Annotated in this window: 53 protein-coding genes and 1 riboswitch; of the genes, 18 read left to right on the forward strand and 35 right to left on the reverse strand. The window is 59.6% G+C overall.

From position 1 onward, the window contains the following. Positions 1-118: 118 nt before the first annotated feature. The gene (gene thiS / locus AKL25_RS17355; RefSeq protein WP_050478970.1) at positions 119-319 is read right to left on the reverse strand and encodes a sulfur carrier protein ThiS; all 201 of its coding nucleotides are present in this window, start codon (positions 317-319) and stop codon (positions 119-121) included. A 17-nt stretch (positions 320-336) separates the two neighbouring features. Continuing rightward, positions 337-2,262: a phosphomethylpyrimidine synthase ThiC gene (gene thiC / locus AKL25_RS17360; protein ID WP_050478971.1), complete on the reverse strand. Its 1,926-nt coding sequence runs from the start codon at positions 2,260-2,262 to the stop codon at positions 337-339. 85 nt (positions 2,263-2,347) lie between these two features. After that, positions 2,348-2,460: riboswitch (TPP riboswitch) on the reverse strand. A gap of 235 nt (positions 2,461-2,695) precedes the next feature. On the opposite strand from thiC, the gene hsdR reads away from it, so the two are divergent. From hsdR to AKL25_RS23820, 3 genes are all read left to right on the forward strand, one after another. Further along, a complete protein-coding gene (gene hsdR, locus AKL25_RS17365; protein ID WP_205627270.1) occupies positions 2,696-6,160 on the forward strand; it encodes a type I restriction-modification system endonuclease in 3,465 nt (1,154 codons plus the stop codon). Positions 6,161-6,268: 108 nt separating this feature from the next. After that, on the forward strand, positions 6,269-7,729 hold the full coding sequence (locus tag AKL25_RS17370; RefSeq protein WP_050478973.1) for a class I SAM-dependent DNA methyltransferase: 1,461 nt from the start codon (positions 6,269-6,271) through the stop codon (positions 7,727-7,729). Further along, entirely contained in the window at positions 7,726-9,141 is a 1,416-nt protein-coding gene (locus AKL25_RS23820; RefSeq protein WP_083444762.1) for a restriction endonuclease subunit S, read from the forward strand. Before AKL25_RS17370 ends, AKL25_RS23820 begins: the two co-directional genes overlap by 4 nt. A 17-nt stretch (positions 9,142-9,158) precedes the next feature. Here the strand turns inward: AKL25_RS23820 and AKL25_RS17380 are convergent, their stop codons facing one another. Both AKL25_RS17380 and AKL25_RS17385 read right to left on the reverse strand, forming a co-directional pair. Beyond that, positions 9,159-9,572, reverse strand: coding sequence for a type II toxin-antitoxin system VapC family toxin (locus AKL25_RS17380; RefSeq protein WP_050478974.1), 414 nt, complete (start codon positions 9,570-9,572; stop codon positions 9,159-9,161). After that, a complete protein-coding gene (locus tag AKL25_RS17385) occupies positions 9,569-9,820 on the reverse strand; it encodes a type II toxin-antitoxin system Phd/YefM family antitoxin (protein ID WP_050478975.1) in 252 nt (83 codons plus the stop codon). The genes AKL25_RS17380 and AKL25_RS17385 overlap by 4 nt, the downstream gene beginning before the upstream one ends. A 183-nt stretch (positions 9,821-10,003) precedes the next feature. Here AKL25_RS17385 and AKL25_RS17390 point away from each other — a divergent pair, with 183 nt between their 5' ends. The 3 genes from AKL25_RS17390 to AKL25_RS17400 all read left to right on the forward strand — a co-directional run bounded on the left by AKL25_RS17390 (position 10,004) and on the right by AKL25_RS17400 (position 14,875). After that, the gene (locus tag AKL25_RS17390; RefSeq protein ID WP_050478976.1) at positions 10,004-12,814 is read left to right on the forward strand and encodes a valine--tRNA ligase; all 2,811 of its coding nucleotides are present in this window, start codon (positions 10,004-10,006) and stop codon (positions 12,812-12,814) included. A gap of 183 nt (positions 12,815-12,997) precedes the next feature. Beyond that, a complete protein-coding gene (locus tag AKL25_RS17395; RefSeq protein WP_050478977.1) occupies positions 12,998-13,459 on the forward strand; it encodes a DUF2147 domain-containing protein in 462 nt (153 codons plus the stop codon). Between the two features lie 240 nt (positions 13,460-13,699). Beyond that, the gene (locus AKL25_RS17400; RefSeq protein ID WP_240475785.1) at positions 13,700-14,875 is read left to right on the forward strand and encodes a branched-chain amino acid ABC transporter substrate-binding protein; all 1,176 of its coding nucleotides are present in this window, start codon (positions 13,700-13,702) and stop codon (positions 14,873-14,875) included. A gap of 22 nt (positions 14,876-14,897) precedes the next feature. Here the strand turns inward: AKL25_RS17400 and AKL25_RS17405 are convergent, their stop codons facing one another. From AKL25_RS17405 to ruvA, 4 genes are all read right to left on the reverse strand, one after another. Beyond that, positions 14,898-15,353 carry a YaiI/YqxD family protein gene (locus AKL25_RS17405; protein WP_050478978.1) on the reverse strand — a complete coding sequence of 152 codons (456 nt, stop codon included), beginning with the start codon at positions 15,351-15,353 and terminating at the stop codon, positions 14,898-14,900. A gap of 86 nt (positions 15,354-15,439) precedes the next feature. Further along, the gene (locus AKL25_RS17410; RefSeq protein WP_205627271.1) at positions 15,440-16,282 is read right to left on the reverse strand and encodes a 2-keto-4-pentenoate hydratase; all 843 of its coding nucleotides are present in this window, start codon (positions 16,280-16,282) and stop codon (positions 15,440-15,442) included. Positions 16,283-16,573: 291 nt separating this feature from the next. Further along, on the reverse strand, positions 16,574-17,629 hold the full coding sequence (ruvB, locus tag AKL25_RS17415) for a Holliday junction branch migration DNA helicase RuvB (protein ID WP_050478980.1): 1,056 nt from the start codon (positions 17,627-17,629) through the stop codon (positions 16,574-16,576). 20 nt (positions 17,630-17,649) lie between these two features. After that, the gene (ruvA, locus tag AKL25_RS17420; RefSeq protein ID WP_050478981.1) at positions 17,650-18,228 is read right to left on the reverse strand and encodes a Holliday junction branch migration protein RuvA; all 579 of its coding nucleotides are present in this window, start codon (positions 18,226-18,228) and stop codon (positions 17,650-17,652) included. Between the two features lie 205 nt (positions 18,229-18,433). On the opposite strand from ruvA, the gene AKL25_RS17425 reads away from it, so the two are divergent. Next, positions 18,434-19,363, forward strand: a complete 930-nt coding sequence (locus AKL25_RS17425) for a DUF808 domain-containing protein (protein ID WP_050478982.1) — start codon at positions 18,434-18,436, stop codon at positions 19,361-19,363. On the opposite strand, the gene ruvC is transcribed toward AKL25_RS17425, so the two are convergent. From ruvC to tyrS, 8 genes are all read right to left on the reverse strand, one after another. Continuing rightward, positions 19,360-19,902, reverse strand: coding sequence for a crossover junction endodeoxyribonuclease RuvC (gene ruvC, locus AKL25_RS17430; RefSeq protein ID WP_050478983.1), 543 nt, complete (start codon positions 19,900-19,902; stop codon positions 19,360-19,362). The two genes, AKL25_RS17425 and ruvC, sit on opposite strands and share 4 nt — an antisense overlap. Positions 19,903-19,965: 63 nt before the next feature. Further along, positions 19,966-21,537 carry a bifunctional phosphoribosylaminoimidazolecarboxamide formyltransferase/IMP cyclohydrolase gene (gene purH / locus AKL25_RS17435; RefSeq protein WP_050479087.1) on the reverse strand — a complete coding sequence of 524 codons (1,572 nt, stop codon included), beginning with the start codon at positions 21,535-21,537 and terminating at the stop codon, positions 19,966-19,968. Positions 21,538-21,657: 120 nt separating this feature from the next. Further along, positions 21,658-21,891: a Fis family transcriptional regulator gene (locus AKL25_RS17440; protein WP_007883354.1), complete on the reverse strand. Its 234-nt coding sequence runs from the start codon at positions 21,889-21,891 to the stop codon at positions 21,658-21,660. Between the two features lie 59 nt (positions 21,892-21,950). Next, positions 21,951-22,967 carry a tRNA dihydrouridine synthase DusB gene (gene dusB / locus AKL25_RS17445; RefSeq protein ID WP_050478984.1) on the reverse strand — a complete coding sequence of 339 codons (1,017 nt, stop codon included), beginning with the start codon at positions 22,965-22,967 and terminating at the stop codon, positions 21,951-21,953. Between the two features lie 191 nt (positions 22,968-23,158). Then, on the reverse strand, positions 23,159-23,812 hold the full coding sequence (locus tag AKL25_RS17450; protein WP_050478985.1) for a histidine phosphatase family protein: 654 nt from the start codon (positions 23,810-23,812) through the stop codon (positions 23,159-23,161). 6 nt (positions 23,813-23,818) lie between these two features. Continuing rightward, positions 23,819-24,460, reverse strand: coding sequence for a YbhB/YbcL family Raf kinase inhibitor-like protein (locus AKL25_RS17455; protein ID WP_050478986.1), 642 nt, complete (start codon positions 24,458-24,460; stop codon positions 23,819-23,821). A 50-nt stretch (positions 24,461-24,510) separates the two neighbouring features. Next, a complete protein-coding gene (gene dtd / locus AKL25_RS17460) occupies positions 24,511-24,963 on the reverse strand; it encodes a D-aminoacyl-tRNA deacylase (RefSeq protein ID WP_050478987.1) in 453 nt (150 codons plus the stop codon). A 12-nt stretch (positions 24,964-24,975) separates the two neighbouring features. Next, the gene (gene tyrS, locus AKL25_RS17465; RefSeq protein WP_050478988.1) at positions 24,976-26,217 is read right to left on the reverse strand and encodes a tyrosine--tRNA ligase; all 1,242 of its coding nucleotides are present in this window, start codon (positions 26,215-26,217) and stop codon (positions 24,976-24,978) included. Positions 26,218-26,530: 313 nt separating this feature from the next. Here tyrS and AKL25_RS17470 point away from each other — a divergent pair, with 313 nt between their 5' ends. Beyond that, positions 26,531-27,925 (forward strand): M23 family metallopeptidase, encoded by a 1,395-nt coding sequence (locus AKL25_RS17470; protein WP_050478989.1) that lies wholly within the window; start codon positions 26,531-26,533, stop codon positions 27,923-27,925. Between the two features lie 85 nt (positions 27,926-28,010). Continuing rightward, a complete protein-coding gene (locus AKL25_RS17475; protein ID WP_050478990.1) occupies positions 28,011-29,177 on the forward strand; it encodes an anhydro-N-acetylmuramic acid kinase in 1,167 nt (388 codons plus the stop codon). Positions 29,178-29,186: 9 nt separating this feature from the next. Here the strand turns inward: AKL25_RS17475 and AKL25_RS17480 are convergent, their stop codons facing one another. The 9 genes from AKL25_RS17480 to mpl form a co-directional block, all read right to left on the reverse strand. Next, on the reverse strand, positions 29,187-29,642 hold the full coding sequence (locus AKL25_RS17480) for a glycine zipper 2TM domain-containing protein (RefSeq protein ID WP_050478991.1): 456 nt from the start codon (positions 29,640-29,642) through the stop codon (positions 29,187-29,189). 212 nt (positions 29,643-29,854) lie between these two features. Then, positions 29,855-30,820 carry a magnesium/cobalt transporter CorA gene (gene corA / locus AKL25_RS17485; RefSeq protein ID WP_050478992.1) on the reverse strand — a complete coding sequence of 322 codons (966 nt, stop codon included), beginning with the start codon at positions 30,818-30,820 and terminating at the stop codon, positions 29,855-29,857. Between the two features lie 160 nt (positions 30,821-30,980). Further along, on the reverse strand, positions 30,981-31,736 hold the full coding sequence (gene mtgA / locus AKL25_RS17490; RefSeq protein ID WP_050478993.1) for a monofunctional biosynthetic peptidoglycan transglycosylase: 756 nt from the start codon (positions 31,734-31,736) through the stop codon (positions 30,981-30,983). A gap of 63 nt (positions 31,737-31,799) precedes the next feature. Continuing rightward, positions 31,800-32,630 (reverse strand): shikimate dehydrogenase, encoded by an 831-nt coding sequence (aroE, locus tag AKL25_RS17495; RefSeq protein ID WP_050478994.1) that lies wholly within the window; start codon positions 32,628-32,630, stop codon positions 31,800-31,802. A gap of 7 nt (positions 32,631-32,637) precedes the next feature. After that, entirely contained in the window at positions 32,638-33,525 is an 888-nt protein-coding gene (locus AKL25_RS17500) for a TonB C-terminal domain-containing protein (protein WP_050478995.1), read from the reverse strand. Between the two features lie 46 nt (positions 33,526-33,571). Next, positions 33,572-35,665 carry a ribonuclease catalytic domain-containing protein gene (locus tag AKL25_RS17505; protein ID WP_050478996.1) on the reverse strand — a complete coding sequence of 698 codons (2,094 nt, stop codon included), beginning with the start codon at positions 35,663-35,665 and terminating at the stop codon, positions 33,572-33,574. 10 nt (positions 35,666-35,675) lie between these two features. Further along, positions 35,676-36,245: a chorismate--pyruvate lyase family protein gene (locus AKL25_RS17510; RefSeq protein WP_050478997.1), complete on the reverse strand. Its 570-nt coding sequence runs from the start codon at positions 36,243-36,245 to the stop codon at positions 35,676-35,678. Further along, positions 36,245-36,871, reverse strand: a complete 627-nt coding sequence (locus AKL25_RS17515; protein WP_050478998.1) for a YqiA/YcfP family alpha/beta fold hydrolase — start codon at positions 36,869-36,871, stop codon at positions 36,245-36,247. Before AKL25_RS17515 ends, AKL25_RS17510 begins: the two co-directional genes overlap by 1 nt. Next, the gene (gene mpl / locus AKL25_RS17520; RefSeq protein WP_050478999.1) at positions 36,868-38,259 is read right to left on the reverse strand and encodes a UDP-N-acetylmuramate:L-alanyl-gamma-D-glutamyl-meso-diaminopimelate ligase; all 1,392 of its coding nucleotides are present in this window, start codon (positions 38,257-38,259) and stop codon (positions 36,868-36,870) included. Before mpl ends, AKL25_RS17515 begins: the two co-directional genes overlap by 4 nt. An 88-nt stretch (positions 38,260-38,347) precedes the next feature. Between mpl and AKL25_RS17525 the strand changes: the two genes are divergently transcribed. From AKL25_RS17525 to AKL25_RS17565, 9 genes are all read left to right on the forward strand, one after another. Further along, the gene (locus AKL25_RS17525) at positions 38,348-38,965 is read left to right on the forward strand and encodes a hypothetical protein (RefSeq protein WP_050479000.1); all 618 of its coding nucleotides are present in this window, start codon (positions 38,348-38,350) and stop codon (positions 38,963-38,965) included. Then, positions 38,965-39,498: a TlpA family protein disulfide reductase gene (locus AKL25_RS17530; protein WP_083444764.1), complete on the forward strand. Its 534-nt coding sequence runs from the start codon at positions 38,965-38,967 to the stop codon at positions 39,496-39,498. Before AKL25_RS17525 ends, AKL25_RS17530 begins: the two co-directional genes overlap by 1 nt. A 75-nt stretch (positions 39,499-39,573) precedes the next feature. Next, positions 39,574-40,011: a type II 3-dehydroquinate dehydratase gene (gene aroQ / locus AKL25_RS17535; protein ID WP_050479002.1), complete on the forward strand. Its 438-nt coding sequence runs from the start codon at positions 39,574-39,576 to the stop codon at positions 40,009-40,011. 134 nt (positions 40,012-40,145) lie between these two features. After that, positions 40,146-40,610 (forward strand): acetyl-CoA carboxylase biotin carboxyl carrier protein, encoded by a 465-nt coding sequence (accB, locus tag AKL25_RS17540; RefSeq protein ID WP_050479003.1) that lies wholly within the window; start codon positions 40,146-40,148, stop codon positions 40,608-40,610. Between the two features lie 167 nt (positions 40,611-40,777). Then, positions 40,778-42,157 (forward strand): acetyl-CoA carboxylase biotin carboxylase subunit, encoded by a 1,380-nt coding sequence (gene accC / locus AKL25_RS17545; protein ID WP_050479004.1) that lies wholly within the window; start codon positions 40,778-40,780, stop codon positions 42,155-42,157. Positions 42,158-42,171: 14 nt separating this feature from the next. Further along, the gene (gene prmA, locus AKL25_RS17550; protein ID WP_050479005.1) at positions 42,172-43,086 is read left to right on the forward strand and encodes a 50S ribosomal protein L11 methyltransferase; all 915 of its coding nucleotides are present in this window, start codon (positions 42,172-42,174) and stop codon (positions 43,084-43,086) included. Positions 43,087-43,180: 94 nt separating this feature from the next. Next, a complete protein-coding gene (locus AKL25_RS17555; protein ID WP_050479006.1) occupies positions 43,181-44,371 on the forward strand; it encodes a DUF3426 domain-containing protein in 1,191 nt (396 codons plus the stop codon). A 123-nt stretch (positions 44,372-44,494) separates the two neighbouring features. Continuing rightward, positions 44,495-45,430 carry a carbohydrate kinase family protein gene (locus AKL25_RS17560; RefSeq protein WP_050479007.1) on the forward strand — a complete coding sequence of 312 codons (936 nt, stop codon included), beginning with the start codon at positions 44,495-44,497 and terminating at the stop codon, positions 45,428-45,430. An 88-nt stretch (positions 45,431-45,518) separates the two neighbouring features. Beyond that, the gene (locus AKL25_RS17565; RefSeq protein WP_050479008.1) at positions 45,519-46,064 is read left to right on the forward strand and encodes a peroxiredoxin; all 546 of its coding nucleotides are present in this window, start codon (positions 45,519-45,521) and stop codon (positions 46,062-46,064) included. An 89-nt stretch (positions 46,065-46,153) separates the two neighbouring features. On the opposite strand, the gene AKL25_RS17570 is transcribed toward AKL25_RS17565, so the two are convergent. The 10 genes from AKL25_RS17570 to AKL25_RS17615 all read right to left on the reverse strand — a co-directional run bounded on the left by AKL25_RS17570 (position 46,154) and on the right by AKL25_RS17615 (position 57,662). Next, complete coding sequence (locus AKL25_RS17570; RefSeq protein WP_050479088.1) at positions 46,154-46,696, reverse strand: YggT family protein; 543 nt, start codon at positions 46,694-46,696, stop codon at positions 46,154-46,156. Positions 46,697-47,027: 331 nt separating this feature from the next. Beyond that, a complete protein-coding gene (locus tag AKL25_RS23825; RefSeq protein WP_083444765.1) occupies positions 47,028-47,726 on the reverse strand; it encodes a histone H1-like DNA-binding protein in 699 nt (232 codons plus the stop codon). 505 nt (positions 47,727-48,231) lie between these two features. Beyond that, on the reverse strand, positions 48,232-49,425 hold the full coding sequence (locus tag AKL25_RS17580; RefSeq protein WP_050479010.1) for a ribonucleotide-diphosphate reductase subunit beta: 1,194 nt from the start codon (positions 49,423-49,425) through the stop codon (positions 48,232-48,234). Positions 49,426-49,640: 215 nt separating this feature from the next. Then, positions 49,641-52,616 carry a ribonucleoside-diphosphate reductase subunit alpha gene (locus AKL25_RS17585; protein ID WP_050479011.1) on the reverse strand — a complete coding sequence of 992 codons (2,976 nt, stop codon included), beginning with the start codon at positions 52,614-52,616 and terminating at the stop codon, positions 49,641-49,643. A 509-nt stretch (positions 52,617-53,125) separates the two neighbouring features. Next, positions 53,126-53,767, reverse strand: coding sequence for a 1,6-anhydro-N-acetylmuramyl-L-alanine amidase AmpD (ampD, locus tag AKL25_RS17590; RefSeq protein WP_157050689.1), 642 nt, complete (start codon positions 53,765-53,767; stop codon positions 53,126-53,128). Positions 53,768-53,804: 37 nt separating this feature from the next. Beyond that, positions 53,805-54,074, reverse strand: coding sequence for a PP0621 family protein (locus AKL25_RS17595; RefSeq protein WP_050479012.1), 270 nt, complete (start codon positions 54,072-54,074; stop codon positions 53,805-53,807). After that, positions 54,071-54,880, reverse strand: coding sequence for a cytochrome C assembly family protein (locus AKL25_RS17600; protein ID WP_050479013.1), 810 nt, complete (start codon positions 54,878-54,880; stop codon positions 54,071-54,073). Before AKL25_RS17600 ends, AKL25_RS17595 begins: the two co-directional genes overlap by 4 nt. 172 nt (positions 54,881-55,052) lie before the next feature. Then, entirely contained in the window at positions 55,053-55,850 is a 798-nt protein-coding gene (locus AKL25_RS17605; RefSeq protein ID WP_050479014.1) for an ABC transporter ATP-binding protein, read from the reverse strand. A gap of 1 nt (position 55,851) precedes the next feature. Further along, a complete protein-coding gene (locus AKL25_RS17610) occupies positions 55,852-56,673 on the reverse strand; it encodes an ABC transporter permease (RefSeq protein WP_050479015.1) in 822 nt (273 codons plus the stop codon). Between the two features lie 26 nt (positions 56,674-56,699). After that, on the reverse strand, positions 56,700-57,662 hold the full coding sequence (locus AKL25_RS17615) for an ABC transporter substrate-binding protein (protein WP_050479016.1): 963 nt from the start codon (positions 57,660-57,662) through the stop codon (positions 56,700-56,702). Positions 57,663-57,671 lie beyond the last annotated feature (9 nt).

Genomic DNA, 57,671 nt, shown 5'->3' on the forward strand with positions numbered 1-57,671 from the left:
GCGGCTGCCGGGCCGCACCCGGCAAGTTTGATCGAAGAAAGAACAACCTCAGTTACCGCAACAAACCAGTCCGAAGAAAACACAAAGTGTCCTCAGTCAAGGCGACGGAGAGCAGGAATCACCCTCCGCCAATCGCCCGAACAACATCCACCCGATCCGCCTCAACCAACACCCGCCCCGCCCACAACTGCGACGGCACCACCTGCCGGTTCACCGCCACCGCCACCGCCTTCCCGGTCAGCTCCAGCGCAGCAATCAGCTGCACCAGATCGGCGCCGTCGGCGATGGCATGCGGCTTCCCATTCAATTCAATCTGCATCGCATTCACCGCAACAATCAGGTCTTGGAATAAATCTCGGCGCCCATCTTCACGAACTCCACCGACTTCACTTCCATGCCCTGCTTCAAGGCGGCGATTTCCGAGATGCCTTCCTTGGCGGCGTAATCGCGCACCTCCTGCGTGATCTTCATCGAGCAGAAATGCGGGCCGCACATGGAGCAGAAATGCGCCACCTTGGCCGAATCCTTGGGCAGGGTTTCGTCATGGAATTCGCGCGCCTTGTCCGGATCGAGGCCGATGTTGAACTGGTCTTCCCAGCGGAATTCGAAACGCGCCTTCGACAAGGCGTTGTCGCGGATCTGCGCGCCCGGATGGCCCTTGGCCAGATCGGCGGCGTGCGCGGCGATCTTGTAGGTGATGATGCCGTCTTTGACGTCGACCTTGTTCGGCAGGCCCAGATGTTCCTTCGGCGTGACGTAGCACAGCATCGCGGTGCCGTACCAGCCGATCTGCGCAGCGCCGATGCCGGAGGTGATGTGGTCGTAGCCCGGCGCAATGTCGGTGGTCAAGGGTCCCAGCGTATAGAACGGCGCTTCGTGGCACTGCTCCAGTTGCAGGTCCATGTTTTCCTTGATCAGGTGCATCGGCACGTGGCCGGGGCCTTCGATCATGACCTGCACATCATGCTTCCAGGCGATCTGCGTCAGTTCGCCCAGGGTCTTCAGTTCGCCCAGTTGCGCTTCGTCGTTGGCGTCGTAGATCGAGCCGGGACGCAAGCCGTCGCCGAGGCTGAAGCTGACGTCGTAGGCCTTCATGATGTCGCAGATGTCTTCGAAGTGCTCATACAAGAAAGACTCTTTGTGATGCGCCAGGCACCATTTCGCCATGATGGAACCACCGCGCGAGACGATGCCCGTCATGCGCTTGGCGGTCAGCGGCACGTATTGCAGGCGCACGCCGGCGTGGATGGTAAAGTAGTCGACGCCCTGCTCGGCCTGCTCGATCAGCGTGTCGCGAAAGATTTCCCAGGTCAGGTCTTCGGCCTTGCCGTTGACCTTTTCCAGCGCCTGGTAAATCGGCACGGTGCCGATTGGCACCGGCGAATTGCGGATGATCCACTCGCGCGTTTCGTGGATGTTCTTGCCGGTCGACAGGTCCATGACGTTGTCGCCGCCCCAGCGGATGGCCCAGGTCATCTTTTCGACTTCTTCGCCGATGGACGAGGTCACGGCCGAGTTGCCGATGTTGGCGTTGATCTTCACCAGGAAGTTGCGGCCGATGATCATCGGTTCGACTTCCGGGTGATTGATGTTGGCGGGGATGATGGCGCGGCCGCGGGCGACTTCGTCGCGCACGAATTCCGGCGTGATCATGGCGGGGATCGAGGCGCCGAAGGATTGGCCCGGATGCTGGCGGCCCATCAGGTCGGCCAGCTTGTTGCCCATCGGGCCGGAGGCTTTCAGTTGCTCCAGGTATTCCTGGCGGCGCAGGTTTTCTCGGATGGCGATGTATTCCATCTCAGGCGTGATGATGCCTTTGCGCGCGTAATGCATCTGCGTGACGTTGCCACTGAGGTTACCGCCGGCCTTGGCGCGGCGCGGCTTGCGATGCAGGTTGAAACGCAGCTCGGCCAGCGCCGGATCGTTGAGGCGCTGCTGGCCGTATTCGGACGTCGGACCGTCGAGTTCTTCGGTGTCGTCGCGCTCCAGGATCCACGGCAAGCGCGGCGTCTCCAGACCGTTGCGGATGTCGATCTTGGCGTCCGGATCGGTGTACGGACCGGAGGTGTCGTAGACGTAGATCGGCGGATTCTTTTCCGAGCCGAACATGGCCGGCGTATCGGACTGGCTGATCTCGCGCATCGGCACGCGGATATCAGGGCGCGAACCGGTGACATAGATCTTGCGGGAATTCGGTAAAGGCTGGACGGCCGCTTCGTCTACCGTGGCGGTAGCGGAGAGGAATTTCGGATTGGCGTTCATTTTGGCTCCTTTGCTTGAAATTACTTGGCTTGGAGCCAGCAAAGGAGGATTCGGAAAGGGACCTGTTGCGTGTTGAAGATGCAATACGGTAGTTCCGGCGCTTCCCTTCGCTGGCATTACCCAGATCAGGTTCAAGGGTATTTCTCACCCGTTTGCCGAACTTGCGTTCGCTGGCATTCAGGACCCCTAGCATTTTGTTTCTCTTACTACGTTCGGTTTCAAACGTCGTGGGCCGGATTCTACTCCAAAAAACAAGTCGCGCAACAACCTCTATCGAAAGGATCTGATACAAAAATAGCGGCAGGTACCCCGCTAGTGTCCGGAAGAGCAGTTGCATTCAATCAATAAAATAATCGAGATCTGGCTATAATCTTAGAATCAAAATCATAGGAATCGCCGCATACGCAGGCAATTCAACTGGGGAATCCGCGCCGTGAGCTCAGACAATTTTTCCTTTTTCGCAGAGCATTCTGCTTTGTTTCTCGAACTGGCGACAGCTGCGGAAAAAGCTTTTACAGGCGATCCCAACACAACACTGGTCAAGCTTCGCCAACTGGGCGAAGCCATGGCCCAGGAATTGGCCAGCCGCGTGGGCATTACCGTTGCCGACCATACCAAACAGAATGACCTGCTCAATCAACTAAAGCGAGAGTTATCGCTTGATCCGCAAATTCTTAGCCTGTTTCACACGCTCCGCATCGAAGGAAACAAGGCGACACATCAATTCCGCACACGACATAAAGACGCTTTGGACGGATTGCGAGTCGCACGCACCATTGCTGTTTGGTATCACCAGTCATTCGGCGAACAAGGAGCATTGTTCAAACCGGGGCCTTTTATTGCGCCGACAGATCCCAGTCATGAACTAACGGAATTGCAGCAACGTATCGCCCAACTGCAAGCGGAATTAGGCGAAACCAAGCAAGCTCTTAGCCAGAATGTCCAACTGAGCAATTTATTATCAGAAGAGAAAGAGCAATACGCAGTACTCGCACAGCAGATGTCTGCCGACGCTCAGGTTTATGAAGAGTTGGCACTGGAACACGAACAAGCACTTGCCGAAGCCAAAGCAAATTTCGACCGGCAGTTGGCGATCTACCAAACGCAACAAGACAAGGCTACGACTCAAGCTGCACGTCAACAAACCGACGCAGCCAGCAAGCAATTAGTCCTTAGTGAAGAGCTCACTCGCATCATCATTGACCAGCAATTGGAGGCTGCCGGATGGGAGGCGGATAGCGAATTGCTCACCTATGCTGCGGGCGCAAGGCCGGAACACGGAAAGAACAAAGCTATTTCTGAATGGCCATGCGCCAATAAACAACGCGCAGATTATGTTCTGTTTCTCGGTTTGATACCGATTGCAGTGGTGGAAGCCAAGAAGCAAAACACCAGCGTCGCGGACAAAATCCCGCAAGCCGAACGATATTCTCGTGCGATCCAGTTCACAACTGATGCCGTCAGCGCCTGGCAGCAAGAAGGACGGAGTGGACCTTGGCCAGACGGCCAGCAAGGTAACTTCCACGTCCCCTTTGTTTATTCATGCAATGGCAGACCTTATTTCAAGCAATTGGCAGAACAAAGCGGCACCTGGTTTCGCGATGTACGCCATACCGCCAATCTGTCCAGAGCGCTGGTGGATTTTCACCGACCGGACGAATTGAGTGATCTGCTTACACGCAGCCGGGAAGCCGCCGAAGCAGCACTCAGCATGGAAGGATTCGCTTACTTGCGGCTGCGCGACTACCAGCAAACTGCTATCCATGCCGTCGAACAAGCGCTGGCGCACAACCAACGCAATGTCTTGTTGGCCATGGCCACCGGAACCGGAAAAACTCGCACCATCATTGGATTGATTTACCGCTTCCTGAAGGCAGAGCGTTTTCGTCGCATCCTGTTCCTGGTAGACCGGACTGCACTAGGCGAACAAGCCATTGGCGCCTTCAATGACGCCGTATTGGAACAAAATCTGCCTCTATCCAAGCACTACAACATCGCAGAGCTCGGTGATATGGCAGCCGAAGCAGAAACTCGTGTCCATGTCGCCACCGTACAAGCCATGGTGAGTCGCGTACTGGCCAATGACAGTCCTCCCGGAGTCGGTGAATACGACTGCATCATCGTCGACGAAGCCCACCGCGGCTACACCCTGGACCAGGAAATGACAGAGGGCGAACAAGCCCTGCGCGATCAGACGCAATACCTTTCACGTTACCGGCAAGTATTGGACTACTTTGATGCCGTACGTATCGGCTTGACGGCAACTCCTGCCAAACACACCGCCGAAATATTCGGCAAGCCTGTCTACACCTATAGCTATCGAGAAGCCGTGGCAGATGACTGGCTGATCGATCACGAGCCTCCGATTCGCTACACCACGTTGCTTGCGCAAAACGGCATCAGCTTCGACAAAGGAAGCGAAGTTGAAGTCATCAACATCGACACCGGAGAAATCGAAAACGAGGTTCTTGCCGACGATATTTCTTTCGACATAGAAGGCTTCAATCGACGCGTTATCAACGAAGACTTCAACAAAGTCATCTGCGAACAATTGGCCAAAGAGATCGATCCCTTGGGAGAAGAGAAGACGCTTATTTTTTGTGCGACCGACAAGCACGCCGACATGGTCAAACGTCTGCTTGAAGATCAGTTCAAAGCGCTCTATGGAGATGACTACAATGCTGCCGCAGTGCAAAAGATCACCGGCCAATCGGACAGACCCAGCCAGTTGATCCGCAATTTCAAGAATGAGCGCTTCCCGAGCGTCGCCATTACCGTCGATCTGCTTACCACCGGCATTGATGTCCCGCGTATCTGCCATCTGGTGTTCATGCGCAGGGTCCGTTCGCGGATTCTGTACGAACAGATGATCGGCCGCGCCACTCGCCGCTGCGACGACATCGGCAAAACCATCTTCCACATCTACGATCCGGTTGACTTGTACGCCACGCTGCAAGATGTCAACACCATGCAACCGCTGGTCAAAGATCCAAATGTCACACTCGATCAATTGATCGGCGAATTGCACCACCCACAGAGCCAACAACTGCCGGGCGGCAGAGACGGCAGCGTACATGCCGACGATCTGCTGGCGCAGATTTGCCAGAAAGTCATGCGGGTGCTGCGCAAGGCCGACAACAAAGCACAACATGATCCTCAACTGCGACAACAATTGGATGAACTGCAACAGCAATGGGGCGTAGCGCCGGCACTGCTGCATCAACACCTGCATCAGCTCGGACCACAAGGCGCCATCGCGTTCTTACGGCAACACAGCCAATTGCTGCCTCAGTTGGATCAGATTCGTCAGCGAGCCGGCACCGACTACCGCCCATTGATTTCGCATCATCATGACGAACTGCTGGTCAGAGAACAAAGCTACGGCGACTATCACAAGCCGGCCGACTATCTTGACAGCTTCCGTCTCTTCATTCGTACACAACTCAATCAGAACGCGGCACTGGCGGTAGTGATCAATCGCCCGCGCGATCTCACTCGCGCACAGTTGAAGGAAGTCCGCCAACTGCTGGACAACAACAAGTTCAGTGAAAGCACGCTCAAAACCGCCTGGCGCAACAGCACCAATCAAGAGATTGCCGCCAGCATCATCGGCTATATCCGTCAGGCAGCGTTGGGAGAAGCGCTGATCCCTTTTGGCCAGCGCGTAGACAACGCGATGCAAAACATTTACACCATGCAAAACTGGACTTCTGTACAACGTCGCTGGCTGGAGCGGCTGGCAAAAATTCTTAAGGACAAGGTCGTGCTGGAACAAGATGACCTCAATGAAGCCTTCCGCGAAAGTGGCGGCGCTAGAGCGCTGGACAAACTGCTGGATCAGCAATTGCAGCCCGTGCTGGACAAGCTGGTTGACGGCTTGTGGCCTGTCGCCGCCTGATCAGACGCAGCGCACATGCCTTACAATATGCGCCACTCTGCGGCCTGACGGCCGCTTTCTTTTTACCGACAATCCACAAGCGACAGTCGGTGCTGACAAGGATTTACCATGAACAACAACGACATCGTCCAAAAGCTATGGGGCTTGTGCGACGTTTTGCGCGATGACGGCATCAACTACAGCGACTACGTCACAGAACTAGTGCTCCTGCTGTTCATCAAGATGGAACACGAAAATACCTCCAGCGGCGTGCTGATGGCGCATAAATTGCCGGAATACGCTCGCTGGAGCGGGCTCACCAAGTTATCCGGTGTGAATCTGCTCAATCACTATCGCAAGACCCTGCTCCAACTGGGACTGGAACAAGATCCGCTGATCTCCGCCATTTATGCCGACGCGCAAACGCGCCTGCGCGAACCACGTCATCTGGAGCAATTGATCAAAGCGCTTGATGGCATCGATTGGTTCTCCGCCAAGAGGGACGGCCTTGGCGATCTGTACGAAGGTTTGCTGGAGAAGAATGCCAGCGAAACCAAGTCCGGCGCCGGACAATATTTCACGCCGCGGCCACTAATTGACAGCATCGTCGCCCTTATCAAGCCACAACCGGGCGAGACCATTCAAGACCCGGCGGCCGGCACGGCCGGCTTTCTGATCGCGGCTGATGCCTATATCAAGAGCAATACTGACGATCTGATCGACCTCTCTGAAAAGCAACGCGCCTTCCAGCGCAAAGAAGCCTATCTCGGCATGGAGCTGGTTTCCGACACGCGCCGACTGGCCTTGATGAATTGCCTCCTGCATGGCATGGAAGGTGATGTCGACGGCGTCGTCCATCTGGGCAATACCCTGGGTAGCGCCGGCAGCGGCCTGCCCAAAGCCCAGATCATGCTCAGTAACCCTCCGTTCGGCACCGCCAAAGGTGGTGGCGGCCCCACGCGCGATGACCTGACCTATAGCACTAGCAACAAACAACTGGCCTTTATGCAACATATTGTGCGCCACCTCAAGGATGGCGGTCGCGCCGCCGTTGTGCTGCCGGATAACGTGTTGTTTGAAGGCGGTGTCGGTGCCGATGTCCGTCGTGACCTGATGAACAAGTGCAACCTGCATACCATCCTGCGCCTGCCTACTGGTATTTTTTATGCTCAAGGCGTCAAAACCAATGTGCTGTTTTTTAGCAAGGTTAGTGACTCAGCTACCGACAGCACCAAGCACGTCTGGGTGTATGACTTGCGTGCGAACATGCCCAAGTTTGGCAAACGCACCCCGTTTACTCGCAACCACTTCTCTGAGTTCGAAGCTCTATACGGTGAGAAGGCCGATGGCGGCAGCCGCCGCAAAGATCAAGGTGAAACGAGTCGATGGCGCGTCTTCACTCGTGAGTGGATACGTGAACGAGAAGATGATCTCAGAATCAGCTGGTTAAAGGATGACAACGTTGAAGATGCAGCTGATTTGCCAGAGCCAGATGTGCTGGCACGTGAGGTAATGAGCGAACTGACGGAAGTATTAGATGAATTAGATGCTTTGCTGATGGAGCTAAACGAAGAAGAGGACGTTGCATGAACAGCCTTCCACGCGGCTGGGCAACGACTAAACTTGGAACAGTAGCAAAATGGGGCTCGGGCGGCACTCCTAGTAGATCGACACCTAGCTTTTACGGCGGTACGATTCCTTGGATAAAGACTGGAGAACTTGGCCCGAAATATGTTTCCAAAACAGCAGAAATGCTCACTCTCTCTGGAATGGAAAATTCCAGTGCCAAGCTCTTCTCAAAAGGATCCGTTGCCTTGGCAATGTATGGCGCAACGATTGGCAAAGTAAGCATTTTAGGTATTGATGCCGCGACTAATCAGGCTTGTGGCGTCGGCAATCCATATTTATTGGTAACGACTACCGACTTTCTATTTCACTATTTGCGCTCTCAGAAAGAAGCCTTTATTGAGGCGGGAAAAGGTGGGGCGCAGCCAAACATTTCTCAGAATGTGATTAAAGAATGGCCCTATCCATTGCCACCACTTGCAGAGCAACAACGTATCGCAGCCAAACTTGACAGCACTCTGGCAAGAGTAAACGCTTGCCGCGATCGCCTTGCTCGTGCCGCCCCCTTACTGAAACGTTTTCGACAATCTGTTCTGACCTCTGCAATAAATGGACGACTAACTGCCAATTGGAGGACCATCTCGTTCGTTGATATAGAACTGCAGTTGACTCAAAATATTGACAGCAAGCGTACTCAAGAAAATGGAGAACTACCTATTAGTTGGCGCAAAATGACATTAGGCGATGTGACCTATGATTTACGCTATGGAACGTCAAAAAAATGCAGTTATTCAGAGGACGGTCATGTTGTCCTTCGCATTCCTAATATAGGAGACAAAGGAAAGATTGATCTTGCCGATATAAAACGTGCTGAATTCACGGCCAGCGAAATCGATGGGCTTCGACTTGAAATAGGTGATTTACTTCTGATTCGCTCTAATGGAAGTGCTGACTTAGTCGGTAAAACTTGTTTGGTAACCAAAAAAGAAGAAGGCCTGCTATTTGCTGGTTATCTGATGCGGCTTAGAGTGTCCACTGAGCTAGCTCTTCCTGCATACGTCGCTCTTACTATGGCCAGCCCGGAATTGAGGGCCGTGATAGAGGCAACGAGCAAATCAACAAGCGGCGTCAACAATATTAATTCCGGCGAAGTTAAAGGGTTACCTCTAAATTTGCCGCCAATACTAGAACAAACCGAAATCATCCGCCGCGTAGAAACCCTCTTCGCCTTCGCAGACCGCATCGAAGCACGTCTTGCCACCGCACAAACGGCAGTCGACAAACTCACACCTGCGCTGCTGGCCAAAGCCTTTCGTGGCGAGCTGGTGCCGCAAGATCCGGCTGATGAACCGGCCAGCGAATTGTTAAAACGTCTGGCGGCTGAGCGTGAGGCCGCACCCAAAACCAAATCCAAGCGTGCCAGCAAGACCGCCTGAGACTGACAACCGGCACATCATCCCGTCCAGGGATCCAGCACTTGCAGATCCGGATGCTGAAAATCCCGCAGATTGCGGGTGATCAGCGTCAGTCCATGCGTCAGCGCGGTGGCGGCCAGCAGGCTATCAATGGCCGGCAAGGGTCTGCCGGCCTGCGCCTGCAAACGTCCCCAACGATCAGCAACGACCAGATCGACTGGGAGAATGCGACCGGCAAAGAACATCGGCAATTCAGTTTCCAGCCAATCGAGCAAGGCCAGTTTGCGCTGGCTGTGCGCCAAAGCATCGATACCCTTGCGTAACTCCCCCAAGGTCAACACGCTCAGATACAAAGTGCCCGCCGGACGCTCGGAAAACCATTGCACTACCCTGGCGTCAGGCTCGCGGCGGCGTAATTCCGACAGGGCATTGGTATCGATCAGATAACTCAAAACTCCACCTCGCGAGTCAAGCTGTCGTTGCGGGTCAACTCCACGTCGTCGGTGTCAAAGAGAGGTGAGCGTCGCATGAATTCGACCAGTGATTGCCCGGCGCCGCTGAGCCGCTCATATTCGGTTTTGGACAGCACCACGGCCACGGCGCGGCCGTGCCAGGTGATTTCTTGTGGACCCTCGCTTTCGGTGTCGCGAACGAGTTCGGAGAAGTGAGCCTTGGCCTCTTGAATTTGCCATGTGCGCATGTGAAACCTCTTAATCTGACCAGTCAGGTCAGATATTAACTCAAAATCTGCAAAACGACATGGCAATCGGCATATTCCGACGCTTAGCAAAGAAGCTATATATCCCTTCAATTCCGGTCCGAAAGCCTGTTTCGGCGGCGACTCCTTTATAATGGACGGTTTCGCAAAAACACACGTCAAATCATGGAATTAGCCAAGTCGTTCGAGCCTGCCGATATCGAAAAATTCTGGCGCGAGGAGTGGGAAAAGCGCGGGTATTTCGCCGCCACCACTGCGCCGGAAAAGCCGTCGTTCAGCATCCAGCTGCCGCCGCCGAATGTAACCGGCACGCTGCACATGGGCCACGCCTTCAATCAGACCATCATGGACGGCCTGACCCGCTACCATCGCATGCGCGGTTTCAATACTGCCTGGATCCCGGGCACCGACCACGCCGGCATCGCCACGCAGATCGTGGTCGAGCGCCAGCTTGATGCGCAAAAGATTTCGCGCCATGACCTGGGCCGCGAGAAGTTCATCGAGAAAGTATGGGAGTGGAAGGAAAAATCCGGCTCCACCATCACCGGCCAGATGCGCCGCATGGGCGCCTCGACCGACTGGGATCGCGAATATTTCACGATGGATCCGAAGATGTCGAACGCGGTCACGGAAGTGTTCGTGCGCCTGTTCGAGCAGGGCCTGATCTATCGCGGCAAGCGCCTGGTGAACTGGGATCCGGTGCTGGGTACGGCCGTGTCCGACCTCGAAGTGGTGTCGGAAGAAGAAGACGGTTCGATGTGGCACATCCACTATCAGCTGGCGGACGGCAGCGGTCACATCACGGTCGCGACCACGCGTCCCGAGACGCTGCTGGGCGACGTCGCTGTAGCGGTCGATCCGACCGACGAGCGCTATGCGCACCTGGTCGGCAAGATGCTCAAGCTGCCGCTGACCGATCGCGAAATCCCGATCATCAAGGACGAATATGTCGACAAGGAATTCGGCACCGGCTGCGTGAAGATCACGCCTGCGCACGACTTCAACGACTATGCCGTCGGCGCACGCCACAACCTGGACAAGATCAGCATCTTCACGCTGGACGCCAAGGTCAATGAAAACGGCCCGGCCAAGTACCAGGGCCTGGACCGCTTCGACGCGCGCAAGCAGATCGTCGCCGACCTCGATGCGCAAGGCCTGCTGGAACTGGTCAAGCCGCACAAGCTGATGGTGCCGCGCGGCGACCGCACCGGCGTCGTGATCGAGCCGATGCTGACCGACCAATGGTTCGTCGCAATGAGCAAGCCGGCGCCGGAAGGCACCTACTTCCCCGGCAAGTCGATCGCCGAAGTGGCGCTGGAGAAAGTCGCCAACGGCGAGATCAAGCTGATTCCGGAAAACTGGAACAACACCTACAACCAGTGGCTCAACAACATCCAGGACTGGTGTATCTCGCGCCAGCTGTGGTGGGGCCATCAAATCCCGGCGTGGTACGACGAAGACGGCAAGATCTACGTTGCACGCTCCGAAGAAGAGGCCAAGGCGCAAGCCGGCGGCAAGACCGTGACGCGCGACAACGACGTGCTGGACACCTGGTTCTCGTCGGCGCTGGTGCCGTTCTCGACGCTGGGCTGGCCGGAAGAAACACCGGACTACAAACTGTTCCTGCCGTCGTCGGTGCTGGTCACCGGTTTCGACATCATCTTCTTCTGGGTGGCGCGCATGGTCATGATGACCACGCATTTCACCGGCCAGGTGCCGTTCAACACCGTCTACGTGCACGGCCTGGTGCGCGACGCCAGCGGCCAGAAGATGTCCAAGTCCAAGGGCAACACGCTCGACCCGATCGACCTGATCGACGGCATCGGCGTGGATGAACTGGTCGCCAAGCGTACCGTCGGCCTGATGAATCCGAAGCAGGCCGCCAGCATCGAAAAGGCAACCCGCAAGGAATTCGCGGACGGCATCCCGGCCTTCGGCACCGATGCGCTGCGCTTCACGTTCGCCTCGCTGGCGACGCTGGGTCGCAACATCAATTTCGACCTGGGCCGCTGCGAAGGCTATCGCAACTTCTGCAACAAGCTGTGGAACGCCACCCGCTTCGTGCTGATGAATACCGAAGGCCACGACTGCGGTTTCGACGGTCACGTCAAGGGAGAGTGCAACAAGGAAAAGCTGCAATTCTCGCAAGCCGACCGCTGGATCGTGTCGCTGCTGCAGCGCGCCGAAGCGGAAGTGGAAAAAGGCTTTGCCGACTACCGTTTCGACAACATCGCCTCGGCCATCTACAAGTTCGTCTGGGATGAATACTGCGACTGGTATCTGGAAGTCGCCAAGGTGCAGGTGCAGACCGGCAACGACGCGCAGCAGCGCGCCACCCGCCGCACCCTGCTGCGCGTGCTGGAAGCGGTGCTGCGCCTGGCGCATCCGGTGCTGCCGTTCGTCACGGAAGCGCTGTGGCAAAGCGTTGCGCCGCTGACCGACAAGAAGCTCGACCCGGCCGGCGACTCGATCATGCGCCAGCCTTATCCGCAAGCCGATCTGGAAAAGATCGACGCCGAAGCCGAAGCCTGGATGACACAGTTGAAGACGCTGACTGATGCTTGCCGCAATCTGCGCGGCGAGATGCAGTTGTCGCCGGCGCTGCGCGTGCCGCTGATCATCGAGACCGCGAATGCGGAGTCGGTGAATTCCTTCCTGCCGTATCTGCAATCGCTGGTGAAGCTGAGCGAAACGCAAGTCGTGACGCAGCTGCCGGAGTCGCCTGCGCCGGTCGCCATCGTCGGCGATCTGAAGCTGATGCTCAAAGTGGAAGTCGATATCGCCGCCGAACGCGAACGCATGACCAAGGAGATCACCCGCATCAGCGGCGAGATCGTCAAGGCCAACGCCAAGCTGTCCAACGAAAGCTTCGTCGCGCGCGCGCCGGAAGCGGTCGTGGCGCAAGAAAAAGAACGTCTCGCCAACTTCACCGCAACACTGGCAAAACTGGAAGAGCAACTGACCAAGCTGAAATAAGCCTGTTCGTTACGCTTCCGACAAGCCGCCGCCCTGCACAGGACGGCGGCTTTTTTATTGCCTCGCCGGTATCACGGGCCGATCTCCGTTTTAATCCTTGCCGGACGCCGCCGGCTTGACTACACTAGCTGAATAAAATTAGAACAACCGTGCTTTTATCAACCCATCCTGGACGGAGACATCATGAAAACTCGCATCATCCTGAGCAGCGCCCTGCTGGCCCTGAGCGCACTGAGCATCCTGACACCCGCAAGCGCCTGGGCCGACGGTTCGCCCGTGGGGCTGTGGAAGAACATCGACGACGCCACCGGCAAACCCAAGGCGCTGATCCGCATTACCGAGAGCGACGGCGAGCTCACCGGCAAGATTGAGAAGCTGTTCCGCCCGGCGGAAGAAGATCAGAATCCCAAGTGCGTAAAGTGCGAAGGCGCGCTGAAAGACCAGCCTGTCATCGGCATGACCATCCTCTCGGGCCTGAAGAAAGACGGCGAGGAATACAACGGCGGCCAGATCCTCGATCCCGCCAACGGCAAGTTGTACAAGAGCAAGCTGACTGTGATCGAAGACGGCAAGAAGCTCAACGTGCGCGGCTACATCGGCATGCCGATGCTGGGCCGCACGCAAACCTGGGTGCGCGAAGAATAGGCCTGCGGCATCCGTATTTCCGAACGACAAGGCGGCTGCGGCCGCCTTTGTTTTTGTGCGAGATTTTTGTTCAGCACGGCTATTTTCTCGTTCTATAATCAAATTCGCTGTCGCTAGAAATCATATAAACAATAAGTGCCTGTCCATGGGACCGGATCTGCTTTCCAGGTTCGTCGGGAGCCTCGCGCTGCCCTGCCATCCCATTTCGCAAAACGTATGACTTTCAGTCTTGGGGGGCGTATGCGGCAAAGGTGGCATAGCTGTTTTGCGCGGCGCATGGTGTACGTGGCGCTGGTGCTGACCCTGGCGGCCCTGCCGACGGCCTCGCATGCAGAGGGCGGTCTGGTCGAACAACCGGTGCGAATCGTGCCGATCGGCTTTGCCGGACCGCTCAGCGAAATCAATGCCAGAAGCGGACGCAATGCCGCAATTCTCGCCATCGAGGAAGTCAACAAAAGCAGCCCGCGCATCAACGGCCAATCGGTGTTCTTTGAATTGATGGAGCAGGACGACAAGGCCGATCCCCGCATCACCGAATATATCGCGCGCTATTTCGTCAACAGCAAGGCGATCGGCGTCGTCGGCCACTGGACCAGCAACGCCACCGTGACTGCCGCCCCCATCTACAACGAGGCGGGGCTGGTGCAAATTTCGCCGGCATCGTGGAGCCGCCGCTTCACGCAGAAATCCTACAGAACCGCCTTCCAGATCCTGGGCAGCGACGACGCCGGCCTGGCGGTAGCGGCGGACTATCTGGTCAGGGAACTGCAACTCAGACGCGTTTTCATACTGGACGATGGGGCCTATCTCGGCACCAGCATGGCGGATTACCTGTCCGCTCACGTCAAGGCAGCCGGCGGCGAGATCGTGTATCGGATGTCCGTCAACGGCAAGACGTCGGACTTCAATGCGCCGCTGCAAAAAGCCCAGCAAGTCAAACCGGACCTGATTTTTTTCAGCGGACGCGTGATCCAGAGCGGCGTCCTGGCCCGCAACCTGCAACGCTTCCAAATGTCGACAAAGTTATTGATCACAGGCACCGTCGTGACCGACAATTTCCTGCAGAATGTCGAGAAAATCGACAGCACCGTGATGGCCATCGTCCCCAGCACGCCGCTGGAGAAACGCCCCGGCATGGCGGCGCTTCAAAAGAAATATGCCGAGCGTTTCAACGCGGAGATGCTGCCGTTTGCGGCCTACGCCTATGACAGCGTGCATCTGCTGATCGCCGCAGCGAAAAAGGCCAACTCTCTGGATCGGGGCAAGCTCATCGATACGCTGCACGACATGAAATACAACGGCGTCACCGGCCCCATTGCGTTCGATGCCAACGGGGCGCTGCTCAAACCCAGCTATACCTTATACGGATTGGAACAGCAGAAGTGGGTGCCGCTGCGCGTCTTTACCGCAAAGTGAGCTGCAAGACGATACGCACTGCTCAGGGCGCAGGCTTGTATTTGGCGACATAACGATCAAGTTGCCGCGCAAACGCACGACCGTCGCTTTGGCTGAATGCCGCCGGCCCGCCGGTTTCCACGCCGCTGCTGCGCAGTTCTTCCATGAAGTTGCGCATGGTCAGATGCTGTTGGATATTGTCGGTGGAATACATCTCGCCGCGCGGATTGAGCACAGCGCCGCCCTTGGCTATGGCCTCTGCCGCGAGCGGAATATCGGCGGTGATGATCAGGTCGCCGGGCTGCGTCAGCCTGACGATCTCCTTGTCGGCGACGTCGAAGCCGGCCGGCACCACGACTGCCTTGATGAAGCGCGACGGCGGCACGCGCAAGAGCTTGTTGGCCACCAGCGTGACCTGGATATGCGTGCGCTCGGCGACGCGAAACAGCATGTCCTTGATCACGCCCGGACAGGCATCGGCATCAACCCAGATTTGCATGATCGGCTCTCAACATCGGCTCTCGAAAAAACATCGGACCGCAACGGGTCCGATGATAAGTACTGCGCTGAAACGAAGCGAAGCAATCAGACAAACGACACCGTCAATCCCGGCAAGGCAACGCCGGAGAATGCCGTGATCCAGGTCTGCCCGGCTTCGATCGGGTAAGCGTCGGTCCAGGTGCCGGTGGTGATGATCTCGCCCGCCGCCAGCGGGGCAAACTGCGGTTGGGTCTTCAGCAACTGATGCAGATGCCACAGCGCATGCAGGGGACTATCGGCTTCATCGTTGAAAAATCCTGCTGCGCGCAGGACGCCGGTATTGTCGGTGCTGCTCGACAGCGAGACGCTGGCGCCGGCCAGGATGTGCGCCAGGTTGTGACGGGTGGAAGACGACAGCACGTGCGGCTCGCCGATGATGAGCGTGCCGTGCAGGCCGAAGGCGGCGATCGCATCGGCGACGGTGAATTCCCAGTTGGCGAAGGGACAGGCGACGATCTCAAAGCCGTGCGCCATCCATTCTATGCATTCGGCCAGCTCGTCGATGGTGGCGTCCGGCGATGGCGCCTGGCCCAGCTTGAAGACGATTTCCGGTTCGATGCGCGGTTGCAATGCGCCTGCCAGGCATTGCTTGCCGTGATTGTCGTCGGCGTAGCGAACGGTGCTGTCGTAGATATGCGCCCAGATCGGAATGCGCACATCGTCCGTCACGCCGTATTTGTCCCAGGTTTTGTGGACGGTAAAACCGATCTTGCGACCGATCGGCTGCTCTCCCTGAGCAACGCGGGTATCCAGCACGCGGCGCGCGATGTCGTAGGCATCGTCGACGGACAGCGGTTCGGAGGAGGACAGGAGCGGCAGCAGGCGTGTGTTTGCACGGGCATCGAGAAGTTGATGCGCATACCTGCTGGCTTGGCTCGACATAAGCATGAGAGGCTTGCCCACAAAGATAGTGATTGGCTATCCATTGTCGATGACGATTAATTTTTGCACAAGTGAAAATAGAGAAATTACAAGAAGATCGCGTGAAATTCTTGGCAAATTTCCAATGAATTGACAATGTGAAGAGATGGACCGCATCACGGAAAGCAATAAGACTTGCAGCCGTGGTCAATTGGTCAGGCCAGCGTCAGTTCGTGGCTGGGCAGGAAAATGTTGCCGCAAGCAAAAGTGTCACTAGTGTACCGGCGATACGTCCGGGACAATTTTTCCACCCGGCATTCAACCGGCCCAGAGATCGCCATTGGGACCGGTGCGCGGCGCGGTCACGCCGAAATGCGTGTAGGCCAGCGGCGTGGCCACCCGGCCGCGCGGCGTGCGTTGCAGATAGCCTTGCTGGATCAGGTAGGGTTCGAGCACGTCTTCGATGGTGTCGCGCTCTTCGCCGATGGCGGCCGCCAGGTTGTCGAGACCGACCGGGCCGCCGTTGAATTTGAACAGCACCGCTTCCAATAGCTTGCGGTCCATCAGGTCGAAGCCGACCGGATCGACATCCAGCATCACCAGTGCGGCATCGGCCATGGCCCGCGTGATCCGGCCGTCGCCCTTCACTTCCGCGTAATCGCGCACGCGGCGCAACAGGCGGTTGGCGATGCGCGGAGTGCCGCGGCTGCGCTTGGCGATTTCCAGCGCGCCTTCTTCGACGATGGGAGCGTTGAGCAAGCCGGCGCTGCGCGTGACGATGCGCGCCAGTTCCGGCGGCGAATAAAACTCCAGGCGCGCGACGATGCCGAAACGGTCGCGCAGCGGATTGGTCAGCATGCCGGCGCGCGTGGTGGCGCCAACCAGTGTGAACGGTTGCAGGTCGAGACGCACCGAGCGCGCGGCCGGGCCTTCGCCGATCATGATGTCGATCTGATAGTCCTCAAGCGCGGGGTAAAGGATTTCTTCCACCACCGGCGACAGCCGATGGATCTCATCGATGAAGAGGACGTCGTTGGCTTCGAGATTGGTCAGCAAGGCGGCCAGATCGCCGGCGCGCTCCAGCACCGGGCCGGAAGTCTGGCGCAGGTTGACGCCCATTTCGCGCGCGATGATGTGCGCCATGGTGGTCTTGCCGAGTCCCGGCGGACCGAACAGCAGCGTGTGGTCGAGCGCTTCGCCGCGCTGGCGCGCCGCCGAGATGAAGATCTCCAGCTGGCCCCGGACTTTTTCCTGGCCGACATATTCATCCAGCTGCTTGGGGCGCAGTGCGCGCTCGATCGCCTCCTCGTTGGCCGAGGCCGGCGTGGCGGCGATGATGCGCTGTTCGGAGAAATCGTCGGTCTGGATGCTCATGGTTGGCTATGAGGTGCTATTTATGCTTTGGACAGCGCCTTGAGGGCGTGCTTGATGCCTTCCGACACGGTCGCGTCAGCCGGCACCTGCTTGATCGCCAGCGTCGCTTCCTTGTCGGAATAGCCGAGCGCCAGCAAGGCGTTGAGGATATCCGAAGTCGTGTCGTGATGCACCACGCCGCCGACTGCGCCGAGATCGGCGCCGAGCTTGCCCTTGAGTTCGAGCAGCAGGCGTTCGGCGGTTTTCTTGCCGATGCCGGGCACCTTGGTCAGGCGGCCGGCTTCCTGCAAGGTCACGGCCTGAGCCAGATCGCTGACCGACATGCCCGACAAGATCGACAAGGCGGTGCGCGCGCCGACGCCGGAAATCTTGATCAGCTCCTTGAAGGTATTGCGCTCTTCGGCGCTGCCGAAGCCGAACAGCACGTGCGCGTCTTCGCGAATCGCCAGATGGGTCAGCAGCACGACCTTCTCGCCCAGGCCGGGAAGATTGTAGAAAGTGCTCATGGGCACGCCGACTTCGTAACCGACGCCGTTGCAATCGACCAGCAATTGCGGGGGATTTTTTTCAAGCAGGATTCCGGAGAGGCGACCGATCATGATGGCTGGGCAAAAAGATGAATGGTGGAATGAGAATGCTGGAATGATACAGTACTGTTCGGATAAACAGTGTATCCGTCGCCACTGAATTGCTCGTCTGACTTATTTGCCAGACTTGTTTGCCAGATTTGCCTAAGCGCCCCCGCTTGGGCTATTGTCTGCCCTGTTTCCCCTCAGCATTTCTCTTCCGCAAAAAAAGGACCTTATGGCCGGCAGCAGCTTTTTCGCATTGATCGACGACATCGCCAGCATCCTCGACGACGTGTCGCTGATGACCAAGGTCGCCGCCAAAAAGACGGCCGGCGTGCTGGGCGACGACCTGGCGCTCAACGCCCAACAGGTCTCCGGCGTGAACGCCGAGCGCGAACTGCCGGTGGTGTGGGCGGTGGCGGTGGGCTCGCTGAAGAACAAGGCGATTCTGGTGCCGGCGGCACTGGCCATCAGCGCCTTTGCGCCATGGGCGGTGACGCCGCTGCTGATGCTGGGCGGGGCCTTTCTGTGCTTTGAAGGATTCGAGAAGCTGGCGCATCAATATCTGCCGCATGAGGAAGAGCAACATGAAGCGGCGGCCGGCGACACCGACGACGCCTCCAGCGAGCAAGACAAGATCAAGGGCGCGATCCGCACCGACTTCGTGCTGTCGGCAGAGATCATCGCCATCACGCTCGGCACCGTCGCCGGTGCGCCTTTGCAGCAGCAAATCATCGTGCTGGTCGGCATCGCGCTGATCATGACTGTCGGCGTGTACGGCGTGGTGGCCGGCATCGTGAAACTCGACGATGGCGGTTTGTATTTATTGCGCACGGGCGGCGCAAGCGGCTTCGGCCAGTTCAAGCAGCGCGTCGGCCGCGCCATTCTGGTCGCGGCGCCTTACATGATGAAGAGCCTCACCGTCATCGGCACGGTGGCGATGTTCATGGTCGGCGGCGGCATCCTGACGCATGGCATTCCGCCGGTGCATCATTGGATTGCGGACATGAGTGCACCGCTTGCGGCGGTGCCTGCGGTGGGCGGCTTGTTGTCGGCGATTACGCCGTCGGTCATCGATGCGGTGTTCGGCGTGATTGCCGGCGGCGTGGTGTTGCTGGCGGTGGAAGCGGTGAAACGCGTACTGAAACTCTTCAGGAAAAACTAGCCGATCAGGCGACCGCCGCGCACGCGCAGTCCCTTCTTCGCCAATCCCGGCGCAAGCGCCCCGAGCGCGCTCAAGGCTTCGCCGCTATGCGCGTGGCAGATCGCCACACCCAGCGCATCGGCAGCATCGGTGCCGGGCAAACCCGGCAGCGCCAGCAAGCGCTGCACCATATCCTGCACCTGCTGTTTCTGCGCCTTGCCGTGCCCGGCCACGGCCTGCTTGACCTGCAGCGCGGTGTATTCCGCCACCGGCAGATCGGCATTCACCAGCGCGCAAATCGCCGCGCCGCGCGCTTGCCCGAGCAGCAGCGTGGATTGCGGATTGACGTTGACGAAGACTTTTTCGATCGCTGCGCAGTCGGGCGCGTAAGTCTTGATGACTTCGCCGACGCTGGAAAGAATGACTTTGAGCCGTTGCGGCAAATCGGCATCCGGCGTCTTGATGGTGCCGGAGGCGATATAGGTGAGCTTGGTGCCCTGCTTGTGGATCACGCCAAAACCGGTGGTCCGCAAGCCGGGGTCGATGCCGAGAATTTTCATGGAGAGAGTCTAAACGATCTCGTCGATTCCCGGCATCCGTTGTTGCGTATGAAGCTTAGGCGATTAATGACGGAAGTGGCGTGTACCTGTGAGCAACATGACCACATCGCGCTCATCCGCAGCATCAATCACTTCCTGATCGCGCATCGAGCCGCCCGGATGGATCACGCAGGTCGCGCCTGCATCCACCACCACGTCCAGACCGTCGCGGAACGGGAAGAAAGCGTCCGACGCCACCGCCGAACCGGCCAGCGTCAGGCCGGCGTTCTGCGCCTTGATCGACGCGATGCGGGCGGAGTCGATGCGGCTCATCTGGCCGGCGCCGACGCCCAGCGTCATGCCGTTGCCGCAGAACACGATGGCGTTGGACTTGACGAACTTGGCGACGCGCCAGGCGAACATCAGGTCTTGCAATTGTTGCGGTGTCGGTTGCTTCTTGCTGACGACCTTGACGTCGGCCAGCAGCACGTTCTTGGCGTCCGGCGATTGCACCAGCAGGCCGCCGCCGACGCGCTTGAAGTCATACGCATTCAAGCCATTGCCCAAGGGGATTTCTAGCAGACGCACGTTTTGCTTGGCGGCGAAAATCTTTTTCGCTTCGGCGCTGAAGGAAGGTGCGATCAGCACTTCGACGAATTGCTTGGCGACCGCTTCGGCGGCTGCGCCGTCGAGTTCGCGGTTGAAGGCGATGATGCCGCCGAAGGCGGAAGTCGGATCGGTCTGCAAGGCCTTGCTGTACGATTCCAGCGGATTGGCGCCAACCGCCACGCCGCATGGATTGGCATGCTTGATGATGACGCAGGCTGCGGTATCGGCAGCGTCGAAGGTCTTGACGCATTCCCACGCGGCATCCGCGTCGGCGATGTTGTTGAACGACAGTTCCTTGCCTTGCAACTGGGTGTAGTTGGCCAGCGCGCCGTCGCTCTTCTTGATGTCGCGGTAGAACGCCGCCGATTGATGCGGGTTTTCGCCGTAGCGCATGTCCTGGACTTTTTCGAAGTGCAGGTTCAGCGTGTCGGGGTAGGCGCTGCGGGTGGTGTGCTGCTTGTCTTCGCCCAGCGAGGTGAAATAATTGGTGATGGCGCCGTCGTATTGCGCGGTGTGCGCGAACACTTTCTTGGCCAGCGCGAAGCGCTTCTCGTACGGCAGGTCGCCGCTTGCCTGCAGATCAGCCAGCACGCCGGCGTAGTCAGTCGGGTCGCAGATGACGACCACGTCCTTGTGATTCTTGGCCGACGAACGCAGCATGGCCGGGCCGCCGATGTCGATGTTTTCGATCGCATCTTCCAGCGAGCACTCTTGCTTGGCCACGGTTTGCTGGAACGGATACAGGTTCACCACCACCATGTCGATGGTCGGGATGCCGTGCTTGTCCAGCGCAGCAACGTGCTCGGGAAAATCGCGGCGCGCCAGGATGCCGCCGTGCACCTTCGGATGCAGCGTCTTGACGCGACCGTCCAGCATTTCCGGGAAACCGGTGTAGTCGGCGACTTCAGTCACCTTGACGCCGTTGTCGGCCAGCAGCTTGGCGGTGCCGCCGGTGGACAGGATGTTGACGCCCATGGCGGACAGCGCGCGTGCAAAGTCGAGCACGCCGGCTTTGTCGGAAACGGAGATGAGTGCTTGTTTGATCATGATGGCATGAAGGTAAATGAAGGAATCCGGTGGTGAGACCGGCGGCGTCTGCAATCAGGGGACGCCGCCGTATGTAAGTGATACATGCAAGCGCTGCATGTACGCGACTACAGCCTGCGGTTACAACAAGCCGTGCTGCTGCAGCTTCTTGCGCAAGGTATTGCGATTGATACCGAGAATTTCTGCGGCCTGGGACTGATTGCCGTCGGCGCGCGCCATCACTGCTTCGAAGATCGGTTTCTCGACCGTCAAAACAACCATGTCATACACATTGGATGGCAATTGCTCGCCCAGATCCTTGAAATACTTGTCAAGGCTCTTCCTGACGACATCCTCGATACTTTCTTTACTCATTACTCAGTGCTTCTATTCTTTTTAGTCTGTTAATCGATAACCTTCAGTCCCGCTCACAGCTAAGCTGCAAGCGCCTGTTCGGCAATCCCGTATTGTAACCGCTCGCCATATGCCGCCTGCGATTCGAAGAAATCGCGTACCGCGTTCCACTGCAGCTGGCAGTCTTCGAGGCGATTCATGCGTTGCCGGAATTCTTCTCCTTCCGGCAGGTCGCGGACATACCATCCGATGTGCTTGCGCGCCGTGCGCACGCCGAGATACTCGCCGTAGAACGCATAGTGCGCCTGCAAATGTTCCAGCATCAGTTCTTGTACCTCGGCCACCATCGGCGCCGGCAGATGCGTGCCGGTGCGCAGGAAGTGGTCGATCTCGCGGAAGATCCACGGCCGCCCTTGCGCCGCGCGGCCGATCATGACGGCATCGGCGCCGGTCACGGCCAGCACGTGCCTGGCGCGCTCGGGCGTGGTGATGTCGCCGTTGGCGACCACCGGAATTTTCACTGCTGCCTTGACGGCGGCGATGGTCTCGTACTCGGCTTCGCCGCTGTAACCGTCGGCGCGCGTGCGGCCGTGCAGCGTCAGCATGGCGATGCCGCTCTGCTCGGCCATGGCGGCGATGCTCAGGGCGTTCTTGTTTTCGCGATTCCAGCCGGTGCGGAATTTCAAGGTCACCGGCACGTCGACCGCCTTCACCACCGCGTCGAGAATCTGGCCGACCAGCTTTTCGTTTTGCAACAGGGCCGAACCGCACCAGCTGTTGCAGACTTTCTTGACCGGGCAGCCCATGTTGATGTCGATGATCTGCGCGCCGCGGTCAACGTTGTGTTTGGCGCAGTCGGCCAGCATAGCCGGATCGGCGCCGGCGATCTGCACCGCTTTCGGCTCCATCTCGCCGTCGTGGTTGGTGCGGCGGGAAGTCTTCTCGCTCTGCCACAGGCGCGGATCCGACGCCGCCATTTCCGAGACGGCATAACCCGCGCCCAACTGCTTGCACAGTTGACGGAAAGGACGATCCGTCACACCCGCCATGGGGGCGACGAAAACCTTATTGCGCAGGGAATGCGGGCCGATATTCACGGATCTCTGGACGCGTGAGCGTGTGGTTGCTGGGGAAGGGCGCTATTTTAGCGCGATTGGCCCTGCGCCCCAACAAGAATCGGTCTTGCAGCGCAATGCTGACGGAGAATTATCCAATAAGCAATATTCCGTCATATCCGGCGCCGCAGAACGCTTTGCCGCGAAACCGGCGCAAGACGAGCACCGCGTCGTCAGCGATCGACTTCGTCGAGCACCTGCGGCGTGAGATGGGCGATATCCGCCCACTGTTTGATGTGGATGCGCTCGCCGTCCCATTGCAGGCGGTTGATGCTGGCGTTGAAGATGTCGAAATCGCGTGCGTGCGCAAAGCCGGTCTGCCTGGCCCAGCGGTAGATGCATTCCAGCACGCCGCCATGGGTGACGATGGCGATCTTGCGGTGGCCGTCGGCAGCAACCTGGCGTGCGATGGCGCTGACGGCGCCGACCGCGCGCACGGAGAATTCGCGCATGGTTTCGGCGATGCGTTCGCCGGCCGGATAGCGCGCATCGAGTTCGCGCGACTTCCACGCGGCAAAATCTTCCGGATAACGCTGCTGGATGTCGTGATGCTGCAAGCCCTCGAAGCCGCCGTAGCAGCGCTCGCGCAAGGCCGGATCGATCTGCACCGCCTTGCCTTGCCGCGTCGCCACCGCCTGCGCCGTGTCGCGCGCACGCTGCAGGTCGCTGGCGTAGATCGCATCCAGCGGCTCGTTTTCGAGCGCGCGCCCGAGCGCCGCGGCCTGCCGCTGCCCCTCGGCGTTAAGAGGAATATCGATGTGCCCTTGCAGGCGTTTATCAACGTTCCAATCGGTTTCGCCGTGGCGGATCAGCAGGATGTCGAGCATGGGTCTTTACTTGATTAATGCAGGGTTCAGTGTGTAGGTGCCGGTGATGCTGGCCTGGGCGAGCACATGGCCTTGCAGGGCGTTGTGCACGTCGGTGCCGGTGAATTTTCCGGTCACTGTCAGTTGCTCCTGATCCACCGCATACAGCGTGAAAACATAGCGGTGCACGATGGCGTCGTTCCATGGCGGACAAGGGCCGTCGTAGCCGAAGTAATCGCCGCTCATGTCGCCGTCGCCGGCAAACCAGCTGGTGTAATCGTTGAGGCCGTGGCGCGCGCCGGACAGCGGATCGCCCGGAATCGCCGGACCGGCCTTGCCGCGTGTGGTGACAGCGCTGCTGAATTGGCCGGCGGCCAGCTCGACGACGCCTGCCGGAATGTCCACCAGGCTCCAGTGGAAGAAGTCGACGCGCGGCAGATCGGCCGGCACGGTCTTGTCTTCCTGGTTGACGTCGTCGCCGCGCGACGGCACGTCGGGGTCATGCACGACCAGCACCAAGGATTTGGCGCCGGACGGCACGTCGCTCCATGCGAGGTGCGGATTTTTGTTGGACGACAACGCTATGTGGCTTTTGGCGTCGGGCACCGCAAAGGCGAATTCGCCCGGGATGGCCGCACCGTCTTGAAAAGAATCGCTCCAGAGTTTCATGTGTGCTCTCCTTTGAAAATCAGCCTGCTATTGAATACTGCGAAATATCGTCAGGCAGTTGCCGGTTTCACCTGCAGCCAGAATGTAACCGGACCGTTGTTGGTCAGCGAAACCTGCATGTCGGCGCCGAAGCGCCCCGTCTGCACCATGCCGTGCCTGGCTTTCGCCTGTGCGACAAAGTGGTCGAACAGCCGCCGGCCGTCTTCCGGCGCGGCGGCCGGTGTGAATGACGGCCGCGTGCCGGAGCGCGTATCGGCCGCCAGTGTGAACTGCGGCACCAGCAGCAGACCGCCCTGCACGTCCGTCACACTGCGGTTCATCTTGCCGGCATCGTCGGCGAACACGCGGTAAGCCAGCAGCTTGCCGAGCAAGAGATCGGCTTCCTTCTCGGTGTCGCCGCGTTCGGCGCAGACCAGTACCATCAGGCCGGCGCCGATCGCGCCGATCTGCTCGCCTTCCACTACGACATCAGCTTTGCTGACTCGTTGCAATAATCCGATCATGCGCGGTAATTATTAAGACAAGGTGACGCGTGCAAATTTGCGCTTGCCGACTTGCACCACGAACACGCCGGCCTCGACCTTCAGGCCCTTGTCGCTGATCACCGTGCCGTCGATACGCACGCCGCCCTGCTCCACCATGCGCAAGGCTTCCGAGGTGGAAGCGCACAGATTAGCCTGCTTGAGCAACTGACCGATACCCAGCGGCGCGCCGGCCAGGCTGACTTCCGGCACGTCGTCCGGAATGCCGCCCTTGGAGCGGTTGACGAAATCGGCCAGCGCGTCTTCGGCAGCTTGCTGCGAATGGAAACGCGCGACGATTTCCTGCGCCAGCGCCACCTTGACGTCGCGCGGGTTCTTGCCGCCTTCGACTTCGGCCTTGAAGCCGGCGATGTCGGCGATCGAACGGAACGACAGCAGCTCGTAGTAACGCCACATCATCACGTCGGAAATGCTCATCACCTTGGCGAACATGGTGTTGGCCGGTTCGGTGATGCCGATGTAATTGTTCTTGGACTTGGACATCTTCTCGACGCCGTCCAGGCCTTCCAGCAGGGGCATGGTCAGGATGCATTGCGGTTCCTGGCCGAAATCCTTTTGCAGCTCGCGACCGACCAGCAGGTTGAACTTCTGGTCGGTGCCGCCCAGCTCCAGGTCGGCCTTGAGCGCGACTGAGTCGTAGCCCTGCATCAGCGGATACAGGAATTCATGCACCGAAATCGGCGTGCCTTCCTTGAAGCGCTTGGTGAAATCGTCGCGCTCCATCATGCGCGCCACGGTGTAGCGCGAGGCCAGCTGGATCATGCCGCGGCTGCCGAGCGGATCGCACCATTCGGAGTTGTAACGGATCTCGGTTTTGGCCGCATCCAACACCAGGCTGGCCTGGGCGAAATAGGTCTTGGCGTTGGTTTCGATCTGCTCGCGCGTGAGCGGCGGACGGGTGGCATTGCGGCCGGACGGGTCGCCGATCATCGAGGTGAAGTCGCCGATCAGGAAGATCACGGTATGGCCGAGATCCTGCAACTGGCGCATCTTGTTCAAGACCACGGTGTGGCCCAGATGCAGGTCGGGAGCGGTCGGGTCCAGGCCCAGCTTGATGCGCAGCGGTTGGCCGCTTTGTTCGGCGCGCGCCAGTTTCTGCGCGAATTCGCTTTCGATGAGCAACTCGTCGACGCCGCGCTTGGCGACGGCGAGCGCCTCCAGGACTTTATCGGACAGAGGCAAGGGGGCTTTGGATGTAGGCTGTTCGGCGTTCATTGATATAACTAAAAAATAGACTTTTGTAGGACAGTACCGGATTGACGCTTTGCTATAATCGCGCTTTCGTCTTTCTGCCGCACGCCATCTAGAAGCGCAATCAGCAGAGAATTAGCATTCATCGCCTGTCAAGAATCTGTAAAAGCGTGCGTCATCGGGGAGTCATTGACGATGCCTGCAGTTGAGCAGCAATACGAGTCGAGTGTCCTGTTGATTATCGGCAAGACAACAAACGGAATGATCCGTCTTCTCTCATTGCTTTTCCTGCAACAGAATTCGGAACAGGCGTAAACGGTAGATTTTAACGTATTGCATGTTCCCTAAAGATAAATTCGCGCGCGCCGCCTCCCTGTACCGCACCGCCCATCTCTACTGCCACGAGAAATTTCACGGTTCTTCCCGCAAGACCAAGATTCTTTCCGCCGGCGCTCTGTTCCTCGGCGCGTTCACCATCGGCGCCGCCGGCTTTGCGCCTGCCGAGCCTGACACCTCCGATGCGCCGGTCCATCCCATCACCAAGGACCTGGCCCTGCCCGATCTGAAGCAACAGATCGCGCAACTGGAAGAACGCAACGACTTTTACGTCAACGAAGAAAAAGTCCGCGCCGGCGACACCCTGGCAACTTTGCTGACCCGTCTCGGCGTCGATGACGACGAAGCCGCCAGCTTCATCAAATCCGATACCCTGGCGCGCACCGTCATGCAGTTGCGCGCCGGCAAGCGCGTCATGGCGCGCACCTCAGAAGACGGCGAACTGCAGCAACTGACCGCCACCCTGAGCGACGGCCGCGACGGCCCGATCAACAATCTGGTGATCGCGCGCGACGGCGACAAGTTCAAGGCAACGACTGCGCCTGCGGTACTGGAACGCCGCGTCGAAATGCGTTCGGGCCAAATCCGCTCGTCGCTGTTCGCCGCCACCGACAACGCCCAGATCCCCGACAGCATCGCGACGCAGATCGTCGACATGTTCGCCACCAACATCAACTTCGCGTCGGACCTGCGCCGCGGCGATCGTTTCAACGTGGTGTACGAGACCTTCTACAACAACGGCGAACCGGTACGCACCGGCCGCGTGCTGGCAGGCGAATTCACCAACGCCGGCAACACCTACCAGGCCGTCTGGTTCGATGAGCCGGGCAGCAAGATCGGCGGCGGTTATTACTCTTTCGACGGCAAGTCGCTGAAGAAAGCCTTTCTCAAGTCGCCGCTGGCCTTTACGCGTATTTCGTCGGGCTTCTCAATGCGTGTGCATCCCATCCTCGGCATCTGGAAGCAACACACCGGCGTCGACTTCGCCGCACCGACCGGCACGCCTATCCATGCGTCCGGCGACGGCGTGGTGGATTTCGTCGGCCAGCAAAACGGCTACGGCAACATCGTCGTGATCAAGCACTGGAGCGGTTATTCCACCGCCTACGGCCACATGAGCCGCTTTGCCTCCGGCCTGCGCAAGGGCGACAAGATTGCCCAGGGCGAAGTGATCGGCTACGTCGGCATGACCGGCTGGGCGACCGGGCCGCATCTGCACTACGAATTCCGCGTCAACAACGTGCCGCGCAATCCGCTGTCGGTGGACGTGCCGAACGCGCAACCGCTGGGCGGCAACCAACTGGCGCGCTTCCGCGGCGTGTCGGCCGACATGAACCGCCGCCTGTCGCTGCTGCGCCCTGCCGACGGCAAGGACGTGACGCTGGCTTCGCGCTAAACGCCCGGACGACGACGCGCGCCGAGCGTACAAAACCGGTGATGGAATCGCTGTAAAATGCAGCGATCCCATCACCGGTTTTTTTATGTCCGCCGATCTCGATCCCCCTCGTTCCGCTTCCTCTTCCCTGTACATCGGTCTGATGTCCGGCACCAGCCTGGACGGCGTCGATGGCGTGCTGGCGTCATTGCCGGCCGACGGATCAGCGATGGCGACACTGGCGACGGCTTACGTGCCTTTTCCCGACGATTTGCGCGCAGCGCTGATGGCGCTGCAGGCCAGCGGCGAAAACGAATTGCAGCGTGAGGCCATGGCCGCCAATCAGCTGGTCGTGTACTACGCGCAATGTGTGGCCGAGCTGCTGGAGAAGAGCGCCATCCCGGCAGCCTATATCCGCGCCGTCGGCGTCCATGGTCAAACCATCCGCCACCGGCCTGAGCTGGGCTACACGCGCCAGACCAATAATCCCTCGCTGCTGGCGGAGTTGTGCGGCATCGACGTGATTGCGGATTTCCGCAGCCGCGACGTCGCCGCCGGCGGCCAGGGCGCACCGCTGGTGCCGGCCTTCCATCAGGCGGTGTTCGGCAACGAAGAACAGGCGCGCGTGGCGGTCAACATCGGCGGCATCAGCAACATCAGCATCCTGCCGGCCGGCACGCAGGAAGCGACCTCCGGCTTCGACACCGGCCCGGGCAATGTGTTGATGGATGCCTGGATCGCGCGCCATCAAGGCCGGAGCTACGACGCCGACGGCGCCTGGGGCGCGTCCGGCAAACCCGATGCAGCCTTGCTGGCGGCCTTGCGCAACGAAGCCTATTTTGCCTTGCCGCCTCCCAAGAGCACCGGGCGCGACCTGTTCCATATCGAATGGCTGGATGCGCAACTGGCCGCCCCGGCCCATGTGCATCTGTCGCCTGCCGACGTGCAGGCGACGCTGACCGCCTTCACCGCCGGCACCATCGCCGATGCAATCCTCAGGCATGCGCCGCAGACCGGCGCCGTGTACGTATGCGGCGGCGGCGCTTACAACGCCTATCTGTTGAGATTACTGGAAGAGACTTTATCGGCCGGCGCAGGACGCGCCATCCCGGTGCTGTCCACCGAAACGCTGGGCATTGCGCCCAACCACGTGGAAGCACTGGCATTCGCCTGGCTGGCGCAACGCTTCTGCCTGCGCTTGCCGGGCAACCTGCCGGCGGTCACCGGCGCACGCGGCCTGCGCGTGCTGGGCGGACTTTATCCGGCACAGTAATTACAGTCATTAATATCGGTACACGCGACCGCCATCAAGGCGGACCCGGTCGCCGACGCGCAAGTTGTCGGTGCTGTCCTGGGCGAAGCTTTGCATGGAGCCGTCGTTCATGCGCACGCGGATGTTGTAGACCTCGCGTCCGCCGTGATTTCTCTGCACCTGATTGCCAACCACACCGCCACCTACGGCGCCGGCGACGGTTGCCGCAGTCCGGCCCGAACCACTGCCGATCTGGTTACCCAATAGCCCGCCTACCACGCCGCCGATGACAGCACCGCCAACACCGCTGCTTTCCTGATGGCTGACTTCAATCTCTTCGATCACGCCGGTATTGGAATTGGAATACGACGGCGGCGCATTGGGGCCGGTTGGCGGCGAACGATAGTCGGGCCCGCCGGCGCAACCGTTGAGCAGCGCGATCATGCTCAAGCCGACGGCGAGCAGGGAGACGTAATGGTGTTTCATGCTGAGATCCTTTTGCGCGCATAAGTGATGCGCTCATTATCAGCCGGGGTGGCGTCCGACAACATCAGCGGAAAACCCAAAGCGCTGTCAGACATTACCCGCACGGCATCGATGGAGTAGCGAGCCGCAGCGAGCGTGACCCACGCAGTAACAAGCGCCGCGAGATGCCGGGCGCAAAGAAAAAAATGCGGATGAAAAGAGCGGGATCTGGATTAATTCAACCAGCCGCGTCGGCGGAAATACCAGAATGGCGCGATCGCCGAGCCGACCATCATCAGGATGGCGAGCGGATAACCGACGATCCAATCCAGTTCCGGCATGACCTTGAAGTTCATGCCGTAGATACTGGCAATCAAGGTCGGCGGCAGGAAGGCGACCGAGGCCACCGAGAAGATCTTGATGATCTTGTTCTGGTTGATGTTGATGAAACCGACGGTAGCGTCCATCAGGAAGTTGATCTTGTCGAACAGGAAGGCGGTGTGGCCGTCCAGCGACTCGATGTCGCGCAGGATCTGGCGCGCATCTTCGAATTGCTCCGAGCTCAACAGGCGGCCGCGCATCAGGAAGCTGACCGCTCGGCGTGTATCCATCATGTTGCGGCGGATGCGGCCGTTCAGATCTTCCTCGTGGGCGATGGTGTTGAGTACCTCGGCGGCGGCCTGGTCGGACAGGCTCTTCTTGAGCACGCTGTGGCTGACGGCTTCGAGCTTCTGGTAAATGCCTTCCAGCGCGTCGGCCGAATACTCGGCGTCGGTTTCATACAGATCGAGCAGTACGTCGCGGTAGTCGCCGATCGAACCGGGCCGCGAACGCGCGCGCATGCGCACCAGGCGAAACACCGGCAAGTCTTCGGCGTGTACGGAAAACAGGATGTTGCGCGCCAGGATGAAAGCCACGGTCATGGTGGCCGAGGCGTCGTCTTCACCTTCGAACAGGAAGTCGGTGCGCAGGTGCAGGTCGCCGTTTTCGGCTTCGAAATAACGTGCGGAGGCTTCGATGTCGCTGAATTCGTCTTCGTCCGGCAGGGTCACGCCGTAGATGCTTTTGACCCAGGCGCGCTCGTCGTCGGTCGGCTCAGTCAGGTCGACCCAGACCGGCACGATATTTTCCAGATCGCTGCGGCTGTCGATATTGACCTGGTTCAGTCGACCATTTTGCAAAACAAAAACATTAATCATGTGATCTCACTGTCAGGGCAAGTCGACTGGACGGACGATGTGGTAACGGCGCTGTAACGGTGCGGTAACAAAGCGGTTTCCGGCCCGCCATAGAACTGGAACGCAAGTGTACGTTCAAGCCTGCCCGCAGGCAAGCGCCGAGAACAGGGGCGATTTCCGGCTATTTTTTTGCGGACGGCCTGGCGTTGGATTTTGCCGGCGGCTTTTCCACCGGCTTCACCGGCGGCAGTTCGGCGGCGCCCATGCGGCGCAGGATCAGGCCGGTGCGATTGGCGAGGTAGGCGGAGCCGGGATTCTTGTCATAGAAGCGCGGGCGCGGCAACATCACCGCCAGCCTTGCCGCCTGGCTCGGCCCCAGGTTGGCCGCGCTGGTTTTGTAGTAGTGCAGCGACGCCGCCTCGGCGCCGAACACGCCGTTGCCCCATTCGACCACGTTGAGGTAGATCTCGAAGATGCGCTGCTTGTCCATCAGGAATTCCAGCATGTAGGTGATGACGAACTCCTGCGCCTTGCGCACATAGCTGCGCTCGCCGGAGAGAAATAAATTCTTCGCCAGTTGCTGGGTAATGGTAGAACCGCCGGCGACGACCTTGCCCTTCTTGTTATTCTTTTCGTAGGCTTTTTGCAGTGCATCCCAGTCCACGCCTTCATGCTCGGAGAAATTGGAATCCTCCGACGCGATGATGGCGCGCTTGAGATTGTTGGAAATGCGGTTGTAGGGCACCCAGCGGAATTGCAGCTGCGCGTTGGGATTTTTTTCCTGCAGGATGGACAACTGCTGGCGCATGAAACTGGTCGAGTCGGGATTGTGATCGACCCACCACCAGATCTGCACGAAGAAATACAGTTGCAGCAGCAACACTAAGGTGAGAGGCAGCACGATCAGCCACAGGAACAGCTTGCGCAAGAGCTTCATTTTTCTGATGTTTGTTATTGATTGATACAGCGCCCGGTGCCGGGTAGTCCTGAAACTACAGCTTCAACTTTGATTCAGTTGCGCGCGCAAGGCGGCAAATACATCGGCTGTTTCCGGCCGCACACCGCGCCACAAGAAGAACGCTTCGGCCGCCTGCTCCACCAGCATGCCCAGACCATCCCGTGCAACGGCGCCGTGACGCGCGGCGAACTCCATGAACACCGTCGGCTGCTTGCCGTACATCATGTCGTAGGCCAGTGTTGTTGCCAATGCAGTGCGCGAGAAAACGCCCGGCGGAATCGGCGGCACATCGGCCGCAAGGCTGGCGGAAGTCGCGTTGATCACCACATCGAAGGCACCACTCAGCTGCGCATATTCGGCCGCTGCCAGATTGCCGTATTCGGCGAACTGCGCCGCCAGCTCCTGCGCCTTGGCGTGGGTGCGGTTAGCCAGCACCAGCTCAGCCGGCTTCTGTTCCAGCAAGGGCAGCAAGGCGCCGCGCGAAGCGCCGCCGGCGCCCAGCAGCAGGACGCGTTTGCCGGCCAGCGCGACGCCGGCGTTGTGGACGATATCCACCACCAGTCCGGCGCCGTCGGTGTTGTCGCCGAGGATGCTGCCGCCTTCAAATTTAAGCGTATTGACCGCCCCCGCCAGGCGCGCACGATCTGTTAAGCGATCAGCCAGCGCATGCGCTTCCAGCTTGAAAGGCACCGTGACGTTGGCGCCTTTGCCGCCGTTGGCGATGAACACCTTGACCGCCGCCTTGAAGCCTTGCAGCGGCGCCAGCAGGCGCTCGTAGCTCAGTTGCTGCGCGGTCTGCGCGGCGAACTGCGCGTGGATCTCGGGCGACTTGCTGTGGGCAATCGGATTGCCGATGACGACGTATGCATCCATTTTCTTATCAGCGTGAGCTGCTCATGTCAGTCTGCAAAGTTTCCTCGTGCGTAAAACGGAAACGCGTGATGATTTCCCAGATGTCGTCTTTGCTGGTGGTGCGCATGTTGTCGGGAAAGCGGCCGAACGGCGCCGAGCGCCGCACGATCGCCAGCGCCGCACTGTCCAGCGCGGCATTGCCGGAGCCGCGCTCAATGCGCGCACCGCCTTCTTTTTCATAAATCGTACCGTCCTGGAAAACCGGGATATAAATCACCAGTTCGCCGTACAGCTTCTTGCCATCCCGCTGCGGAAAGTTCAGCGTGCCGAGCCGTTCGATCTTTTCCTGCATGGCCTTGTAATACAAAGCGTAGCCGGCCTCGCGGGTGCGCGCGGTGATCTGCGTCTTCTTCGGTCGCTTATTGTAATCCTCGATGTTCTTGGCGACTTCGGCTTCCATGCGCGCCACCGCCTTGGCGGTGTCCAGCAAGTCCCTGGCGTTGATCTGCGGCGTGACTTCCTTCGGTTTCTCGCGCTCTGGCGTGGCCACGGTCGGCGTGGCCTTGTTCATCTGCGACAGAATCTTCTGCTGCTGCGCTTCCAGCTCGGCCACCTTGCGCTGCGCCGCCTTGACGCTGTCGCCATTCTCGACCTTGCGCATGTCCGGCAACGGCGACTTGGCGCGGCCTTCATTGGCGTTGCCGCCGCCGTCCAGGTTCGCTTGCGCAATGGCGTCGGCCTTGACCGGCGCCTTGTCGTGCTTGGCGTTGACCAGGATCACTTCCAGCCCCGGATCGGCAGGCTTGAGCCTGAACGCGTCCGGCGCGGCAAAGTGCACGCCCAGCAGGACCGCGTGGATCGCCACGGAGCCGGCCAGAGCGATGGTCAGGAAGCGATTGTCGGCGAAATATTTCACAAGTGCATCACTAGATGGAAAACGCGATTTTACGCCAAAGCCGGGGTCATTCCGCAGCCGGGACAGGGGTGGCGCCGGCAGTCTCGCCACTGCCGGTGCTTTCAGCGTCCTCGGCCGGCTCTCCCGGCTCTTGCGCTTCTTCGGCCGCTGCCTCGGCGTCCTCTACCGCAGCATCTTCCATACCTTGCAGCATGGCTTCGTCTTCGTCGTCCATCGGCTCGGCGTCAGCAGGCTGCTGCGCGCTCGGAATTTCCAGCAGGCGCGCTTCCACGGTCAGATCGACTTCGTCCCAGCGCAACAGATCGAGCTTGACCTGCAAGCCGCGCGCAACCTGCGGCATGCCCGGCAGGCGAATCACCAGCGGTATGTCGACCAGACGCAGGATCTCGTCCTTGAGCACCACGGCGTCGACCTGACGCGCCTGTTCCTGCGCCAGCCAGCGCAGGCACCAGTAGCGCTCCATGCCGGACTGGAAGTCGGCATAGCCGGAGTAAGCCGAATCGAATGCGGAAACGATGGCGAACAAGTCGGCGTCGCGCGGCTTGAACGGCGCCGCCAGCGGCGCGGTGACGCCGTGCTCCAGGCAAGCCAGGATTTGCCACTGATTGACCAGATCGGTATAGCGGCGCAGCGGCGAGGTGCTCCAGGCATATTGATCGACGCCCAGACCCTGGTGCGGCGCGGCGTGCGTGACCATGCGCACTTGCATCTTGGCGGCCCAGCCGCCGGCGCCGCCGCCTTGCGCGCGGTAGATGCCCGGCACGCCATGGTCGGCCATGAATTTGCCCCAGGTGCTGTTGGCGAAGATCATCAGTTCGGCAACGATCTTGTCCAGCGGCGCACCGCGCTTGCGGCGCGTGATCGTGACCACGTCGTTGTCGACGTAGAAGTTGAAATCGACGCGGTTGTTCTGTTCCGGACGCAGCCCGAAACTTTCGCGCTTGGCCATGCGGCCCTGCTCCAGCACTTGCACCCATTGCCACAGCAGGCTGATGTCGTCCTTGTGCGGATACTCGCCGCTGTTGTTCGCCAATGCTTCTTCGGTGACCAAAGCATCCAGATCGTTGTGGCGCAGGTTGGCGGAAATCGGCACGATCTCGGCGCGCGTCTCGGTCGAAATCACCGACCAGTCCGACGGATCGAGCGTGGCGTACAGCGACAATGCCGGGCAGTTCTTGCCTTCGTCGAGCGTGAACGCTTCGACCAACGAGTCGGGCAGCATGGTGATTTTTTCGCCGGGCATGTAAACCGTCGACATGCGCTGGCGCGCCATGGCGTCGAGCGCGTCGTCGCGCTTGATGCCCAGGCCGGGCGCCGCGATGTGGATGCCGACGCGCACCTTGCCGTCGGCCAGTTTGACGACGGACAGCGCATCGTCGATTTCCGTGGTGGTGACGTCGTCGATGGAGAACGCCTGCACGTCGGCCAACGGCAAATCGGCGGGCATGGCAGGAATCTTCACCTCAGGGAAACCGCTGCCCTTGGGGAAGAATTCGAACAGGAACTTGGCGTAGTGCAGATCCTTGGGCGACGCCAGGCCGCCGGTCGACAGCATCAGGCGCTGCGGCGTGGTTTGCAATTCCTTGCAGGCGGTGTCGAGCGCCTTGAATTCGATGCCGTTCTTGTCGGGACGGAACAGCAATTGCAGCGCCATGGTCTTGAACGACTCCGGCAATTTTCCGGCCTTCAGCTCTTCGACATATTGCGCCTGCACCAGCGCCTGCTGCTTTTTCTTTTCGACGCCGGCCAGCGCGGCTTGCAGCGAAGCGATCGGCGCCGCCTTGTAACGGCCCTTGCCCTTGCGGTAAAAATAGATCGGCGCCGAATGCAGGCGCACCAGCAAACCGGCGGCCTCATGCGGCAGCGGCGCATGGCCGAAATATTCGGCGCCCAGCTCGGCAAAGCCGAACTCTTCTTCACCCGCGACTTCCCACAGGAAATCGAGGTCGATGTCCTGCGCGACGGCCTGAGCATCTTCCAGCAACTTGGCCGGGCTCGGCGAGGCGAACTGCAGCATCACGTCCTTGGACTTGACCTTGCTGCGCTTGCCCGACGCCATTTCGACCTGATAGGCCTCGCCTTGCTGCGACAGCACGGCGCCAGCCTTGAAATCGCCGGATTCTTCAAAAAATAAATTCATCGATTGTTGCTTACATATTCAATGCCATCAGCGTACTGAGGGCGGGTAAAAAAACATCGGTCACCAGCATGACGCTGCCGTGACGACGAAACAGAGACCGGCGCGCATACAAAGGCTGCAGCGGCGGCTGAGAGTGAAGATCGAGCGCCTGGCGCACGCGGCGCACCAGCGGATGGCCGGCATGCAGGCGGGCAAATTGAATCGGCGCGCGCGTGACCAGCGGATCGGAAAACAAACTGCCGCCCAGCGGACGATTGCCGAGACGACGAAAAAACGGCCAGGCCGCAGCTGAAGCCAACGGCGTGACGGTATGCCCGAACAACACCGGGTGGCCGTCGCAATGCAGAATCACATCGCGCTCTTCGACCGCTTCGCGCGGCGTCAGTCCGAGCAAGCGGCATTCATCCTGCAAGGCGTTGCCGGGACGCTGGCGCAGACGCTGCACGCGCAGTTCGTCGCAACGCGCCCGCAGCTTGAAGGTCATCGAGCCGGGATCCGCCAGCCATTGCCGCAACAGCGGTCCGGCCTGCACCGCGTTCGGATGATCGAACCAGCGCGCGCGGCCAAGCAGCTTCTCCATCAGCTTAGTGCCTCGTCGCCGGCTTGCAAGCTATTCGGCGGATTCAAAGGGTTGAGCGGCACGATGCCGCAAAACGCCAGCACTTCGTCGGCATAGTCGGCGAATTCGCTGATGCCGTGGTCGCTGCCTTCGATCACGATTTGCTTCGCACCCGGGTAATGCGCCGTCATCTCGCGCCAGTCCAATACTTCGTCGCCGGTGGCGGCGATCAGGAAATAACGTTCGGGACGGGTAATCTTGTCCACGACCAGGGCGCGCAACTCGTCGATGTAGGCATGCTTGAACTCGAACGGCTCGTCGGAGTGATATTGCGTGGTGACGCCGACGTAGGATTCCAGATCGCGCGGCGGCTTGACGGCCGGGTTGAGCAATACTGCGCGGCAACCGAGATGCTCGGCCAGCCAGGTGGCGTAAAAACCGCCCAGCGACGAGCCGACCACCGTCAGTTGCTCCGCAGGAAATTGCTGCGCGTAGCGCAACGCCAAGTTGATCGCTTGCGCCGGCGACGCCGGCAGTTGCGGGCAGTAGTACTCGGGCAGGCGTCCCAGCGCCTGCATGCGTTCGGCCATGTGACGCGCCTTGAACGATTGCGGCGACGAGCGAAAGCCGTGCAGATACAAGATCATGCGAGCGCGTCCAGCAGCTTCTGATGGACGCCGCCGAAACCGCCGTTGCTCATGACCAGTACATGATCGCCCGGGCGTGCCGCTTGTTGAATCGCCTGCACCAGCGCGCCGAGGTCGTCGAAGGCCTGCGCCTTGCCGCCCAGCGGCGACAGCGCTTGCGCCAGGTCCCAACCCAATGCTTCCTTGCCGCTGCCCTTGGCGCCGTAGCCGAACACCAGGTCGGCCTCGGTCAGGCTGGCGGGCAATGCATCTTTCATGGTGCCCAGCTTCATGGTGTTCGAACGCGGTTCGAGTACGGCGAGGATGCGCGCCGATCCGATTTTTTTGCGCAAGCCGGCGACCGTAGTAGCAATCGCGGTCGGGTGATGGGCGAAATCGTCGTAGACGGCGATGTTGTTGACCGTGCCGCGCAACTCCATGCGGCGTTTGACGTTTTCGAATTTCTCCAGGGCAGCGATGGCTTGCGCTGCCGGCACACCGACGTGACGCGCAGCGGCAATTGCGGCCAGCGCATTCATGCGGTTGTGCTCGCCGGTCAGCGACCAGCGCACGGTGCCTTGCTGTTCGCCGTTGAAGGCGATGTCGAAACTGCCGTCGTCGTGGGTCTTGAGCGACCAGCCGGCCTGACCTGCATCGACGCCGAAATTCTCGTGCTCGCTCCAGCACCCGCGCGCAATCACGCGCTCCAATGCAGGTTCGCGTCCATTGACGACGAGGCGGCCAATGCCCGGCACGGTGCGCACCAGATGGTGGAATTGCGTTTCGATGGCGGCCAGATCCGGGAAGATGTCGGCGTGATCGTATTCGAGGTTGTTCAGAATCGCGGTCTTGGCATGGTAGTGCACGAACTTGCTGCGCTTGTCGAAGAAGGCGGTGTCGTATTCATCGGCTTCGATGACGAAGAAGATCGAGTCTTCCTTTTTGCCGTTTTTCTCACCCGACAGACGCGCCGAGATGCCGAAATTCATCGGCACGCCGCCGATCAGGAAGCCTGGTGCATAGCCGCAGTCTTCCAGTATCCAGGCCAGCATGGCTGACGTCGTGGTCTTGCCGTGCGTGCCGGCCACCGCCAGCACCCATTTGTCCTGCAGGATGTGATTGCCCATCCATTCCGGCCCCGACACGTAAGGCAGGCCGCGGTTGAGGATTTCTTCCATCAGCGGATTGCCGCGCGAGACTACATTGCCGATGACGAACAGATCGGGCTGCAACTTGACTTGCTCGGGGTCGAACCCCTGGATCAATTCGATGCCCTGAGCTTCCAGCTGCGTGCTCATGGGCGGATAGACATTGGCGTCGCATCCGGTGACCTTGTGACCGGCTTCTTTCGCCAGTACCGCCAGGCCGCCCATGAAGGTGCCGCAAATGCCGAGGATATGAATATGCATAGTGAATCTTGATAAGGAATCCCGAGATTTTACCTGAGCGGAGGGCCTCCTCGGGCGATAACTACAAGCTCAGAGTATTATTGCGGCCATGCATCAGACCGACATCGAACTCTTACGCTCAGAAATCGCCGCCGCGGCCGCCCGCATGATTGCCGAGGACGGGGCCGACTACGCCACCGCCAAGCGCAAGGCGGCGCGCCAGATCCTGGGCGACAGCAAGACGCGCGGCGACATTCTGCCGGATAACGCACAGATCGAAGAAGAAGTCCGCCTGTATAACGAACTGTTCTTCGGCGAAACCCAGCCCGCTCGTTTATTGCATTTGCGCCAACTGGCCGTGCAATTAATGGAGGAACTCGCGCGCTTCAATCCTTATCTGACCGGGGCGGTGCTCAATGGCACGGCCGGCGAACACTCCGATATCCATTTGCAATTATTTACATCGAGCGCGAAGGATGTCGAAATTTATCTGTTGAACAAGAATATCAACTTCGACGTCAGCGAAAGCACGCATTTCAAAGGCCGGCATGAGCCTGTCGAAACGCTGAGCTATCTGCTGCCGCAACGGGGCGCCGCGCCGGAAGGCGTGCATCTGGCGGTGTATGATGTCGACGACTTGCGCGGCGGCATCAGGACCGCGCCCGGCAAACGCGCCGAACGTGCCGATATCGATGCGGTACGCCGCCTGATCATGGAAGAAAGCTGATGAAGACGCGAAACATATTGCTGTTTATTCTGGTCGCCGCCATCGCCGCGGGCGTCGGCATGTACACCAGCCACAAGCAAAACCAGCCTGTACCGCAAACGCCCGAGGCGAAAGCCGTCGCCAACCTGTTCGCGCAGACCATGCCCGACGTCGCCGGCAAACCGCAGGCCTTGTCGCAATGGAAAGGCAAGCCGGTCATCATCAACTTCTGGGCCACCTGGTGTGCGCCGTGCGTGGAAGAAATGCCGGAACTGGCGGCGCTGCAGGCGGAAGTCGCACCGGTGCAAATTATCGGCATCGGCGTCGATTCCCAGGAGAACATCGCCCAGTTTGCAGAAAAATTCCATATCTATTATCCTCTCTACGTTGCCGGGACCGGCGCCACCGATTTGCTGCGGCAATTCGGCAATCAAGCCGGCGGCCTCCCCTTCACCGTTCTGGTGGGACTGGACGGAAACCTCAAAAAGGTCTATCTTGGGCGCCTGAATTTCGATGAGCTGCGCCGCGACCTGGCCTCCCTCAAAAACATGTAATTAAAGTTTTTCTTGCCAAATGAAGGCATTTGACGGCAAAATGCGCGCATCGTCGTCAAACGGAGCCTTATCTCCATGGCAATAAACCTTCTCCTCCTCAATGGACCCAACCTGAATTTGCTGGGCACCCGGGAGCCTGAAGTCTACGGATCCACCACCCTGGCAGACATCGAGCAGCGCGCGGCCTTGCAGGCCGGCAAAGCCGGCGCCACGCTCAACGCATTCCAAAGCAATCATGAAGGCGCGCTGATCGACCGCATTCATGCCGCGAGGAAAGAAGGCGTCGACGCCATCGTGATCAACCCAGGCGGCCTGACCCACACCAGCGTGGCCTTGCGCGATGCGCTGGCCGGCGTGGCGATACCGTTCGTGGAAGTGCATATATCCAATATTCATCAGCGCGAAGAGTTTCGCCATTTTTCATACCTGTCCGGTATTGCCAAGGCCGTGCTGTGCGGCTTCGGCGTCGACGGCTACCGTCTGGCAATTGATCATCTGCTCCAGCAGCCATAAGGACACCACCCCGATTTTCCGGCCGGCATCGCCGCGTGGCATTCAACGCAGGACGTTGAACATGAGACGATGCCGGCCTGTTTAACTTGTTATAGCTGTTTTGTTATATCTACTATTACTACTGAGGAATTCACATGGATTTACGGAAACTCAAAACCTTGATCGATCTGGTCGCTGAATCGGATATCGAGGAACTGGAAGTCACCGAAGGCGAGAGCAAGGTTCGCATCGTCAAATCGTCGGCGACGCCGCAAAATCAGGTCGTGATGATGCAGCCGCAAGCTGCTTACCCGCAAACCATCCAGGCCGGCGCCGCACCTGCGCCTGTCGCGGCACCGGTTGCCGCCGCTCCGGCCGCTCCGGAAGGCCACATCGTCAAATCGCCGATGGTCGGCACCTTCTACCGCTCCTCCGCTCCGGGCGCTCCGGCGTTCGTCGAAGTCGGCAAGGAAGTCAAGGAAGGCGACACCATCTGCATCATCGAAGCAATGAAGCTGCTGAACGAAATCGACGCCGACAAAGCCGGCGTGATCAAGCAAATCCTGGTTGAAAACGGCCAACCGGTCGAATTCGGTCAACCTCTGTTCGTAATCGGCTAAATCCTGCCAGAATGCGGATGGACGGCCTGTAGTTTCACTGAGCCCGGCAATAATTGATGGCGCTCAACTGCAGGCCCGCACTGGAATTGCTTCCATGTGCTCCATCCATGGCGGATCTGGTTACCTGTATGTAAACGCTTGACTCTTGGCGACGCACATTTCCTCTTATGTTTGAAAAAATCCTTATCGCCAATCGTGGCGAAATCGCTCTCCGTATCCAGCGCGCATGCCGTGAAATGGGCATCAAGACCGTGGTCGTGCACTCCGAGGCGGACCGCGAGGCGAAATACGTGAAGCTGGCGGACGAATCGGTCTGTATCGGACCGGCTCCTTCCGCGCTCAGCTACCTGAACATGCCGGCGATCATCAGCGCCGCCGAAGTCACCGACGCGCAAGCGATCCACCCGGGCTACGGCTTCCTGTCCGAGAACGCCGACTTCGCGGAACGCGTCGAGAAATCCGGCTTCGTCTTCATCGGCCCGCGTCCGGAAAACATCCGCATGATGGGCGACAAGGTCTCGGCCAAGCAGGCGATGATCCGCGCCGGCGTGCCTTGCGTGCCGGGTTCGGAAGGCGCATTGCCGGACAATCCCAAGGAAATCGTGCAGATCGCGCGCAAGATCGGCTACCCGGTCATCATCAAGGCGGCAGGCGGCGGCGGTGGCCGCGGCATGCGCGTGGTGCATACCGAAGCGGCGCTGATCAACGCCGTGACCATGACCAAGACGGAAGCCGGCGCAGCCTTCGGCAATCCGGAAGTCTATATGGAGAAGTACCTGGAAAATCCGCGCCACGTGGAAATCCAGATCCTCGCCGACGAACACAAGCAAGCCATCTGGCTGGGCGAACGCGATTGCTCCATGCAGCGCCGCCACCAGAAGGTCATCGAAGAAGCGCCGGCGCCGGGCATCCCGCGCAAGATCATCGAGAAGATCGGTGAGCGTTGCGCCGAAGCCTGCCGCAAGATGAACTACCGCGGCGCCGGCACCTTCGAATTCCTGTACGAAAACGAAGAGTTCTACTTCATCGAAATGAACACCCGCGTGCAGGTCGAACATCCGGTCACCGAAATGATCACCGGCGTCGACATCGTGCAGGAACAGATCCGCATCGCCTTCGGCGAAAAGCTGCGTTATCGCCAGCGCGATATCGAGCTGAAGGGTCACGCGATCGAATGCCGCATCAATGCGGAAGACCCGTTCAAGTTCACCCCGTCGCCGGGCCGCCTGACGGCATGGCACGTACCGGGCGGCCCCGGCATCCGCGTCGATTCGCACGCTTATGCCGGTTACTTCGTCCCGCCCAACTACGATTCGATGGTCGGCAAGGTGATCTCTTACGGTTCGACCCGCGAGCAAGCCATCCGCCGCATGCAGATCGCGCTGTCGGAAATGGTGGTCGAAGGCATTTCGACCAACATCCCGCTGCATCGAGAACTGATGGTAGATGCCCGCTTCATCGAAGGCGGCACCAACATCCATTATCTTGAGCACAAACTGGCGGAGCGCCCAACTGCACCTCCGGCAGAAAAGCCGGCGAAGAAGTAAAGGCGAAGAAACCGATGGGCTGGACCGAAATTGTTATTCAAGTCACGCGCGATCAGGCTGAGGCATTGTCCGACGCCCTGATGGAAGCAGGCGCGTTGTCGGTGTCGGTGGAAGACGCCGACGAAGGCACGATCGACGAGCAACCGCTGTTCGGCGAGCCGGGAATGGAACCGGCCGAGGCTGCATGGGAACGCAGCCGCGTGGTGGCATTGGCCGATGTCGACGCCAACCACGCGACCATCGTCACCGACGCCGCCAAGGCCATCGGCCTGGACTACGCCCTGCCGTTCGCCTTGCGTTCGGTGGAGGAGCAGGACTGGGTGCGCCTGACGCAATCGCAATTCGATCCTATCCATATCGGCAAACGTATCTGGGTCGTGCCCAGCTGGCACGACGCCCCGGAACCGGACGCCCTGGTGCTGGAGCTGGACCCCGGCCTGGCGTTCGGCACCGGCAGCCATCCCACCACGCGACTGTGCATGGAGTGGCTGGAAGAACATGCCGCCAATGCCCCGAGCGTGCTTGATTACGGCTGCGGCTCCGGCATTCTGGCGCTGGTCGCCAGGAAGCTCGGCGCACAGCAAGTCATCGGCGTCGACATCGACCCGCAGGCGCTGGAATCGGCGCGCTTCAACAGCGAACGCAATGCTTGCGAGATCGAGTACCACCTGCCGGAAGCCTTCGTCCGCATCTATCCGGAAAACCAAACCTTCGCCATCGTGGTCGCCAATATTCTGGCCGGCCCGCTGCAACTGATGGCGCCGATGCTGGCCGGTCGCGTCGCGCCGGGCGGTTCGCTGGTGCTGTCGGGCGTGCTGGACCGCCAGGCAGACGAAGTGATTGCCGCTTACGCGCCGTACATCGCCCTGAGCGTCTGGGCCGAGCACGAAGGCTGGGTCGCACTGGCCGGCCAAGCGCCGACGGAGTAAGCATGTCGCGCCGGATCGTCCTTCGCCATGTCGGCAATACCGGAGCGGGGCTTGTCCTGCTCCCGCATGGTGTTGAACCGCGCGAGGTACGCTGATGGCGTTGGCGACCCAATGTCCTTTCTGCCAGACGACATTCCGCGTCGCTCAAGACCAGCTTAAACTGCGCGGCGGCCTGGTCCGCTGCGGCAGCTGCAAGGAAGTTTTCAACGGCAACGAGCATCTGGTGTCGCCCGACATCGCCCAGCAACTCGTCGCCACGCCTTCCAACAACACCACGCCGACAGAAAATCGCGCCGCACCGACGGCATGGCCGACGCTGCCGGGTAATGCGACTGCGGCGCCTGCTGCTTCGCCATCTGCTCCAACACCATCAGCCCCGCCTCGCCCGCCGGTAGATTTGTCAGCGGCCTTCGCTAGCATCGCCGCGGAAACCAATGACGCGCCCTGGGGTACACAGTCGGACAGCGCGCCATCGCGGCCTGATTCGCCGGCGCGGGAAGAAGCCGCTTCGCCGTCCTTTCCCCTGCCGGGCGCGCCGGCCAGGTCGGCCGGAACATCCGCTACCGCCGCGCCGCTGGACCAGGCTGAACAGGCTGCGATCAATACCTTGACGCAGGAATTGTCTTATCCGGTTCCCCTGACCTCCTCGGCACGCCAGGAAAACATGGCGCCCGCCGCCGAGACAAAAGAAACGTCAGAAGACAGCGAAGCTGAGAGCGAAGAAGAAGAGTTCGAAGAGGAATACGAAGAAGACGCCGACGCGCCCGCCTTCGTACAAAAAGCCGAACGCCGCGAACGCCTGCGCCGCATCAGCCGCATCGTCATGAGCGTCGGCGCAGTATTGCTGAGCATCGCCCTGCTGCTGCAAGCGACTTATATCTGGCGCAATACCATCTCCGCCTGGCTGCCGGCGACGCGGCCGCTGCTGTCATCGGTCTGCGCCGCGCTGCATTGCTCGGTCGGACTGCCGACCAATATCGACGAGTTGTCGCTGGAGTCGAGCGAGCTGCAACTGGTGCCGCCCAACCAGAACATCTATACCCTGACGGTGCTGCTGCGCAACCGCGGCTACAGCACGCAAGCCTGGCCGTACATGGAGCTGACGCTCAACGACGGCGACGAAAAAGCCATCACCCGGCGCGTCTTCACCCCGCGCGAATACCTCGGCTCGACGCAAATGATCGACGACGGCCTGGCCGGCGAAGGCGAACAGCAAGTCAAACTGACGTTCGAACTGGCGCAGCCGGCGGCATCCGGCTATCGCATCTATCTGTTTTATCCCTGAGCCATCGCTCGGCGCCTCCCACGCTGCCGCTGAATACAGCCGGCAGCCTCCGGCACGAAAATCCGCAAAACCGGCGGGATTCTTCTACAATGCAGCATTCTTCAACTTTCTCAGACATTCGCCATGAGTTCACTTATCTGCGGCTCGCTTGCTTACGACAACATCATGCAATACGAAGGCCGCTTCGCCGACGCGCTGCTGGCTGATCAATTGCACAAGATCAACGTGTCTTTCCTGGTGCCGTCGATGCGCCGCGAATTCGGCGGCTGCGCCGGCAACATCGCCTACAACCTGAAACTGCTCGGCGGCGAACCGGTCATCATGGCGACCGTCGGCCAGGACAGCGCGCCGTACATGGAGCGCTTCCAGAATCTCGGCATCTCCACCAGGAGCATTCGCGTGATCGACAACGCGTTCACGGCACAATGCTTCATCACTACCGATGCCGGCGGCAATCAGATCACCGCCTTCCACCCGGGCGCGATGAGCTATTCGCATGAGAACAAGGTCGCCGACGCCGGTCCGGTCAAGCTGTCCATCGTGGCGCCGGACGGCCGCGACGGTATGCTGCAACACGCCGAGCACAGTGCTGCGCAGGGCATCCCGCTGATCTTCGATCCGGGCCAGGGCATGCCGATGTTCAGCGGCGATGATCTGAAACACTTCATCGACCTGGCGACCTATGTCGCCGTGAACGACTACGAAGCCGAATTGCTGACCGCCCGCACCGGTCTGAGCCTGCAAGACATCGCCGGACAAGTCTCGGCGCTGATCGTCACGCGCGGCGAGCTGGGCGCGGAGATCTTCACCGGCGGCCAGAAGATCGACATCCCTTGCGTACCGGCAGACGCCATCGCCGACCCGACCGGCTGCGGCGACGCGTTCCGCGCGGGCATGCTGTTCGGCCTGACCAAGGGCATGGACTGGGCCACCACCGGCCGCCTGTCCAGCCTGATGGGTTCGATCAAGATCGCCTCGCAAGGTCCGCAAAACCATGCGCCGACACTGGCTGAAATCGACGATCGTTTCCACAAGGCCTTCGGCTATCGCTTTGCCTGATTGAGGCCTGCCGCCTGCCGGTGGCGTTCAACGCACCGGCGCGCAGCGCCGACACGCCGGAGACAGCAGTACATTGAAAGGAATAGTCATGAAACGCTTTGCCTCTGCCTTGTTATTGTCACTGTGCTCGCTGTCGCTTAGCTCCACTGCCTCTGCAGCGCTCAAACCCGGCGACAAGGCCCCCGACTTTTCCACCCAGGCGTCGCTCGGCGGCCAGGTGTCGACGTTCTCGCTGGCCGAGGCGCTCCGGAAAGGCCCGGTGGTGCTGTACTTCTACCCCGCCGCCTTCACCACCGGCTGCACGATTGAAGCCCACCTGTTCGCCGAAGCCATCGACCGCTACAAGGCGCTCGGCGCCACTGTCATCGGCGTGTCGAACGACAAGATCGAGACCCTCAACAAGTTTTCCGTCAGCGAATGCCGCAGCAAATTTGCAGTGGCCGCCGATACCGATCAGAAGATCATGAAGTCTTACGATGCCATGATGTCGAGCAAATCAGACTACGCCAGCCGGACTTCTTACGTGATCGCGCCGGACAAGAGCATCATCTACGAATACAGCAGCCCGAGCCCGGACAAGCATGTCGAGAACACGCTGCAAGCGCTGCAGCAATGGAGCGCGAAGAAGAAATAGGCGAGACAGGCAATCCGCAGCCCGAACGCAAAACAGGCCGCACGATGCACCGTGCGGCCTGTTTTATTTTGTTCCGGCTGAAGAAGTGATCAGCCGATGGAAAGCAGCAAGGTGCTGACCAGACGCACGGCGATCTGCAGCAGGATCAGCGCTGCCAGCGGCGACAGGTCGACATTGCCGATCAGCGGAATGACTTTGCGCAGCGGACGCAGCAGCGGCTCGTTAAGCGCCCGCACGAACGGCGCCAGCGGCGCATAGGGATTGACCCAGCTGAAGATCGCTTCGAGGATCAGCGTGGCCATGAAGCCGTAAAAAATCCATTGGAAGAAGCGCACCAGCGACAACAGGATGATGGGCTGGAAATCAAACCCGGAGATGAATCCGACTGCAGCGATGGTCGACAGCAGCACGATCAGGAAGGCGCCGACCAGGCTGGCCCAGTCGTAGCCGCCGACACCCGGCAGCACTTTGCGCAGCGGCTTGACCAGCCAGTCCGACAGCTGGAACACGAACTGCCCCACCGTGGCTGGCGGACGCACCTGTACGACCTGCATCCAGAAACGCAGCAACAGCACTCCAGCCAGCACGCTGGCGATGGCGTCAACGATCAACATGAAAATGCTATGCAACACGGTCACTCTCCATAAAAAACTGTTTGCTCATCGGGTTCGATGCTTAGGGCACATACTAAACCATGCAGCGCTGTTCCCTATATGGGGACTGGGAATAATTAACAAAGCCCCGCCTGGAACCATGCCGGTGATACGAGGAAATCACGGACGACATCCCCTTCCGGGCGACGGTCTCTGACGCAGTCAACACACATGCTGCCGGCCGGTCGGAGCAGCATTCAGCAGCCCCGGCGTCATGCCGGGATCCGTACCGGCGAAAAAAAACCGCTGCATGAACGAGTCACACAGCGGTATTTTGCACCTGATTACTCAGGCGCCAGGCCAGGTCCGATTAAGGACGTGTTGTGCCTGTTGGGAACGGCCAAGCTGCTGCCGGGTTCAGCACAGTCTTCACAGCTGGAGCTGCTGCAGCTGGCTTCGCTGCTGGCTTCTTCGCTGCTGGCTTAGCTGCCGCCTTCTTGGCGACTGGCTTCTTCGCTGCTGCCGGCTTAGCTGCAGCCTTGACTGCTGGCTTAGCAGCAGGCTTAGCGGCGACGGCCTTCTTCGCTACTGGCTTCTTCGCTGCAACTGCCTTCTTGGCTGCTGGCTTTGCTGCTGCCTTGACGACTGGCTTCTTCGCTGCAACCGGCTTCTTAGCGGCGACTGCCTTCTTCGCTACTGGCTTCTTGGCTGCAACTGCCTTCTTCGCTACCGGCTTCTTGGCTGCAACTGCTTTCTTAGGAGCTGCTGCTTTCTTCGCCACTGGCTTCTTCGCTGCGACTGCTTTCTTAGCGACTGGCTTCTTCGCTGCTACTGGCTTCTTCGCTGCGACTGCTTTCTTAGCGACTGGCTTCTTCGCTGCAACTGCTTTTTTAGGAGCTGCTGCTTTCTTAGCCACTGGCTTTGCTGCTGCCTTAGCGACCGGCTTCTTAGCGGCGACTGCCTTCTTCGGAGCTGCTGCCTTCTTGGCTGCAACCGGCTTCTTAGCGGCGACCGCTGGTTTCTTTGCAGCAGGCTTCTTCGCTGCTGGTTTCTTTGCTGCTGTTGCCATTTTGTTTCTCCTTCTTCACGTGATGGAAAAAATCAAGCTTGATTTAAGAAACCCGTCTGTACCATCGCGATGATGCAGGCGGATTATTCATCGGCACAAGCAAGCTTCTGCTTGCGCTAATGAATTCGGCACCAGCTGAACTGCTGCATCCCCTCACCTATGCAGCGCTTCAGCTATCTTGGTCTGGCCTCTGCCCCGCTTGTGCAGGGGCTCAGAGCTTCGGTCCGCGCCTTCGCGAACGCCACAACCAAAAAAAACGCCAGCGGATTACACGCTAGCGTCAGGAATACTAATCCCGAAAAACCTTCAGGTTTTTCAAAGGAAAAGCCGCCTGCCCCGATTTGATCGAGTTAAGCGGCGATAACAGAGAAGATCGTTTCGGTCTTTTACTGTTCATTAAATTTGGTGAAAGCCTTCCGTATTTTGGCAGTCGGATATCTTGCAAGCTACCCGACTGTTGAGTGCCTCACAAATCTCGCTGAAGAGCATTGACGAGATGGGCACATCATTCCCAGTTAAGCGCGCCTCCGGTTTGGTATTCGATGACTCGGGTTTCAAAGAAGTTGCGCTCCTTCTTCAAATCGATCATCTCGCTCATCCACGGAAACGGATTTTCTTCTTGCGCGAACAACGGGTCGAGTCCGATTTGCTGTGCGCGACGATTAGCGATGAATCGTAAGTAACCTTTGAACATCGGCGCATTCAAACCTAGCACGCCTCGCGGCATTGTATCCTCTGCGTAGCGATATTCCAACTCTACGGCGCTTAAAAACAACGATTTAATTTCGTTTCTGAATTCCGGCGTCCACAAATGCGGGTTCTCCATCTTCACCGTGTTGATCAGATCGATACCGAAATTGCAGTGCATCGATTCATCGCGCAGGATGTATTGATACTGTTCGGCGGCGCCCATCATCTTGTTCTGGCGGCCCAGCGCAAGGATCTGCGTGAAGCCGACATAGAAGAACAGACCTTCCATGATGCAGGCAAAAACGATCAGCGACTTCAGCAGCTTCTGGTCGTTCTCGGTGGTGCCGGTCTTGAACTCGGGATCGGTCAGCGTGTTGATGAACGGGATCAGGAACTCGTCCTTGTCGCGGATCGACTTCACTTCGTGATACGCGTTGAAGATTTCGGCTTCGTCCAGGCCCAGCGACTCAACGATGTATTGGTAAGCGTGGGTGTGGATGGCTTCTTCGAAAGCCTGGCGCAGCAGGTACTGGCGGCATTCCGGCGCAGTGATGTGACGGTAGGTGCCCAGCACGATGTTGTTGGCGGCGAGCGAATCGGCGGTGACAAAGAAGCCGAGGTTGCGCTTGACCAGGCGGCGTTCGTCTTCGGTCAGGCCGTTCGGATTCTTCCACAGTTCGATGTCGCGCTGCATGTTGATTTCCTGCGGCATCCAGTGGTTGGCGCAGCCGGCCAGGTATTTGTCCCAGGCCCATTTGTACTTGAACGGCACCAGCTGATTGACGTCGGTGTGGCCGTTGATGATGCGCTTGTCAGCGGCATTGACGCGGCGGGTCACGTCTACCGGCGCTTCGTCTTTGGTAACCAGAGCAGGATTCAGCGCCACGTCGGAGAATTGCGGACGTGTATTGTTGATAGCGGCCGATTGCAATTGAGGCTGAGGCGTTTGCGAGGCGTGCGGCGCGGACGGTGCCGGCGAGGCCTTCACTTCATCATCCCAAGAGAGCATGTTTTGATCCTTTACTTAATGTAGAGGCTGTTGCGAGATGACCGTAGCGTTGTTGCGCCTCCTGGTCACACTCGTTTCACAACAACCTCATTTTTTGACATCCCGGCGCGGCCGGGATGTGACTTATGACATTGATGCAGGCGGCGCGTTCATCTTCCGGAGAAGACTGCCGCCGGACTTGCCGGCGGCTGCTGCCTGCTTTTACTGCATTGTGATTACTGGCAAGCTTCGCACTCTTCAAAACCGGCATCGCCCGGACGCAGATAGCATGCCTCGCCGTCGGCTTCCGCCTCAACTGCTGCTGCCGCCACGGTGGCCGTGCTGGCCGCAGACGCCGTCATCGATGCCGGCGCCGAGGCAGCCGCTGCGCTATGGCCGACGCCGCCGTCCACTGCCACCGCGTTCAGCGCGCCGGTCTTGGAAGTCGACTTCTCGGTGTGGGTCGCGCCGATGGTGCGGAGATAGTAGGTGGTCTTCAGACCGCGCAACCATGCCAGCTTGTAAGTTTCATCCAGGCGCTTGCCCGATGCGCCGGCCATGTAGATGTTCAGCGACTGCGCCTGATCGATCCATTTTTGACGGCGGGATGCTGCTTCCACCAGCCAGGACGGTTCGACTTCGAAGGCGGTGGCGTAGATGTCGCGCAGGTCTTGCGGGATGCGGTCGATCTTGGCCAGGCTGCCGTCAAAGTACTTCAGGTCGGAAATCATGACTTCGTCCCACAGGCCGCGGGCCTTCAGGTCACGCACCAGGTACTCGTTGATTTCGGTGAATTCGCCCGATAGGTTCGACTTCACATACAGGTTCTGGTAAGTCGGTTCGATACAAGCCGACACGCCGATGATGTTGGAAATCGTTGCTGTCGGAGCAATCGCCACGCAGTTCGAGTTGCGCATGCCGAACTCGGAAATGCGCGAACGCAGCGCCGACCAGTCCAGGGTTTCGGACATGTCCGCTTCCAGATAGCCGCCGCGCTCTTGCGCCAGCAGCTTCAGGGAGTCTTGCGGCAGGATGCCGCGATCCCACAGCGAGCCGCGGTAGGAGCTGTAACGGCCGCGCTCTTCCGCCAGCTCGGTCGATGCCCAGTAAGCGTAGTAGCAGACGGCTTCCATCGAACGATCGGCGAATTCCACGGCGTCCATCGATGCGTAAGGCACGCGCTTCATGTGCAGGCAGTCCTGGAAGCCCATGATGCCCAGGCCGACCGGACGGTGGCGCAGGTTGGAATCACGCGCCTTCTTGACGGCGTAGTAGTTGATGTCGATCACGTTGTCGAGCATGCGCATTGCGGTGCGGATGGTCTTTTGCAGCTTGACGTGGTCGATTTCACCATTGACCAGGTGAGCCGGCATGTTGACCGAACCCAGGTTGCAGACGGCGATTTCGGACTCGTTGGTGTTCAGGGTGATCTCGGTGCACAGGTTCGAGCTGTGCACCACGCCGACGTGCTGCTGCGGCGAACGGATGTTGCATGGGTCCTTGAAGGTGATCCATGGGTGGCCGGTTTCGAACAGCATCGACAGCATCTTGCGCCACAGGTCCAGCGCCTGCACCTTCTTGAACAGCTTCAACTCGCCGCGGGCGGCCTTGGCTTCGTAGCCGGTGTAGGCTTCTTCGAAAGCCTTGCCGAACTTGTCGTGCAGGTCGGGCGCATCGGATGGCGAGAACAATGTCCACTCGCCCTTTTCCATGACGCGCTTCATGAACAGGTCGGGAATCCAGTTGGCGGTGTTCATGTCATGCGTACGGCGACGGTCGTCGCCGGTGTTTTTACGCAGTTCGAGGAATTCCTCGATGTCCATGTGCCAGGTTTCCAGGTAGGCGCAGACCGCGCCCTTGCGCTTGCCGCCCTGATTGACCGCCACGGCAGTGTCGTTGACCACTTTCAGGAACGGCACCACGCCTTGCGACTTGCCGTTGGTGCCCTTGATGTGCGCGCCCAGCGAACGGACCGGGGTCCAGTCGTTACCCAGGCCGCCGGCGTATTTGGCCAGCAGCGCGTTTTCCTTGATGGCTTCGTAGATGCCGTCCAGATCGTCGGCGACCGTCGTCAGATAGCACGACGACAGCTGCGAACGCAGGGTGCCCGAGTTGAACAGGGTTGGTGTCGAGCTCATGAAGTCGAACGACGACAGCAGGTTGTAGAACTCGATGGTGCGTGTTTCGCGGTCGATTTCGTTCAGGGACAGGCCCATCGCGACGCGCATGTAGAACGCTTGCGGCATTTCGATGCGGGTGCCCTGGATGTGCAGGAAGTAGCGGTCGTACAAAGTTTGCAGGCCGAGGTAACCGAACTGCAGGTCGCGCTCAGGCTTGATGGCTTCGGCCAGCTTGACCAGATCGAACTGGGCCAGCTTGGAGTCGAGCAGCTCGGCGGCGATGCCCTTCTTGATGTACTTGGCGAAGTAATCCAGGTATTCCGCAGGCGCGTCGGCTTGCGCGACTTCCTTGCCGAATACTTCTTTACGGATGGTGTGCATCAGCAGACGCGCCGTGACCTGGCTGTAGGCCGGATCTTTTTCCATCAGCGCGCGCGCAGCCAGGATGGCCGACTTGTGCAGTTCTTCAACCGGCACGCCGTCGTACAGGTTCTTGACGGTTTCGGCCAGGATGGCGTCGGCGTCGACGTGTTTTTCCAGACCGACGCAGGCTGCGGTGATCAGGGTGCGCACTTCGTCCAGATCCAGCAGGCGGCTTTGGCCGTCTTCCACCACGTGCAGTTGCGGTGCAGCGAAATCGGTCTTGGTATTGGCGCCTTGCTGTGCGCGTTCTTCCATGCGCTTGGCGCGGTACAGAACGTAGGCACGGGCGACATCGTGCTCGCCGGAACGCATCAGGGCCAGTTCAACCTGGTCCTGGATATCTTCGATATGGAAAGTGCCGCCGGTCGGCTGGCGACGCACCAGGGCCGAGACGACGTTGGTGGTCAATTGCTCGACCATTTCGCGCACGCGCGCCGAAGCCGCGCCCTGGCCGCCGTTGACGGCGAGGAATGCCTTGGTCACGGCAATCGAAATCTTCGATGGTTCAAAACCGACCACCGCACCATTGCGGCGGATGATTCTGTATTCACCCAAACCGGAAGCTGGTCGAACCGATTGCGAAGGCGTTGCTTCGTCCTGGTTGCCCGCCGTGGGAATGACGCCAAAATCTGCCGGGGATTTAGCGGAAATTTCTTGTGTAGAGCGCACTGAGCCTCCTTAAAACTGTGATTGACGGACAGCTGAGCTGCCCGCGTTGCCAATAGAACCCTTCATATATATAAGGTGCAAAAATATGAAGAGGTTCACGAATACCAAAAACAGGACGACGCCAACACCGCCGCAAGCGCGACTGCATATAAGTACGACCTGTTCCGAACTGATTAAATAACGCCTGAAATTGATGCTTGAAAATAATGCTTGAATGGGAGTGTTACCGAGACATCGTTTGAATTGTTGCTTGCCTCAAGACTCGCCACCCTGCGAATCCCAACCTGAAGCCCACTCCTGCTGAACCTGCTCCAGCCCTTGTTGAGAGCCTTGATCCAGGGCCATCACAGCGTGACCAGGGGACCGCGAACAGCTTCTTCCAACTCAAAGAACGATCAAAGAATTACTTACCAAAAACACTACATCTAGTTCCAAAGGAATAATTGAGACTAATTCTAGTGTCTGAAATCGAGAGATGCAACCGCTATTTCTGGATATTTTTATATGTTTTACGCTTGACTTTCACCGACCCCAGAAGGGAAGCGCAATTGCGCTGATTCAACATGGGCGAGGAAATCCCTCTGAAATCTAGGCCATTCGAAAAACGGCCCCGGATCGGTCTTCCTCCCGGGCGCGATGTGCTCGTGACCGGCCACATCGGCGAGCGGATAGCGCCGCCGTAACGCCACCGTGAGGGTCGCCAGCACCTGGTACTGCAGATCGGTGAAGGGCTCGAAGTCGGTCCCTTCCAATTCTATGCCGATGGAAAAATCGTTGCAGCGCTCGCGCCCCTTGAAGGACGACACGCCGGCGTGCCAGGCGCGGTCGTTGGCCGAGACGAACTGCAGCAGCCGGCCGTCGCGCTGGATCACAAAATGCGCCGACACCCGCAACGGACGCAACTGGTCGAAATACGGATGGGCGTCGCAATCGAGCTGATTGCAGAACAGGTCGCCGATGAACGGACCGCCGAACTGCCCCGGCGGCAGGCTGATGTTATGGATCACCAGCAAGTCGGTCACCGTGCCTTCGGCGCGGGCGTCGAAATTCGGCGACGGTTGCCGGCGGGCGTGGTCGCACCAGCCGTCGGCGGCGATCGTCAAGTACACAGGGATCGGGGGAACTGCGGTGGCCAGCTCCGGGCTGACCATCGATACTGCCTGCTGGTCGCTGGAGTCTGCCTTCATGTCAGGAAGACGCCAGCCTCAGGTGCTCTTCGCTGCAGTAAACAATACCCGCGGCGTTCGACACCGATTCGGATGCCGGGAAATGGATGCCGCAATGGGCGCACTGCACCATGGTTTCCGCTTCCTCTTTGCGCTGTTTGCGTGCAAAGGGATTGCGGCTGGCGCCGGCCGGCCCCTGGGGCGAACCGGCATTTGCCGCGATGGATTTTTTGGCGCGCTGCAGCCAGACCACGACTGCCAGGGCGATCACCAACCAAATAAGATATTTCATACCAGTATCCGATGCAGCACGACTTCGAGCACGAAGCGGCTGCCAACATAGGCGAGCAGCAAGACGGCAAACCCGGTCAGGGTGAAACTGAGCGCGGTGCGGCCGCGCCAGCCTTGCCATTTGCGTCCCGCCAATAACAAACCGAACAATCCCCAGGACAGCAGCGTAAAGATCGTTTTGTGATCCCAGCGGAAGGCCTTGTCAAACAACTGTTCGGAGAACACGACGCCCGACAACACGGTCAGCGTCAACAAAACAAAACCGAAAGCGATCAGCCGGAATAGGATCTTTTCCATCGTCAGCAGCGCCGGCAGGCGATCCAGCGCCATCGAGAACCAGCCGCTTTGCGCCGGACCGGGCCGCGTATGCAGGCGCGACTCCTGCAGCACCATCAGCACCGCATGGAAAGCAGCGATGGTCAGCGTACTGTAGGCCAGGATGGAAATGGCGATATGCCACAGGAACCAGTCCGACTTGCCCGCCAGGACCACCATGTTGCCCGGAAAGACGCTCGGCAGGATCACCGCCACCGCCGCCACCGGCAGCACCAGCACACGCAGGCTGTCGAGCGAGAAGTTGCGGTTTTCCAGCCAGTAGGCCGCGACCGACACCCACAAGGTGGCCGACAGCATCACGCCAAAACCGACGCGCACGGCGTCGGGCGCAAACATGTCCGCCATCAGGGCGCCGCCGTGCAGCAGCCAGCCGACCACCGTCCCGATCGAAATCGGCAGGCGCCGTTCGGAAGGCAGGAAGGCGCAGCCCAGGTACAAGAGCGCAGCCAGAATGAAAAAATAAGTTTGCATCGACTAAGTTTACACCATGTCGTCAATTCACTGACTGTCGCCGTCCGCCTGAAACGCGTTCAGGGAGCGCTGAATGGTCTTGCCGGCAAGCAAATGCGAAACCACCATATTGCCTCGGACTAAAACAATATGGTGGGGATGAAACCGCCGGAATCAATGGCGCAAAGAAGCCTCAGTCGACTGCCGCCGCACGCATTTCGTCATGGTGATGACGCTGCTGCTCTTCCATGACCAGCTGGCCGAGTTCGCGCTTCAAGGCATTGAACTCGGGATCGGCCGGGTCGCGCAGGCGCGGCAGCGTGACCGTGATGTCGCGCTTGATCGTGCCGGGACGATACGTCATGACGACGATGCGGTCGGCCAGGTAGATGGCTTCTTCGATGCTGTGCGTCACGAACACGATGGTCTTCTTGAACTCGTCCCAGATGCGCAGCAGCTCATCTTGCAGGTTGCGGCGCGTGAGCGCGTCGAGAGCGCCGAACGGCTCGTCCATCAGCATGATCGGCGAATCCAGCGCCAGCACGCGGGCAATCGCGACCCGCTGGCGCATGCCGCCGGACAGGTCCTTGGGAAAGCGGCTGCGGAAGTCGATCAGGCCGAGCTTGTCCAGCAACTGGGTGACGCGCGCCTGGATCTCGGCCTTGGCGACACCCTTGATTTCCAGACCGAAGGCGACGTTCTGCTCCACCGTCATCCAGGGAAACAGCGCGTATTCCTGGAACACCATGCCGCGATCCGGGCCGGGTTCGGCCACCAGTTTGCCGTTGGTCGTGATGCTGCCGCTGCTGGGCAGGGCGAAGCCTGCGATGGCGTTGAGCAGGGTCGACTTGCCGCAGCCGGACGGCCCCAGCAGGCAGACGAACTGGCCGTCGGGGATGTCGAGATTGATGTCTTTGAGCGCCACGACTTCGCGGTCGTCGCTCTTGAAAACCTTGTTGACGCCGGTAACGACGATTTGGGATGCGCTCATGTCAGCTCTCCAGTCCGCGATGCCAGCGCAGCATGTAATTGTTCAGACGGCTCATGCCGATATCGATGGCCAGACCCAGCAGGCCGATGGTGATCATGCCGGCAATGATCTTGTCGGACCAGAAATATTCGCGCGCTTCCATGATGCGGAAACCCAGGCCATTGCTGACCGCAATCATCTCGGCCACGATCACCACGATGAAGGCGGTGCCGATGCCGATACGCACGCCCGACAGGATGTAAGGCACGGCCGCCGGCAGCATCACGCGCACGAACAGCGTGCGCTGGCTGGCGCCGAGGTTGCGCGCGGCGCGCAGGTAGATGCTGTCCACCTGGCGCACGCCGGCGATGGTGTTCATCAGTACCGGGAAGAAAGCGCCCAGCGAAATCAGGAACAGCGCCGGCGGATTGCCCAGCCCGAACCACAGGATCGCCAGCGGAATATAAGCAATCGGCGGAATCGGGCGGATCACCTGCACCGTCAGATTCATCAGCCCGTAGACGCGCTGGCTCGATCCCATCAGCAGACCGAGCGGCAGAGCCAGTCCGGCGCCGATCAGGAAACCGACCACCACGCGATACAGACTGCCGATGGCGTCAATGATCAGCTCGCCCGAAAACAGCCAGGCCAGCCAGCTGCCGTCGGCCGGGTCATACGGTTTGGCGGGCGACAAGTATTCGAACCACTTGTGCACCACCGCCCACGGCGACGGCAAAACCAGCGGATTGATCCAGCCCAGCGAAGAAGCGCCCTGCCAGATGGCGATCACCACCACCGGCACCAGCAATCCCTGCAAGGCTCCCCCTATTTTTCGTTTTGCCATGTTCGTGGTCCTTTGGTGCTGATGGGTTACTTCAGATTCATGCTTTTCTTGGCCTGCTCCAGTAGATCGGTCTTTACCCAATCCTTGGCGACAGGCGGCTTGGCCATCTTGCCGGTGCCGTACTTGGCCATGGTGTCGGTGGTGATCTGGATGTGCTCGGGCGTGATGTCATAGGCGTAAGGCGAGTTGCCGATGGCGTCGTAGAAATCTTCCTTGGAGATCTGGTTCTTGAAGATGACTTCGCGCACGTATTTCTCGGCGGTTTCCTTGTTGTCCATGAAGGTCTTGGTAGCTTCCAGGAAGCAGCGCATGAACTTCTCGGCCAGCGGACGCTTCTCTTTATAGAACTTCTCGGTCATCACCATGGTGCGGACCGGCTCGCCGATCGGGGTGTCGTACGGCTTCATGACTTCCACGCCGAAACCCTTGTTGATGGCTTGCGAAGATTGCGGTTCGCTCTGCATCATGGCGTCGATATTCTTGCCCAGCAGCGCCTGATTGAGGTCGGCGAAGGCTAGGTAGACGATGGTCACGTCCTTGGAGGTCAGGCCGTTCTGGCCGAGCTCGGCGTCGAGCAGCACTTCATGGATACCGCCGCGGGTCACGCCGACCTTTTTACCCTTCAGGTCCTTGACCGACTTGATGCCGGAATCCTTGCCCGCCACCAGACGCGCACCGCCCTTGGCGAAACCGGCGACCACATAGATCGGCGCACCGTTGGCGCGGCCGGAGATGGCGGCTTCCGAGGCGGTAGTGCCGACATCGAGCTCGCCGGCGAGGATGCCTTGCATTACGTCAGGGCCTTTCGGGAAGACTTTTTCGTCGACCTTGATGCCGCACTTCGGAGCGATTTCCTTGATATAAGACACCGCACCGTAGTGGGCGAATTTGAGGTTGCCGAGGCGCACCGTTTCTTGCGCCGCCGCGTTCAGCGAAACTCCGGTTGCCAGAACAGCCATTGCAGCTGCCGCGATGAGTTGCTTGTTCATCTCTCTCTC

It is taken from the genome of Herbaspirillum rhizosphaerae (assembly GCF_001189965.1).
GTDB lineage: Bacteria > Pseudomonadota > Gammaproteobacteria > Burkholderiales > Burkholderiaceae_D > Herbaspirillum > Herbaspirillum rhizosphaerae.

Coding starts and splice junctions, on each gene's coding strand:
- AKL25_RS17610 (WP_050479015.1), bottom strand. CDS start 56,673: ATGGCAAAACGAAAAATAGGGGGAGCCTTGCAGGGATTGCTGGTGCCG.
- purH (WP_050479087.1), bottom strand. CDS start 21,537: ATGATCAAACAAGCACTCATCTCCGTTTCCGACAAAGCCGGCGTGCTC.
- AKL25_RS17530 (WP_083444764.1), top strand. CDS start 38,965: ATGAAGACGCGAAACATATTGCTGTTTATTCTGGTCGCCGCCATCGCC.
- aroQ (WP_050479002.1), top strand. CDS start 39,574: ATGGCAATAAACCTTCTCCTCCTCAATGGACCCAACCTGAATTTGCTG.
- AKL25_RS17600 (WP_050479013.1), bottom strand. CDS start 54,880: ATGCAAACTTATTTTTTCATTCTGGCTGCGCTCTTGTACCTGGGCTGC.
- mtgA (WP_050478993.1), bottom strand. CDS start 31,736: ATGAAGCTCTTGCGCAAGCTGTTCCTGTGGCTGATCGTGCTGCCTCTC.
- AKL25_RS17390 (WP_050478976.1), top strand. CDS start 10,004: ATGGAATTAGCCAAGTCGTTCGAGCCTGCCGATATCGAAAAATTCTGG.
- tyrS (WP_050478988.1), bottom strand. CDS start 26,217: ATGAACGCCGAACAGCCTACATCCAAAGCCCCCTTGCCTCTGTCCGAT.
- AKL25_RS17480 (WP_050478991.1), bottom strand. CDS start 29,642: ATGAAACACCATTACGTCTCCCTGCTCGCCGTCGGCTTGAGCATGATC.
- AKL25_RS17560 (WP_050479007.1), top strand. CDS start 44,495: ATGAGTTCACTTATCTGCGGCTCGCTTGCTTACGACAACATCATGCAA.
- prmA (WP_050479005.1), top strand. CDS start 42,172: ATGGGCTGGACCGAAATTGTTATTCAAGTCACGCGCGATCAGGCTGAG.
- AKL25_RS17525 (WP_050479000.1), top strand. CDS start 38,348: ATGCATCAGACCGACATCGAACTCTTACGCTCAGAAATCGCCGCCGCG.
- thiC (WP_050478971.1), bottom strand. CDS start 2,262: ATGAACGCCAATCCGAAATTCCTCTCCGCTACCGCCACGGTAGACGAA.
- ruvA (WP_050478981.1), bottom strand. CDS start 18,228: ATGATCGGTCGCCTCTCCGGAATCCTGCTTGAAAAAAATCCCCCGCAA.
- AKL25_RS17385 (WP_050478975.1), bottom strand. CDS start 9,820: ATGCGCACATGGCAAATTCAAGAGGCCAAGGCTCACTTCTCCGAACTC.
- AKL25_RS17440 (WP_007883354.1), bottom strand. CDS start 21,891: ATGAGTAAAGAAAGTATCGAGGATGTCGTCAGGAAGAGCCTTGACAAG.
- AKL25_RS17405 (WP_050478978.1), bottom strand. CDS start 15,353: ATGCAAATCTGGGTTGATGCCGATGCCTGTCCGGGCGTGATCAAGGAC.
- AKL25_RS17395 (WP_050478977.1), top strand. CDS start 12,998: ATGAAAACTCGCATCATCCTGAGCAGCGCCCTGCTGGCCCTGAGCGCA.
- AKL25_RS23825 (WP_083444765.1), bottom strand. CDS start 47,726: ATGGCAACAGCAGCAAAGAAACCAGCAGCGAAGAAGCCTGCTGCAAAG.
- AKL25_RS17515 (WP_050478998.1), bottom strand. CDS start 36,871: ATGATCTTGTATCTGCACGGCTTTCGCTCGTCGCCGCAATCGTTCAAG.
- AKL25_RS17475 (WP_050478990.1), top strand. CDS start 28,011: ATGTCCGCCGATCTCGATCCCCCTCGTTCCGCTTCCTCTTCCCTGTAC.
- AKL25_RS17505 (WP_050478996.1), bottom strand. CDS start 35,665: ATGAATTTATTTTTTGAAGAATCCGGCGATTTCAAGGCTGGCGCCGTG.
- AKL25_RS23820 (WP_083444762.1), top strand. CDS start 7,726: ATGAACAGCCTTCCACGCGGCTGGGCAACGACTAAACTTGGAACAGTA.
- ampD (WP_157050689.1), bottom strand. CDS start 53,767: ATGGTCAGCCCGGAGCTGGCCACCGCAGTTCCCCCGATCCCTGTGTAC.
- AKL25_RS17425 (WP_050478982.1), top strand. CDS start 18,434: ATGGCCGGCAGCAGCTTTTTCGCATTGATCGACGACATCGCCAGCATC.
- AKL25_RS17400 (WP_240475785.1), top strand. CDS start 13,700: ATGCGGCAAAGGTGGCATAGCTGTTTTGCGCGGCGCATGGTGTACGTG.
- AKL25_RS17565 (WP_050479008.1), top strand. CDS start 45,519: ATGAAACGCTTTGCCTCTGCCTTGTTATTGTCACTGTGCTCGCTGTCG.
- AKL25_RS17605 (WP_050479014.1), bottom strand. CDS start 55,850: ATGAGCGCATCCCAAATCGTCGTTACCGGCGTCAACAAGGTTTTCAAG.
- accC (WP_050479004.1), top strand. CDS start 40,778: ATGTTTGAAAAAATCCTTATCGCCAATCGTGGCGAAATCGCTCTCCGT.
- accB (WP_050479003.1), top strand. CDS start 40,146: ATGGATTTACGGAAACTCAAAACCTTGATCGATCTGGTCGCTGAATCG.
- AKL25_RS17615 (WP_050479016.1), bottom strand. CDS start 57,662: ATGAACAAGCAACTCATCGCGGCAGCTGCAATGGCTGTTCTGGCAACC.
- AKL25_RS17370 (WP_050478973.1), top strand. CDS start 6,269: ATGAACAACAACGACATCGTCCAAAAGCTATGGGGCTTGTGCGACGTT.
- aroE (WP_050478994.1), bottom strand. CDS start 32,630: ATGGATGCATACGTCGTCATCGGCAATCCGATTGCCCACAGCAAGTCG.
- AKL25_RS17410 (WP_205627271.1), bottom strand. CDS start 16,282: ATGCTTATGTCGAGCCAAGCCAGCAGGTATGCGCATCAACTTCTCGAT.
- AKL25_RS17580 (WP_050479010.1), bottom strand. CDS start 49,425: ATGCTCTCTTGGGATGATGAAGTGAAGGCCTCGCCGGCACCGTCCGCG.
- corA (WP_050478992.1), bottom strand. CDS start 30,820: ATGATTAATGTTTTTGTTTTGCAAAATGGTCGACTGAACCAGGTCAAT.
- thiS (WP_050478970.1), bottom strand. CDS start 319: ATGCAGATTGAATTGAATGGGAAGCCGCATGCCATCGCCGACGGCGCC.
- AKL25_RS17510 (WP_050478997.1), bottom strand. CDS start 36,245: ATGGAGAAGCTGCTTGGCCGCGCGCGCTGGTTCGATCATCCGAACGCG.
- AKL25_RS17455 (WP_050478986.1), bottom strand. CDS start 24,460: ATGAAACTCTGGAGCGATTCTTTTCAAGACGGTGCGGCCATCCCGGGC.
- AKL25_RS17470 (WP_050478989.1), top strand. CDS start 26,531: ATGTTCCCTAAAGATAAATTCGCGCGCGCCGCCTCCCTGTACCGCACC.
- dtd (WP_050478987.1), bottom strand. CDS start 24,963: ATGATCGGATTATTGCAACGAGTCAGCAAAGCTGATGTCGTAGTGGAA.
- AKL25_RS17595 (WP_050479012.1), bottom strand. CDS start 54,074: ATGAAATATCTTATTTGGTTGGTGATCGCCCTGGCAGTCGTGGTCTGG.
- ruvC (WP_050478983.1), bottom strand. CDS start 19,902: ATGAAAATTCTCGGCATCGACCCCGGCTTGCGGACCACCGGTTTTGGC.
- ruvB (WP_050478980.1), bottom strand. CDS start 17,629: ATGAGCATCCAGACCGACGATTTCTCCGAACAGCGCATCATCGCCGCC.
- mpl (WP_050478999.1), bottom strand. CDS start 38,259: ATGCATATTCATATCCTCGGCATTTGCGGCACCTTCATGGGCGGCCTG.
- AKL25_RS17555 (WP_050479006.1), top strand. CDS start 43,181: ATGGCGTTGGCGACCCAATGTCCTTTCTGCCAGACGACATTCCGCGTC.
- AKL25_RS17450 (WP_050478985.1), bottom strand. CDS start 23,812: ATGCTCGACATCCTGCTGATCCGCCACGGCGAAACCGATTGGAACGTT.